61 protein-coding genes and 1 tRNA gene (1 of these 62 running past the window's edge) are annotated in these 57,671 nt (G+C 32.9%); 25 read left to right on the top strand and 37 right to left on the bottom strand.

Annotation, left to right across the window (positions count from 1 at the left end):
* On the top strand, positions 1-707 hold the 3' portion of the coding sequence (locus BUC29_RS20345) for a replication-associated recombination protein A (protein ID WP_073418324.1). Its footprint begins 571 nt before the window's first position; 707 of the gene's 1,278 nt are visible here — the last part of the coding sequence; the start codon falls outside the window, past its left edge; its stop codon occupies positions 705-707.
* 13 nt (positions 708-720) lie between these two features.
* Here BUC29_RS20345 and BUC29_RS20340 read toward each other — a convergent pair whose 3' ends face one another.
* From BUC29_RS20340 to BUC29_RS20320, 5 genes are all read right to left on the bottom strand, one after another.
* Positions 721-1,464 carry a hypothetical protein gene (locus BUC29_RS20340; RefSeq protein ID WP_073418322.1) on the bottom strand — a complete coding sequence of 248 codons (744 nt, stop codon included), beginning with the start codon at positions 1,462-1,464 and terminating at the stop codon, positions 721-723.
* Positions 1,465-1,466: 2 nt separating this feature from the next.
* On the bottom strand, positions 1,467-2,153 hold the full coding sequence (locus tag BUC29_RS20335) for a YjjG family noncanonical pyrimidine nucleotidase (RefSeq protein ID WP_073418320.1): 687 nt from the start codon (positions 2,151-2,153) through the stop codon (positions 1,467-1,469).
* A gap of 3 nt (positions 2,154-2,156) precedes the next feature.
* Positions 2,157-2,846: a RadC family protein gene (radC, locus tag BUC29_RS20330; RefSeq protein ID WP_073418318.1), complete on the bottom strand. Its 690-nt coding sequence runs from the start codon at positions 2,844-2,846 to the stop codon at positions 2,157-2,159.
* 171 nt (positions 2,847-3,017) lie between these two features.
* Positions 3,018-4,373 carry a UDP-N-acetylmuramate--L-alanine ligase gene (locus tag BUC29_RS20325; RefSeq protein ID WP_073418316.1) on the bottom strand — a complete coding sequence of 452 codons (1,356 nt, stop codon included), beginning with the start codon at positions 4,371-4,373 and terminating at the stop codon, positions 3,018-3,020.
* Between the two features lie 186 nt (positions 4,374-4,559).
* A complete protein-coding gene (locus BUC29_RS20320; protein WP_073418314.1) occupies positions 4,560-6,704 on the bottom strand; it encodes a S46 family peptidase in 2,145 nt (714 codons plus the stop codon).
* 313 nt (positions 6,705-7,017) lie between these two features.
* Here BUC29_RS20320 and BUC29_RS20315 point away from each other — a divergent pair, with 313 nt between their 5' ends.
* Positions 7,018-7,548: an outer membrane beta-barrel protein gene (locus BUC29_RS20315; protein WP_073418313.1), complete on the top strand. Its 531-nt coding sequence runs from the start codon at positions 7,018-7,020 to the stop codon at positions 7,546-7,548.
* A gap of 118 nt (positions 7,549-7,666) precedes the next feature.
* Here BUC29_RS20315 and obgE read toward each other — a convergent pair whose 3' ends face one another.
* The 4 genes from obgE to hpt all read right to left on the bottom strand — a co-directional run bounded on the left by obgE (position 7,667) and on the right by hpt (position 11,427).
* Positions 7,667-8,668, bottom strand: a complete 1,002-nt coding sequence (gene obgE, locus BUC29_RS20310; protein ID WP_073418311.1) for a GTPase ObgE — start codon at positions 8,666-8,668, stop codon at positions 7,667-7,669.
* A 103-nt stretch (positions 8,669-8,771) separates the two neighbouring features.
* The gene (locus BUC29_RS20305) at positions 8,772-10,046 is read right to left on the bottom strand and encodes a hemolysin family protein (protein WP_073418309.1); all 1,275 of its coding nucleotides are present in this window, start codon (positions 10,044-10,046) and stop codon (positions 8,772-8,774) included.
* A gap of 203 nt (positions 10,047-10,249) precedes the next feature.
* Positions 10,250-10,822 carry an adenylate kinase gene (locus tag BUC29_RS20300; RefSeq protein ID WP_073418307.1) on the bottom strand — a complete coding sequence of 191 codons (573 nt, stop codon included), beginning with the start codon at positions 10,820-10,822 and terminating at the stop codon, positions 10,250-10,252.
* A 74-nt stretch (positions 10,823-10,896) separates the two neighbouring features.
* Positions 10,897-11,427, bottom strand: coding sequence for a hypoxanthine phosphoribosyltransferase (gene hpt / locus BUC29_RS20295; RefSeq protein WP_073418305.1), 531 nt, complete (start codon positions 11,425-11,427; stop codon positions 10,897-10,899).
* Between the two features lie 187 nt (positions 11,428-11,614).
* On the opposite strand from hpt, the gene BUC29_RS20290 reads away from it, so the two are divergent.
* From BUC29_RS20290 to BUC29_RS20250, 9 genes are all read left to right on the top strand, one after another.
* Positions 11,615-12,889, top strand: a complete 1,275-nt coding sequence (locus tag BUC29_RS20290) for a PQQ-dependent sugar dehydrogenase (protein WP_073418303.1) — start codon at positions 11,615-11,617, stop codon at positions 12,887-12,889.
* Positions 12,890-13,036: 147 nt separating this feature from the next.
* Positions 13,037-15,127 (top strand): TonB-dependent receptor, encoded by a 2,091-nt coding sequence (locus BUC29_RS20285; RefSeq protein WP_073418301.1) that lies wholly within the window; start codon positions 13,037-13,039, stop codon positions 15,125-15,127.
* A gap of 30 nt (positions 15,128-15,157) precedes the next feature.
* Positions 15,158-15,709: a hypothetical protein gene (locus BUC29_RS20280; protein ID WP_073418375.1), complete on the top strand. Its 552-nt coding sequence runs from the start codon at positions 15,158-15,160 to the stop codon at positions 15,707-15,709.
* 131 nt (positions 15,710-15,840) lie between these two features.
* A complete protein-coding gene (locus BUC29_RS20275) occupies positions 15,841-16,995 on the top strand; it encodes a 5-(carboxyamino)imidazole ribonucleotide synthase (RefSeq protein ID WP_073418299.1) in 1,155 nt (384 codons plus the stop codon).
* A 114-nt stretch (positions 16,996-17,109) separates the two neighbouring features.
* Positions 17,110-17,595, top strand: a complete 486-nt coding sequence (purE, locus tag BUC29_RS20270; RefSeq protein WP_073418297.1) for a 5-(carboxyamino)imidazole ribonucleotide mutase — start codon at positions 17,110-17,112, stop codon at positions 17,593-17,595.
* A 159-nt stretch (positions 17,596-17,754) separates the two neighbouring features.
* Positions 17,755-17,982 carry a hypothetical protein gene (locus BUC29_RS20265; protein WP_073418295.1) on the top strand — a complete coding sequence of 76 codons (228 nt, stop codon included), beginning with the start codon at positions 17,755-17,757 and terminating at the stop codon, positions 17,980-17,982.
* Positions 17,982-18,269: a type II toxin-antitoxin system RelE/ParE family toxin gene (locus BUC29_RS20260; RefSeq protein WP_073418293.1), complete on the top strand. Its 288-nt coding sequence runs from the start codon at positions 17,982-17,984 to the stop codon at positions 18,267-18,269. Before BUC29_RS20265 ends, BUC29_RS20260 begins: the two co-directional genes overlap by 1 nt.
* 36 nt (positions 18,270-18,305) lie before the next feature.
* On the top strand, positions 18,306-20,333 hold the full coding sequence (locus BUC29_RS20255) for a M3 family metallopeptidase (RefSeq protein ID WP_073418290.1): 2,028 nt from the start codon (positions 18,306-18,308) through the stop codon (positions 20,331-20,333).
* A gap of 123 nt (positions 20,334-20,456) precedes the next feature.
* Complete coding sequence (locus BUC29_RS20250; RefSeq protein WP_073418288.1) at positions 20,457-21,116, top strand: SanA/YdcF family protein; 660 nt, start codon at positions 20,457-20,459, stop codon at positions 21,114-21,116.
* An 82-nt stretch (positions 21,117-21,198) separates the two neighbouring features.
* Here the strand turns inward: BUC29_RS20250 and BUC29_RS20245 are convergent, their stop codons facing one another.
* The 3 genes from BUC29_RS20245 to BUC29_RS20235 all read right to left on the bottom strand — a co-directional run bounded on the left by BUC29_RS20245 (position 21,199) and on the right by BUC29_RS20235 (position 23,900).
* The gene (locus BUC29_RS20245) at positions 21,199-22,683 is read right to left on the bottom strand and encodes a hypothetical protein (RefSeq protein WP_073418286.1); all 1,485 of its coding nucleotides are present in this window, start codon (positions 22,681-22,683) and stop codon (positions 21,199-21,201) included.
* 143 nt (positions 22,684-22,826) lie between these two features.
* Positions 22,827-23,240, bottom strand: coding sequence for a DUF1842 domain-containing protein (locus BUC29_RS20240; RefSeq protein ID WP_073418284.1), 414 nt, complete (start codon positions 23,238-23,240; stop codon positions 22,827-22,829).
* 327 nt (positions 23,241-23,567) lie between these two features.
* A complete protein-coding gene (locus BUC29_RS20235; RefSeq protein WP_073418282.1) occupies positions 23,568-23,900 on the bottom strand; it encodes a hypothetical protein in 333 nt (110 codons plus the stop codon).
* A 382-nt stretch (positions 23,901-24,282) separates the two neighbouring features.
* Between BUC29_RS20235 and BUC29_RS20230 the strand changes: the two genes are divergently transcribed.
* The 3 genes from BUC29_RS20230 to BUC29_RS20220 are packed head-to-tail and all read left to right on the top strand — an operon-like array spanning position 24,283 to position 26,625.
* The gene (locus tag BUC29_RS20230; RefSeq protein ID WP_073418280.1) at positions 24,283-24,786 is read left to right on the top strand and encodes a GbsR/MarR family transcriptional regulator; all 504 of its coding nucleotides are present in this window, start codon (positions 24,283-24,285) and stop codon (positions 24,784-24,786) included.
* Between the two features lie 55 nt (positions 24,787-24,841).
* Positions 24,842-25,663, top strand: coding sequence for a thiol-disulfide oxidoreductase DCC family protein (locus tag BUC29_RS20225; RefSeq protein WP_073418278.1), 822 nt, complete (start codon positions 24,842-24,844; stop codon positions 25,661-25,663).
* Between the two features lie 56 nt (positions 25,664-25,719).
* Positions 25,720-26,625 carry a TIGR01777 family oxidoreductase gene (locus BUC29_RS20220; RefSeq protein WP_073418276.1) on the top strand — a complete coding sequence of 302 codons (906 nt, stop codon included), beginning with the start codon at positions 25,720-25,722 and terminating at the stop codon, positions 26,623-26,625.
* Between the two features lie 277 nt (positions 26,626-26,902).
* On the opposite strand, the gene BUC29_RS20215 is transcribed toward BUC29_RS20220, so the two are convergent.
* On the bottom strand, positions 26,903-27,709 hold the full coding sequence (locus tag BUC29_RS20215; protein WP_073418274.1) for a UbiA prenyltransferase family protein: 807 nt from the start codon (positions 27,707-27,709) through the stop codon (positions 26,903-26,905).
* Positions 27,710-27,904: 195 nt separating this feature from the next.
* On the opposite strand from BUC29_RS20215, the gene gcvP reads away from it, so the two are divergent.
* From gcvP to BUC29_RS20185, 6 genes are all read left to right on the top strand, one after another.
* Positions 27,905-30,754 (top strand): aminomethyl-transferring glycine dehydrogenase, encoded by a 2,850-nt coding sequence (gcvP, locus tag BUC29_RS20210; protein ID WP_244160856.1) that lies wholly within the window; start codon positions 27,905-27,907, stop codon positions 30,752-30,754.
* Positions 30,755-31,071: 317 nt separating this feature from the next.
* Positions 31,072-32,130: a 3-oxoacyl-ACP synthase III family protein gene (locus BUC29_RS20205; RefSeq protein ID WP_073418270.1), complete on the top strand. Its 1,059-nt coding sequence runs from the start codon at positions 31,072-31,074 to the stop codon at positions 32,128-32,130.
* 146 nt (positions 32,131-32,276) lie between these two features.
* Complete coding sequence (locus tag BUC29_RS20200; protein ID WP_073418268.1) at positions 32,277-32,804, top strand: methyltransferase; 528 nt, start codon at positions 32,277-32,279, stop codon at positions 32,802-32,804.
* 88 nt (positions 32,805-32,892) lie between these two features.
* Complete coding sequence (locus tag BUC29_RS20195; protein ID WP_073418266.1) at positions 32,893-33,741, top strand: glycosyltransferase family 2 protein; 849 nt, start codon at positions 32,893-32,895, stop codon at positions 33,739-33,741.
* Positions 33,742-33,819: 78 nt separating this feature from the next.
* The gene (locus BUC29_RS20190) at positions 33,820-34,566 is read left to right on the top strand and encodes an MlaE family ABC transporter permease (RefSeq protein ID WP_073418264.1); all 747 of its coding nucleotides are present in this window, start codon (positions 33,820-33,822) and stop codon (positions 34,564-34,566) included.
* Positions 34,566-35,327, top strand: coding sequence for an ABC transporter ATP-binding protein (locus BUC29_RS20185; protein WP_073418262.1), 762 nt, complete (start codon positions 34,566-34,568; stop codon positions 35,325-35,327). The genes BUC29_RS20190 and BUC29_RS20185 overlap by 1 nt, the downstream gene beginning before the upstream one ends.
* Before the next feature lie 76 nt (positions 35,328-35,403).
* Here BUC29_RS20185 and BUC29_RS20180 read toward each other — a convergent pair whose 3' ends face one another.
* The 13 genes from BUC29_RS20180 to BUC29_RS20120 all read right to left on the bottom strand — a co-directional run bounded on the left by BUC29_RS20180 (position 35,404) and on the right by BUC29_RS20120 (position 44,631).
* Complete coding sequence (locus tag BUC29_RS20180; protein ID WP_073418259.1) at positions 35,404-36,009, bottom strand: SprT-like domain-containing protein; 606 nt, start codon at positions 36,007-36,009, stop codon at positions 35,404-35,406.
* A gap of 5 nt (positions 36,010-36,014) precedes the next feature.
* The gene (locus BUC29_RS20175) at positions 36,015-36,383 is read right to left on the bottom strand and encodes a four helix bundle protein (RefSeq protein WP_073418256.1); all 369 of its coding nucleotides are present in this window, start codon (positions 36,381-36,383) and stop codon (positions 36,015-36,017) included.
* A gap of 39 nt (positions 36,384-36,422) precedes the next feature.
* Entirely contained in the window at positions 36,423-37,100 is a 678-nt protein-coding gene (locus BUC29_RS20170) for an SDR family NAD(P)-dependent oxidoreductase (RefSeq protein WP_073418254.1), read from the bottom strand.
* A 35-nt stretch (positions 37,101-37,135) separates the two neighbouring features.
* A complete protein-coding gene (locus BUC29_RS20165) occupies positions 37,136-38,107 on the bottom strand; it encodes a M20/M25/M40 family metallo-hydrolase (protein ID WP_073418252.1) in 972 nt (323 codons plus the stop codon).
* A 35-nt stretch (positions 38,108-38,142) separates the two neighbouring features.
* The gene (locus tag BUC29_RS20160) at positions 38,143-38,790 is read right to left on the bottom strand and encodes a hypothetical protein (RefSeq protein WP_073418250.1); all 648 of its coding nucleotides are present in this window, start codon (positions 38,788-38,790) and stop codon (positions 38,143-38,145) included.
* Between the two features lie 2 nt (positions 38,791-38,792).
* Entirely contained in the window at positions 38,793-39,827 is a 1,035-nt protein-coding gene (locus BUC29_RS20155; protein WP_073418248.1) for an ATP-grasp domain-containing protein, read from the bottom strand.
* 12 nt (positions 39,828-39,839) lie between these two features.
* Complete coding sequence (locus tag BUC29_RS20150) at positions 39,840-40,550, bottom strand: NRDE family protein (protein WP_073418246.1); 711 nt, start codon at positions 40,548-40,550, stop codon at positions 39,840-39,842.
* Positions 40,538-41,026, bottom strand: coding sequence for a hypothetical protein (locus BUC29_RS20145; RefSeq protein ID WP_073418244.1), 489 nt, complete (start codon positions 41,024-41,026; stop codon positions 40,538-40,540). The genes BUC29_RS20150 and BUC29_RS20145 overlap by 13 nt, the downstream gene beginning before the upstream one ends.
* Positions 41,027-41,031: 5 nt before the next feature.
* Positions 41,032-41,412, bottom strand: a complete 381-nt coding sequence (locus tag BUC29_RS20140; RefSeq protein ID WP_073418242.1) for a DoxX family protein — start codon at positions 41,410-41,412, stop codon at positions 41,032-41,034.
* Positions 41,413-41,421: 9 nt separating this feature from the next.
* Complete coding sequence (locus tag BUC29_RS20135) at positions 41,422-41,880, bottom strand: YHS domain-containing (seleno)protein (RefSeq protein ID WP_073418239.1); 459 nt, start codon at positions 41,878-41,880, stop codon at positions 41,422-41,424.
* A gap of 5 nt (positions 41,881-41,885) precedes the next feature.
* Positions 41,886-42,482: a peroxiredoxin-like family protein gene (locus BUC29_RS20130; protein WP_073418237.1), complete on the bottom strand. Its 597-nt coding sequence runs from the start codon at positions 42,480-42,482 to the stop codon at positions 41,886-41,888.
* A 91-nt stretch (positions 42,483-42,573) separates the two neighbouring features.
* Positions 42,574-43,251 carry a Crp/Fnr family transcriptional regulator gene (locus BUC29_RS20125; RefSeq protein ID WP_073418235.1) on the bottom strand — a complete coding sequence of 226 codons (678 nt, stop codon included), beginning with the start codon at positions 43,249-43,251 and terminating at the stop codon, positions 42,574-42,576.
* 237 nt (positions 43,252-43,488) lie between these two features.
* On the bottom strand, positions 43,489-44,631 hold the full coding sequence (locus BUC29_RS20120) for an acyl-CoA dehydrogenase (RefSeq protein WP_073418233.1): 1,143 nt from the start codon (positions 44,629-44,631) through the stop codon (positions 43,489-43,491).
* Between the two features lie 479 nt (positions 44,632-45,110).
* On the opposite strand from BUC29_RS20120, the gene BUC29_RS20115 reads away from it, so the two are divergent.
* The 3 genes from BUC29_RS20115 to BUC29_RS20105 all read left to right on the top strand — a co-directional run bounded on the left by BUC29_RS20115 (position 45,111) and on the right by BUC29_RS20105 (position 48,268).
* On the top strand, positions 45,111-45,686 hold the full coding sequence (locus BUC29_RS20115; RefSeq protein ID WP_073418231.1) for a chalcone isomerase family protein: 576 nt from the start codon (positions 45,111-45,113) through the stop codon (positions 45,684-45,686).
* Positions 45,687-45,829: 143 nt separating this feature from the next.
* Complete coding sequence (locus BUC29_RS20110; protein WP_073418228.1) at positions 45,830-47,056, top strand: Glu/Leu/Phe/Val dehydrogenase dimerization domain-containing protein; 1,227 nt, start codon at positions 45,830-45,832, stop codon at positions 47,054-47,056.
* Positions 47,057-47,362: 306 nt separating this feature from the next.
* On the top strand, positions 47,363-48,268 hold the full coding sequence (locus BUC29_RS20105) for a hypothetical protein (RefSeq protein ID WP_073418226.1): 906 nt from the start codon (positions 47,363-47,365) through the stop codon (positions 48,266-48,268).
* A 167-nt stretch (positions 48,269-48,435) separates the two neighbouring features.
* Here BUC29_RS20105 and BUC29_RS20100 read toward each other — a convergent pair whose 3' ends face one another.
* The gene (locus BUC29_RS20100; RefSeq protein WP_073418224.1) at positions 48,436-48,831 is read right to left on the bottom strand and encodes an ExbD/TolR family protein; all 396 of its coding nucleotides are present in this window, start codon (positions 48,829-48,831) and stop codon (positions 48,436-48,438) included.
* Between the two features lie 3 nt (positions 48,832-48,834).
* Positions 48,835-49,530, bottom strand: a complete 696-nt coding sequence (locus tag BUC29_RS20095; RefSeq protein WP_073418222.1) for a MotA/TolQ/ExbB proton channel family protein — start codon at positions 49,528-49,530, stop codon at positions 48,835-48,837.
* A gap of 131 nt (positions 49,531-49,661) precedes the next feature.
* Here BUC29_RS20095 and BUC29_RS20090 point away from each other — a divergent pair, with 131 nt between their 5' ends.
* Positions 49,662-50,885 (top strand): bifunctional folylpolyglutamate synthase/dihydrofolate synthase, encoded by a 1,224-nt coding sequence (locus BUC29_RS20090; protein ID WP_073418220.1) that lies wholly within the window; start codon positions 49,662-49,664, stop codon positions 50,883-50,885.
* Positions 50,886-51,066: 181 nt separating this feature from the next.
* Positions 51,067-51,144 (top strand) — tRNA-Val (locus BUC29_RS20085).
* 166 nt (positions 51,145-51,310) lie between these two features.
* Here the strand turns inward: BUC29_RS20085 and BUC29_RS20080 are convergent.
* The 9 genes from BUC29_RS20080 to BUC29_RS20040 all read right to left on the bottom strand — a co-directional run bounded on the left by BUC29_RS20080 (position 51,311) and on the right by BUC29_RS20040 (position 57,202).
* Positions 51,311-51,799: a hypothetical protein gene (locus BUC29_RS20080; RefSeq protein ID WP_073418218.1), complete on the bottom strand. Its 489-nt coding sequence runs from the start codon at positions 51,797-51,799 to the stop codon at positions 51,311-51,313.
* Positions 51,800-51,902: 103 nt separating this feature from the next.
* Positions 51,903-52,640, bottom strand: a complete 738-nt coding sequence (locus BUC29_RS20075) for an SDR family oxidoreductase (protein ID WP_073418217.1) — start codon at positions 52,638-52,640, stop codon at positions 51,903-51,905.
* 77 nt (positions 52,641-52,717) lie between these two features.
* On the bottom strand, positions 52,718-53,287 hold the full coding sequence (locus BUC29_RS20070; protein WP_073418215.1) for a Crp/Fnr family transcriptional regulator: 570 nt from the start codon (positions 53,285-53,287) through the stop codon (positions 52,718-52,720).
* A 75-nt stretch (positions 53,288-53,362) separates the two neighbouring features.
* Positions 53,363-54,277: a helix-turn-helix domain-containing protein gene (locus BUC29_RS20065; protein WP_073418213.1), complete on the bottom strand. Its 915-nt coding sequence runs from the start codon at positions 54,275-54,277 to the stop codon at positions 53,363-53,365.
* Positions 54,278-54,279: 2 nt separating this feature from the next.
* The gene (locus BUC29_RS20060) at positions 54,280-54,585 is read right to left on the bottom strand and encodes a hypothetical protein (RefSeq protein ID WP_073418211.1); all 306 of its coding nucleotides are present in this window, start codon (positions 54,583-54,585) and stop codon (positions 54,280-54,282) included.
* A gap of 10 nt (positions 54,586-54,595) precedes the next feature.
* Positions 54,596-55,402: an SDR family oxidoreductase gene (locus BUC29_RS20055; RefSeq protein ID WP_073418209.1), complete on the bottom strand. Its 807-nt coding sequence runs from the start codon at positions 55,400-55,402 to the stop codon at positions 54,596-54,598.
* A 101-nt stretch (positions 55,403-55,503) separates the two neighbouring features.
* On the bottom strand, positions 55,504-56,004 hold the full coding sequence (locus BUC29_RS20050) for an endonuclease V (protein WP_073418207.1): 501 nt from the start codon (positions 56,002-56,004) through the stop codon (positions 55,504-55,506).
* Positions 56,005-56,019: 15 nt separating this feature from the next.
* The gene (locus tag BUC29_RS20045) at positions 56,020-56,583 is read right to left on the bottom strand and encodes a DUF4256 domain-containing protein (RefSeq protein ID WP_208610059.1); all 564 of its coding nucleotides are present in this window, start codon (positions 56,581-56,583) and stop codon (positions 56,020-56,022) included.
* 25 nt (positions 56,584-56,608) lie between these two features.
* Positions 56,609-57,202, bottom strand: coding sequence for a YdeI/OmpD-associated family protein (locus BUC29_RS20040; protein WP_073418203.1), 594 nt, complete (start codon positions 57,200-57,202; stop codon positions 56,609-56,611).
* Between the last annotated feature and the right edge of the window lie 469 nt (positions 57,203-57,671).

Raw genomic sequence — 57,671 nt, 5'->3', positions numbered from 1 at the left:
TTTCTGGCGGTGACGGAAGAAAATTACTTAATATTTTTGAACTTGTTGTAAATGCTTCCGCAAATGATGAAATCGTAATAACAAACGATCGAGTTCTTGAATTAGTACAGCAAAATACTGTTTTGTATGACAAAACAGGAGAACAGCATTATGACATAGTTTCTGCATTTATAAAATCTATCAGAGGAAGTGATCCAAACGGTGCCGTATATTGGCTGGCAAGAATGATTGAAGGCGGCGAAGATGTAAAATTTATTGCCCGAAGAATGTTGATTTTATCAAGTGAAGATATAGGAAATGCCAATCCAACTGCTTTTATTATGGCAAATAATACCTTTCAGGCCGTATCAACAATTGGATATCCGGAAAGCCGTATCATTTTGAGCCAATGTGCCATTTATCTGGCAACATCGCCAAAAAGCAATGCATCCTATATGGCAATAGGAAATGCACAGCAACTGGTAAAACAAACTGGAGATTTACCAGTTCCAATTCATTTACGAAATGCTCCAACAAAACTGATGAAAGAATTGGGTTATGGTGAAGATTATAAATATTCACATGACTATGCAAACAATTTTGCTGAACAAGAATTTTTACCCGATGCTATAAAAGAAACGGTTCTTTACAATCCGGGAAGCAATTCCAGAGAGAACAGCAACCGCGAATTTTTAAAGAACCGTTGGAAAGATAAATACGGATATTAAACCGAATTATATTTTAAAATTTTACTGAGATTTTTTCTGAAACCAATTTATCATTTTGGTAATACTCAAAATACCACTGATTATCTTTTGCGTTTAAAGAACCTTGAATTCCGTCTTTAATAGCTATAAAAGAATCAGGACGTGACGTTTTTAATAATTTCATTACCACTTTCGGTGTTTTGTCAATCAATTGATAACCATTTTCTGTTGGCTGTGCATATAATAAATTTGGATCTGATAGATTAGCCACAGGTTTTTCTTCAATTGGAGTATTGGCAACCGCAGTAACAGGTACAGCGGCTTGTGTAACATTTGAAGAAACTGTAGAAACAGATTTTCCACTGTATGCATAATGCAATGCGATTACAGATACAAACGCATTTTCAAGACTTTCTTTATAGGCAACTTCATAATCTTTTTCTCTGCTTTTTCCAGTTTCAGAAGTGTAAATCACTTTTCCGTAGCAATCTTTAAACTGAATAAAAAGCTTTGTTACTAAAAATGCATTGTCTTTTTTAACATCAATATACAAAAGTTCACATCTGTCAAATCCAGCCGGAATTTGCTCATTTGTATAAAAAGCCTGAAATCCTGCTTTTAGCAAATTTGATTTTGTTAAAGTAGCTAATCTATACTGATTTTCAGTTTTAATAAAATCATATTTTAAAGGAATTATCACAGCTTTGTAATCATTAACAGATTGTGAAAATCCAATGAAAGAGCAAAGAAGAAGAGCCAATAAAGCTTTTAGTTTCATAATTATAAATATTTTTTTAGTTCTAGTAAATGGTTAATTTGTTTAAAATTTTCTGGGACTTCAATATTTCTTATATTAAAGAAAATAGCGTCAAGCCCGGCATTTAAAGCACCGTTAACATCTGCATCAAGATCGTCTCCAATCATAATACTGTTCTCTTTTGATGCCTGAGCCAAATTGACAGCATAATCAAAGATAATACTATTTGGTTTTTTAACACCGGCTAATTCAGAATTTGTAATTGTACTAAAATAACCTCCAAGAGCAGCATTATTAATTTTCTTGGTTTGAACATTTGCAAAGCCGTTTGTGATAATATGAAGCTTATATTTTGGTTTTAAATATTCTAAAACTTCAATTGCACCGTCAAAAAGATAATTATTATCGGTCAGAAATTCAATATAATCATTGGCAATCTGATTTATATTTTCATCTGATATTGCATAATTTAAAGCATCAAAAGAAAACTTTAATCGGTTGTAACGCAATTCCTGATGTGTAATTTGATCATTTTGATACAAGCGCCAGCATTCCTGATTTATGGGAACATATTTTTCGATAAAATCCTGAATTTTAATTTCTCCAAAGTTATTCTTAAAAATGCGATCAAAAGCCATTTCTGAATTTTTATCAAAATCCCAAAGTGTATGATCTAAATCAAAAAAAATGTCTGTAATGTTGGTATTCATAGATTAAAATGTTCCTTCATCTACAAAACTATAATATTTTGTTTCAGTAATAATCAAATGATCTAAAACTTTAACATCTAAAACCTCACCTGCTGTTTTCATTTTCTTAGTGATTTGTCTGTCAGCATCACTTGGATTTAAATTGCCAGATGGGTGATTGTGACACAAAATCAATCCTGTAGCTCCATTTTCGAGTGCTAATTTAAAAACAAGCCGGGTATCAACAATAGTTCCCGAAATTCCACCTTTGCTCAATTGCGATTTAGAAATGACTTTATTCGAATTATTAAGAAAAAGCACCCAAAATTCTTCATGAGATAATTCGCCAATGATAGGCTGCATAATTTCAAAAGCAATTTTGCTTGATGTTATTTTTGACAACTCTATCTTATCTTCTGCCCTTCTTCTACGCCCTAATTCTAAAGCTGCAATAATTGTAATCGCTTTAGCTTCACCAATTCCTTTAAATTGCATCAATTGAGAAATAGACATTTTCCCTAAAGAATTTAGATTTCCCGCACTAGCTAAAATTCGCTGACTTAATGCAACAGCAGATTCATTTCGATTGCCAGAACCAATTAAAATAGCCATCAATTCAGCATCACTTAAAGCAACTTTTCCCTTAAGCATTAATTTTTCCCTTGGCTTATCATCGTCTGACCAATTAGTAATAGGGAAATTTGAAGTTTTCATTTAAAATAAAATTTAATTATTTGAAGAAAAACATTCCTCTTAATCTTCATGGCGAATATATTAAAAAATAAGAAAAATATTACTTTAAATAAATTTGGAAATTTCAATAAAAAAATGTGCCAGCTGCAAAAAGCAATTGACACATTCATTAATTTTCAAATTGACTAATCCTTATTCAATCAATTGTTTTACTTCGTCAAAATTTAAACCACCGTAATTTCCTGAACTCATTAATAAGAGTGCAGAATTATCAAGATTTAAGTTGAATAAATATTCTTTAAACTCAGCTGGATTAGTATAAATAATTAAATCTTTTCTATTGAATGAAGTTGCAATTTGCTTATAAGTAACTTCTTCCAATTGTTTAATTTTTACAGCATCGGGAGAATAAAATACAACGGCAACATCAGCATATTCTAATGCTCCTTCGTACTCTTTCAAAAACTCAGCATTTAAACTACTATATGTATGCAATTCTAAACAAGCGACCAAAGTTCTGTTTGGATATTGTTCTTTTACAGCTTTAGTTGTTGCGGCTACTTTACTTGGCGAATGCGCAAAATCTTTATAGGCAACTTTCCCTTTTCCTTCGGCAATTTTTTCTAAACGTTTAGATGCGCCTTTAAAACTTGCAATTGCTTCATAAAAATCAGCTTCGTCAACGCCCATATTTTGGCAGATCCATTTTGCTCCGGCAAGATTATTCAAATTGTGAGCACCAAAAACTTCGATTGGCATATCACCTTCCGGTGTTTTTAATAAAGTTATACCATCAGCAACCGAATATTCCGGAGTACTGTAAGGTAATTTTCGAATTGGGTTTGTCGCAGCCTCAGAAACTCGTTTTACTTCGGGGTCATTTTCATTATAAACTAAAATACCGCCGTTTGTAATTTTAGAAATAAAGATCTCAAATTGCTCCACATAATTTTCATAAGTTGGAAACACATTAATGTGATCCCAGGCAATTCCGGAAATCAAAGCAATATTTGGTTGATACAAATGAAACTTCGGACGACGATCTATTGGCGATGATAAATATTCATCTCCTTCCAAAACCATAAAATCATTTTCTTCTGTCAAGTGAACCATCGTATCAAAACCTGCTAATTGCGCACCAACCATATAATCAACTTCAATATTATGGTAATGCATAACGTGCAAAATCATCGAAGTAATGGTAGTTTTTCCGTGAGAACCTCCAATAACTACACGAGTTTTATTTTTCGATTGTTCGTATAAAAATTCCGGGTATGAATAAATTTTCAATCCTAATTCCTGCGCTTTCAACAATTCTGGATTATCAGCTTTAGCATGCATTCCAAGAATTATGGCGTCAATGTCGGCAGTAATTTTTTCAGGAAACCAGCCCATTTCTGCAGGCAGAATTCCTTTTTTTTCTAATCTTGATTTTGAAGGTTCAAAAATAGCATCATCACTTCCTGTAACCTGATATCCTTTATTATGTAATGCCAATGCAAGATTGTGCATAGCGCTTCCGCCTATAGCGATGAAATGTGTTTTCATTTAAAATGTTTAATCGTTAAACTGTTCAATCGGTTAATCGAAATAACTAATAAAACTCAATAATTATTTTTCAAAAATAAGGAAATATAAAATGTGTTATTTCCTTTTATAGATAAATTAGTAACAAAAAAACCCGACATGTTTTTAAAATCAGTCGGGTTTAATATTTATAATAGAATTGAAAAATTATTTCACAATCGTCAATTCATCAATAATATTTTTAGCACCAGCATATTTATCGATAATCCAAAGTACATAACGAATATCAACATTGATCGTTCTTTGTAATTTAGAGTCAAAAATAACATCTCCTGCCATAGCTTCGATATTTCCGTCGAAAGCAAGACCAATTAACTCTCCTTTTCCATTAAGAACCGGCGAACCAGAATTTCCTCCTGTAATATCATTATCTGTCAAAAAGTTTACCGGCATATAACCTGCTTTATCAGCATATTGTCCAAAATCTTTTGCTTTGTTTAATTCTAACAAACGTTTTGGTAAATCAAATTCCTGATCTCCTGCTTTATACTTTTTAACCATACTTTCCATAGTTGTATAGTTATTAATTGCTGCATCGTTGCGAGGATCAGCAGGTAAAGCGCGAACTTTTCCATAAGTTAATCTCAAAGTTGAGTTAGCATCCGGATACTGAATTGCATTTAATTTTGATTCTCTCAAACCTTCAACAAGTTCACGGTAAGCTGTTGCAAAACCATCATCAGCTTTTGCCTGATCATCTGTTTTAGCACGATATTTAGTCACTAAATCATTAGAAATAATATACAAAGGATCGTGTACAATTGCCAATGGTTTTGGATCAGCCATAAAAGCCAATATTTTTTCTTTAGTTGTAAAATAACTTACTTCGGTTGCTTTTTCTACATCAGCAGTAAAATCACCATTATTGGCAGTTTTCATTTTTGCAACCTCTGGAGCAAGTCCATATTCAGCAGCTTTAGAAGCATATAAATTCAATTGTGCTGTTAATACATCTTTTTCAAGCGGAGCATAAAAATTACCATAAATATTGTCAATCATTTTATTGATCTTTGGCAGCAGCTCAGCTTTCTTTGCATCATTTTCCTTAAAGTATGCAATTAATTCATTTCCTAAATTTGCCGGATTTGCAGCATAACTAGAAGTACGTAAAACTTGCGTTAGGTAATTATCGTGACGCGCTTTTAAATTAGTTTCTCTGTAATAATCGTTAATAGTTGGAATTACATTTTCATACTTTTCTTTATTTGCCGGTTTACTTGCCCACTCATAAAATTTATCTTCCTGCGCTGATTTTGTATCTACCGTTCCTGCTTTTGTTAAAGCATCGATCATACCCTGACGGTTTTTCCAGTAATTAGCTGTAGAAGCATATTTAGATGCATATTGCAAACGAACTGCAACATCTTTATCCATATACTTTTTCATTACATCCATTCCGGTTTTTGCACCTTCAACCCATGCAGGATATGCATATTTTATGTTTTGCTCAATTCCACCAGCCGGCATCCAACGGTTAGTTCTTCCAGGATAACCTAAAATCATAGCAAAATCATTTTCTTTTACACCTTTTAAACTTACTGGTAAATAATGTTTTGGTTTTAAAGGCACATTATCTTTTGAGTAAGCAGCCGGATTACCGTCTTTATCAGCATAAACTCTAAACATAGAGAAATCTCCTGTTTGGCGAGGCCATTCCCAGTTATCTGTATCTCCTCCAAATTTACCAACACTTTCCGGCGGCGTTCCCACTAAACGTACATCTGTATAATCTTGGTAAACAAAATAGTAATATTCATTTCCTTGAAAGAAAGGACGAACAGAAACTGTGTATTTCCCGTTTTCGCTATTTTCTTTTTCAATTATAGCGATTTCCTGCTGAATGATTTTATTTCTTTCTGTTTCTGTCATTGTATCATTTACTTTAGACAAAATTCTTTTAGAAACATCATCCATACGAACGAAGAAACGAACATATAGAGATTTTGGTTTCATCTCGGCACTTTTATCTTTTGCCCAGAAACCATCTTTCAAATAGTTTTGTTCTGCAGTTGAAAGTTCTGCAATCGCATTATACCCACAATGGTGATTTGTTAATACTAAACCGCTGTTAGAAACGATTTCAGCAGTACAACCGCCATTAAATTGTACAATCGCATCTTTTAAACTATGATGATTGATACTATAAATTTCTTCGGCTGTCAATTGCAAGCCCATTTTTTCCATATCTCTATGGTTCAATCTTTCGATAAACATCAAAAACCACATTCCTTCATCGGCTCTCACAGGAAAAGCCATTAGGCACATGGTCAAGAATAAAACTATTTTTTTCATGTTATTTTGTTTAAGTTATGCGAATATAACTCATTTCCGCAAAAAAAATAATCATTTCAGTCAAAAACAAAACATATTAAATAAATACGAATATGATTTTGCGAAATTCATAATTTATCAAAAAAGGAAAATTATTAGAATATTAAAAAATAAAAAACAATTAAAGTTATAAAACTTCAGATTAAATAAAATTTTAATTCTAAAATTTAAAAGTAATTGTAAAAATTAACTTTCAATAATAAAAAAATAAATTAATCTATTTCTTACAAAATAATAATTCCTTTAATTTGCCATTCTAATTAAAAAAATAAAAATGAAAAAATTATTAGTTGCAGTTGTTCTATTAGTGACAACTATGGTGAGTGCTCAAAAGAACTCAATTTTATTAGGTGGAAATGTTGGATTTGGTTCAGAAAAAATCGGTGAAAGCAAAACAGAAGGATTTGAATTTTCTCCAAAAGTAGGATATCAGTTTTCTGAAAAATGGACTTTAGGAGTTGAAGGTTCTATTTTAAACTATAAAGAATCTAATTCTAAGAGAGAAGAAGCGTATAAAGTTGGTGTTTTTACACGTTACTCAGTGCCTCTTTCTGACTTATTCTCTTTTTACGCTGATTTAGGAGCCGGATATCAGGAAAGAAGTATTGACAAAACTAAAGGAGTTTATGCTGGTTTAACTCCGGCTTTATTCATCAATATGAAAAGAGGATTTGGTTTAAATTTCTCTATTGGAGGAATCAGTTACGATAATCTTAGCGGAAAAGAAGTAGCAAGAGAGCAGCGTTTCGGTTTTAATTTCGGAAAAACTGTAAACATTGGAATTTCTAAAAACTTCGGATTATAATTACATAGGATTTAAGTTAAAAAGTAGAATCCTAAATACTTTTTGTTTTTTCGCACAAGAAGTAAAAAACCCGACAATATAAATTGTCGGGTTTTATATTTAATAATGAAAAAACGTTTTATTCGTTTAGCATTTTCCAAAGTTTATCTTTCAAATCTGTTAAACCTTGCTGAGCAACAGACGAAATAAGCATGTATGGAACATCTTTAAAAGTAACATCTAATTCAGCTTTTAATTCTGCTTTAAGTTCATCGTCAAGCATATCGCATTTTGAAATAACCAAAAGACGTTCTTTATCAAGCATTTCAGGATTGTATTTTGTCAATTCATTAACCAAAATATCATATTCTGCTCTAATATCCGGCGTATCAACCGGAACTAAAAATAGTAAGGTTGAGTTTCGTTCAATATGACGCAGGAAATAATGTCCCAAACCTTTTCCTTCTGCAGCGCCTTCAATGATTCCAGGAATATCGGCAATTACAAAAGACTGAAAATCCCTGTAAGCTACAATTCCTAAATTTGGTTTTAAGGTCGTAAAAGGATAATCGGCAATTTTAGGTTTTGCAGAAGTTAAAACAGATAATAAAGTAGATTTTCCAGCATTTGGAAAACCAACCAGACCAACATCTGCCAAAACTTTAAGTTCCAGAATAACATCCATTTCAATTCCAAGTAAACCCGGCTGTGCATAACGAGGTGTTTGGTTTGTTGAACTTCTAAAATGCCAGTTTCCTAAACCTCCCTTTCCTCCTTTTGCCAGAATCTTTTTTTCTCCGTCTTCGGTAATTTCAAAAAGTACTTCTCCCGTTTCTTTGTCTTTTACAACAGTTCCCAGCGGTACTTCAATAATTTTATCTTCACCATCAGCACCAGTACTTCTGTCTGAACCTCCATCTCCACCGTGTCCGGCTTTAATATGACGCGCAAATTTTAAGTGAAATAATGTCCAGAGTCCTTTATTCCCAACTAAATACACATGTCCTCCGCGACCACCATCACCACCGTCGGGACCACCTTTTTCAATAAATTTCTCTCTATGTAAATGCGTTGATCCTTTTCCTCCTTTTCCGGAAGAAACATATATCTTAACGTAATCTACAAAATTTCCTTCTGTCATTGTTTTTGTTTATGTAAAGTTTCAGGTTTCAGGTTTCAAGTTCCAAGTTTGCGCAATGCAATAACATGAAACTTGAAACTTTAAACATGAAACAAAATTCTCTCTACTCTTTAAGCGCTTTCACCAAAACTTTATCAATCTTAACGCCATCCATGTCGACAACTTCTAAAATGAATTTTTGCCAAACTAACTTTTCTCCTTCTTTTGGGATATGCGAAAGCTCGGTCATAATCATTCCGCTTACGGTGTTTACTTCGTAATCGTTTGTTAATTCATCTAACTCAAAATAAGTTAAGAAATCATGCAATGAATAATGTCCGTCTACCAGCCATGAACCGTCTTCTCTTTCTACAAGCTGAAATTCGTCTTTGTAAAACTCAGAAGCATCTCCCACTAAAGCTTCTAAAATATCATTCAAAGTAATTAAACCTTGAAAAACTCCATATTCATCTGAAACTAAAGCATAATGAATTCCGGTTTTTTTGAAATTTTCCAAAGCTTTATAAGCTGTTGTCTGTTCCATTAAATACGGAGCTTCAGATATTATGGATGAAAAATCGAAATTGTCATTTTCAATATTTGCAAATATATTTTTCAAAGTTACAACTCCAACAATATCATCATAATTATCATTGTAAACCGGATAAACGGTATGTAAATCCTGAACTACTAATTCTTTTATCTTAGCTCTGTCTGCATTTAAAGGAAGCATATCAACCGATTTGCGGTGTGTCATCAGCGAACTTACTTTTCTGTCTCCAATATGAAAAACACGCTCCACGATATCCTGCTCAATTTCCTGTACTTCACCAACCTCGGTTCCTTCTTTAATGATGGCTTTAATTTCTTCCTCAGTAACCTTTCCGTCTGCAGTTGGTTTTATCTGTAAAATATTTAATAAAAATTCTGTAGAAGATGTGAGTAACCAAATAAATGGTGCCGTAATAATTGAAATTACTTTCATTGGCATAGCAACCATTTTTGCAATCGCTTCAGGATAATTAAGCCCTATACGTTTTGGAAGCAATTCTCCTAAAACTAAAGAGAAAAACGTTAAAACCACAACCACAATTCCTACTGCAATTGAATGCGCATAAGGTTTTAATGCTGCAAAACCTGCAACAAAAACCTCAACATCGGCAGTAATTTTATCGCCTGAATATATACCTGTCAAAATTCCTATTAAGGTAATTCCGATTTGTACCGTTGATAAAAATTTATTTGGAGAATTAGCCAGATCAAGCGCAGTTTTGGCACTTTTGTTTCCTTTTTTTGCTGCGGTTTCCAGTCTATTTTTTCGAGCCGAAATCAATGCAATTTCAGACATCGAGAAAACTCCATTTAATAGTATTAGAAAAAATATTATTAGTATTTCCAATGTTTAGTAGATTCGTTATTTGTTTGGTTCGTTATAAGTATTAAATGTTCTTATTCTTTTTTAAGCCTGATTCCTAATACTTAAAGGAAATGAAAGCTTAGAAAAAACTAATTTTTCTACCCAGAAAAACATTTACTTATAAAAAGCACATTTTTATGAATAGAAAAATAGTTTTTTATTGTCCCGAAATCATCGGGAAGCTTTTACAAATTATCAATAACTGACGTTAATCTTTCTGTAATTTGTTCAATAGTTCCAATACCGTCTACGGCATAAAACTTGTTTTGATCTTTATAATATCCAATTAATGGAGCTGTTTTTTCGTTGTATTCCTGATATCTCACACGGATTTTTTCTTCGTCCTGATCGTCAGCTCTTCCACTTGTTTTCCCTCTTTCAAGTAAACGTTTTACCAAAATTTCGTCGTCAGCTTCTAAAGCAATTGTTGCTGTTACGCTTGAACCAATTGTTGGCAAAAATTTATCTAAAGCCTCAGCCTGATCTAAAGTTCTTGGATATCCGTCGAATAAAAATCCTGCACTATCCGGGTGTTTTTTTACTTCGTCAATTAACATTGCAGTTGTTACTTCGCAAGGAACTAATTCTCCGTTGTCCATAAAAACTCTTGCTTTTTTACCTAGTTCAGTATCGTTTTTTAAATTAAAACGAAAAATATCTCCAGTAGAAAGGTGTGTTAAATTATATTTTTCTTTTAAAAATTCTGCCTGAGTTCCTTTTCCTGCTCCAGGCTTTCCAAATAAAACAATGTTAATCATAATACGTTTGAGTTGTGACTTCTTATTTTTTTGAAGAAGTTTAAAATGAATATATAGTTGTGTTTTGTTTAATATTATTCTGCTAATTTGTACACTTCAGTCAGGTTTCGTCCAAGACCATCATAATCTAATCCGTAACCTACAATAAATTTATTCGGGATTCTAATTCCGATATAATCTATTTTTATGTCTTTCTTATAAGCTTCAGGTTTAAAGAACAAAGTTGCGACTTTAAAATGTTTTACATTTTGTGCTTTAAACAAATGTTTTAATTCTTCGATTGTATTTCCTGTGTCGATGATATCTTCAAGAATTACAACGCTTCTGCCTGATAAATCCTGATTAATCCCGATTAATTCTTTAACCGAATTTGTACTTTCTGTTCCTTCATACGATGCCATTTTTATAAATGAAACCTCGCAAGGCTTTTTATATTTTTTCAGGAAATCGGCTACTACCATGAATGCGCCATTCAAAACTCCAATAAAAATTGGAGTATCATCTCCAAAATCATCTTCGACTTGTGCCACTAATTTGGTTAAAGCAAAATCAATTTCTTTAGCCGAAATAAACGGAACAAATTGTTTATCGTGAAGTTGTATCATTATTTTTAAATTTAAAATAATGGACAAAGATACAGAATTACAAACAATTTGCCCACATGAAAATCAATTGACAATATGACTTTTTTACCAATGTTAAATATCAGTTAATATTTACAAACGCTTTCTTAATGCTATTTCTAAATTTATTAAATTGTTGTTGAATAATCATTTAATTCCCAAAATACCAATGAAGAAATCCATACAAATATTTTCAATATCATTATTAGTATTAATGACAGCCTGCAACGGTCAGGTTAAAAAAGAAGAAAAAGAAGCGCTGGCTAAACAACCCGGAAATGTTGTAAAAACAGCAATTGGCGATATTACACTTCCACCACCATATGCAACAGAATCTAAAACTAACAACAGCAAAGTTATTGGATGGCCAAACGGTGTTACACCAAAAGCCCCGGAAGGTTTTACAGTTACAAAATTTGCTGATGGATTTGAAAATCCGCGCTGGACATATATCGCACCAAATGGTGATATTTTTGTTGTAGAAAGCGGAACACGTGCCAGCAAAAATCAAATTACGGTTTTACGTGATAAAGACAAAGACGGAAAATTTGAAACCCGTGAGGTTTTTATTAAAAACTTAAACAAACCTTTTGGAATGCTGGTTTTAAAAGATTTTTTCTACGTAGCGAATACTGATGGTTTATATCGTTATCCATACAAAAACAATCCTTTAAAATTAGAAACCAAAGGAGAAAAAATCCTTGAACTTCCAGCCGGAGGTTACAACAATCACTGGACAAGAAACCTGTTGGCAAGTCTTGACGGATCAAAAATTTATGTTTCTGTAGGCTCAGGAAGTAATAATGCTGAACATGGAATAGATAAAGAAGTGCGCCGTGCCGGAATTCTTGAAATTAATCCTGACGGAACAGGTGAAAAAATCTATGCCTCCGGGTTAAGAAACCCTGTTGGAATGGATTGGAATCCGGTTAATAAAGAACTGTGGACAGCTGTTAACGAACGTGATGATCTGGGTGACGATTTAGTTCCGGATTATATTACGAGTGTAAAAAAAGATGGTTTTTACGGCTGGCCTTATTCTTATTTTGGCAGTATTCCTGACCCGAGAATGAAAGGTGAAAGAAAAGATTTAGTTGAAAAAGCCATTGTTCCGGATGTTCCGGTTGGTGCTCACACTGCTTCTCTTGGATTAGCGTTTTATACTAAAGATGCTTTTCCGGCGAAATATAAAAATGGTGCTTTTGTTGGGCAGCATGGTTCTTGGAATCGTACAAACATCTCTGGTTACAAAGTAGTTTTTGTTCCTTTTAAAGATGGAAAACCGTCTGGAAAACCGGAACATTTTTTAACCGGATTTATTTCTGATGAAAACAAAGCTGAAGTTTACGGACGTCCTGTTGCTGTAACGGTGATGAACGACGGATCGCTTTTGGTAAATGATGACAGCGGAAATACGATTTGGAAAGTTACTGCAAACAAATAAATTCTAAATCTATCAGATATTTAAACACATAGAGACATAGATTTTTGCTTAAAAAGAAGTTGTTAAATAAATGAAACGCCTTTTTTGCCTCAATGAATGCTATGTTTCTATGTGTTAAAAAAACTCCGTCTTTAATCCGAATCATTTATGATATCAAAAAAACATTGTTTTTTTCTTTTTGTGTTTTTTATTTTTAAGAATATCTCTGCACAAGAAAAAGAAAGCAAAACTATTGATTCTCTTAAAACAGAAAAACTGAACGAAATTGTCATCAGTTCACTTCATATTAATAACAATTTATTAAACACTCCGGCTTCAATTGGCATTCTTTCCAAAAAAGATTTACTGCAAAATAACACAACTGATATTTCAACCGTAATCAATACAATTCCGGGTGTTTTTATGCAGTCTTCTAATTTTACTACAACCCGAATTTCTATTCGCGGAATTGGCGCACGAACTACTTACGGAACAAATAAAATCAGGGCCTTTTACGGCAGTATTCCGCTGACTTCCGGAAATAGCGAAACGGTTATTGACGATATTGATCTCGAAAACCTCAACCAAATCGAAATTATAAAAGGTCCGCTTTCGAGTGTTTACGGCGCAGGTTTGGGCGGCGCAATTTTGATTTCACCTCAGCTTTCTAAAAACGGAAACCAAAGCGCAGGAATAAGTTCGGTTTTTGGTTCTTTTGGATTATTAAAAAATAGTCTGAATTTTGGTTTAGATGAAAAATCAGGAAGTTTGAATATCAGCTATCACAATTTAAAAACCGATGGCTGGCGTGAAAATAGTGCTTACAATCGTGAGGGAATTACACTTGCGGGAGAATTGTTCAGAAAGAAAAACAGCAAACTAACTTATTTTTCGAATTATACTTATTTAAAAGCTTTTATTCCGAGTTCGATTAATAAAACAACTTTTGAAAATAATCCACAATCTGGCGCGCCAACCTGGGTTGCTTCAAAAGGATATAAAGAATACAAATCAACTTTGGGCGGATTGGCTTATGATTTTTCAATAAATCAAAATTTAAAAAACTCAACTTCAGTTTTCATTAATTATAAAGACAGCAACGAACCAAGGCCTTTTGATATTCTGCGTCAATATACTTTTGCAACTGGCGCCAGAACACAATTTTCGGGAGATTTTAAAATCGGAAAAATCAAAAATAACTTTATTGCCGGAATTGAATATTTTACGGATACTTATAAAGGAAATACTTTTGAAAATCTGTATCAGCAAAATAATGGTTTAGGGAGTTTACAAGGCGATCAACTTACCGAAACAGGTCAGAAAAGACATTTTTATAATATCTTTTCTCAATTAAGAACATTACTTTCGGAACAATTTGAAATTCAGGCTGGTTTAAATTATAACAAAACAAAATTTAATCTTGACAATTATTCTGAAAACACCAATCAGGATTATAGTTATGACGGAATATTTTCGCCGCAATTGTCTTTTCTTTTTAAACCAAATTCTTTAAAAACGATTTATTTTTCTGTAAGCCGGGGGTTTTCTCTTCCGGCTACAGAAGAAACTTTGACAAGCGACGGCACAATCAATACTGATATAAAACCTGAAAATGGTTATAATTTTGAAATTGGCGGAAAGTTCTATTTCTTCAATAAAAATCTTTATACAGAAATCGCGGTTTACCGAATGGAAATCAAAGATTTATTGGTTGCCAAAAGAGTTGGTGACGATCAATATGTGGGTTTAAATGCCGGTAAGACTTTTCATGAAGGAATCGAAATTACCTTAAATCACAATTGGTCAATAAACCGTTTCTTTTCTCTCAATTCTTATTTGTCCGGATCTTTAGGAAATTATGAATTTAAAGAATTTGTAGACAGCGGAAATGATTATTCGGGAAATAAATTAACTGGAGTTGCTGCCAATAAAATTAATGCCGGATTTACTTTAAACACAAATTTGGGACTTTATTTTACAGCCGATTATCAGTTTGTTGACAAAATCCCAATGAATGATGCCAACACCTCTTTTTCTAATTCTTATAACATTATAAATTTAAAAAGCGGTTATCGATTTGAAATTCTGCCAAAATTAATGACACATTTTGCCACTGGAATAAACAATGTAACGAATACAAAATATGCATCACTAATTTTACCAAATGGAGTTGCAGTTGGAAATGCAGCACCGCGTTACTATTATCCCGGACTTCCTATAAATTACTACGGAACTATCTCATTAAATTATTTATTTTAGATGCTTGAAATCACCCCCAAACCTAAAAAAATGCTTTCTCTGCTACAGGAAAAATTAGATTATGTTAGCGCTTATCGGGAAAACCGTTTAAAGTGCGCGCAGGATATTCTTGAAAATCCATCTTTATTTGAAGAATTAATTTCGATTTCTTTTTCGCCCGAAAACAAAAACAATCATAAAGCCTGTTGGATTCTGGAATTTGTATCTTATGAGGAATTACTTTGGCTTCAGCCGCATCTTGATTTTTTTTGTTCAAACTTAAAAATTCTAAAAGATGAAAGTTCAATTCGTCCCATTGCAAAAGTAGTACAGCTTCTCGTAAAATCTCATTATAAAAAAAACGAAAATAGTATTGCATTGTCAGAACAAAATCTTCAGGACTGTATTGAAGCTTCTTTCGACTGGCTTATTACCGATACCAAAGTAGCAACAAAAGCATATTCTATTCGTACTCTATTCATTCTAGGAAATTATTACGACTGGATTCATCCTGAACTTAAAGTAATTATCGACAAAGATTACGCAGATCATTCTGCCGCTTATAAAGCAGTAGCAAAAGAAGTTTTAAAAAAAATAAAATAGGTTTAATAGCCACGAATTCACGAATTATTTTTCACTAAAGATTTAATAAAATTCGTGAATTCGTGGCTGTAAAAAACTAAATTTTGGCTAAAAAAAGATTAAAAAGTATCTTTGCAAAAACACAACTCAAAATGAATTATTTTTCTTCTGATTTTAAATTAGGAATACTGGGCGGCGGACAATTAGGTAAAATGCTTTTATTCGATACCCGCAAATTTGATATACAAACTTACGTTCTGGATCCAAGCGATGAAGCGCCGAGTAAAATTGCCTGCAACAAGTTTTTTCAAGGCGATTTAATGGATTATGAAACGGTTTATAACTTCGGAAAACAAGTCGATGTTTTAACTTTTGAAATCGAATTGGTAAATCTTGAAGCTTTAACGCAATTAGAAAATGAAGGCGTAAAAGTTTACCCTTCTCCAAAAACCTTAAAAGGAATTCAGAATAAAGGAACTCAAAAAGATTTTTATACTCAAAGTAATATCCCTACCGCATCATATTTACGTTTTGAAAGTCCGGCACATTTGCAAAATTCAGTTGGAAATAATGAAATCACCATTCCGTTTGTTTGGAAATGCACTGAATTTGGTTACGACGGAAATGGTGTAAAAGTAATTCGCCAAATTTCAGACATGGACGATTTGCCAAATGTAGAATGCATCGCAGAAACAATGGTTCCGTTCAAAAATGAATTGGCGGTGATTGTGGTAAGAAATCCATCTGGAGAAATAAAAACGTATCCGGTTGTAGAAATGGAGTTTCACCCGGAAGCCAATCAGGTTGAATACGTAATCTGCCCGGCAAGAATCGACGAAAAAGTCGCTGAAAAAGCCAGAGCAATCGCTTTGAATGTTTCAGAAAAATTCAATCATGTTGGTCTTTTGGCTGTTGAAATGTTCCAGACTCAGGATGACGAAATTTTGGTAAATGAAGTTGCTCCTCGCCCTCACAATTCTGGACATTATTCAATCGAAGCAAGTTATACTTCACAATTCGAAAATCATTTACGTGCTATCTTAGATCTTCCGTTAGGAAACACAGACAGTAAAGTTGCCGGAATTATGGTAAATTTAGTCGGAGCCGAAGGTTATTCTGGAAATGTTGTTTATGAAAACATTGAAACCATTTTAGGATGGAATGGCGTTACGCCTCATATTTACGGAAAAAAACAAACTCGTCCTTTCAGAAAAATGGGTCACGTTACAATCGTAAATGAAAATATGCAGGAAGCAAGACGAATTGCTGAGGAAGTTAAGAATACTATTAAAGTGATTTCTCAGTAATCAGTTTTCAGTCGCAGTCACAGTTGACAGTTTACAGTTTAAAACTATAATATTTTTTTAAGTCTCAGAAATAACATGAACCCTGAAACTTAAAACTTGAAACAAAATAAAAACATGAGCAAAGTAGCTATTATAATGGGAAGCATCTCAGACATGCCAGTTATGCAAGATGCAATCGACATATTAAAACAATTTAATGTAGAAGTTGAAGTAGATATCGTTTCGGCACACAGAACGCCAGAGAAATTATTCGATTTCAGTAAAAATGCACACAATCGCGGAATTTCGGTAATTATTGCCGGTGCGGGCGGTGCGGCGCATTTACCTGGAATGGTAGCTTCTATGTCTCCGCTTCCTGTAATTGGAGTTCCTGTAAAATCAAGTAATTCTATTGATGGCTGGGATTCGGTTTTATCGATTCTGCAAATGCCGGGCGGAGTTCCTGTGGCAACTGTAGCTCTAAACGGAGCAAAAAATGCTGGAATTTTAGCCGCACAAATCATCGGAAGTCACGATAAAAAAGTTTTAGATACCATTATTTCTTATAAAGAAGAATTGAAAGCTGCGGTTAATAAAGCGGCTGAAGGTTTAAAAAAGTAATTTCACAGAGATACACAAAGAAGACACAGAGACACGCAAAATTTTGTGAATCTCTGTGTTTTTTTCTTTGCGAATCTTTGCGAAATCATCTACTTCAAGAATTAACTAATCATTATAAAAATTTCTAAAAGAAAAACCTAACTTTGAGAAAAAAGCAAAATGAACATTCAAACTTCTAAAATAGAGCTGGCTAAAATTGTTTTAGACATTGATAATCCTGATTTAATTCAGGAAATTGTTGACTTCATTCAATCTAAAGAAAGTCTTTCTGAAGAACAAAAAAACAATATAAATGAGGCTATTTATTCTTTAGACAATAATGAAGGAATTTCACATGATGTTGTTATGGAAGAAACCAAAAATCGTTATTCAAAATATTTTAAGTAATGAATGTAATTTGGGCTCCACAAGCTAAACAAGACTTTTGGAACAACATTGATTATTTAGAAGCTGAATGGTCAGAAAGAGTTGCTCAAAATTTCATTGACAAAGTAAATACCACAATAGAACTTTTAAAAAATGACAATGTTTTATTTATAAAAACCAACTACAAAAGCGTTTATAAAATTGTCATTACTAAACATATTTCACTTTATTATCGTATCGAAAATACTAATTTAGAATTGCTTCGTTTTTGGAATACTTTTCAGGACACGAAGAAATTCAAATTATGATTTTCTATTTTTATATTTCTAAATAGTACAAACAATATGAGCGTCTTAACCCAATATTTCAACACCAAACATAATACAGCGCCTTTTTCGCAGATTAAAATCGAAGATTACGTTCCTGCTTTTCAGGAAGGAATTGCTTTGGCCAAAGCCGAAATCGATGCAATTGTAAATAATCCGGCAGCACCAACTTTTGAAAACACAATTGTGGCAATGGATTATTCGGGAGATATTTTAGATCGTCTTTCTAGTATTTTCTTCAATTTGAATTCGGCTGAAACGAATGACGAAATGCAGAAAATTGCTCAGGAAGTTTCGCCTTGGCTTTCAGAATTCGGAAATGATATTCGCTTAAATGCTGATTTATTTTCGAGAGTAAAAGCAGTTTACGATCAAAAAGAAAGTTTGAATCTGAATCCGGAACAAACAACTTTATTAGATAAAAAATACAAAAGCTTCTCGAGAAACGGTGCCAATTTGCCAGAAGACAAGAAAAACCAATTAAGAGAAATCGACAAAGAATTATCGAAATTGAGTTTACAATTTGGCGAAAATGTTTTGGCTGAAACTAATAATTTCGAATTGCATTTGACAGACGAAAAAGACTTATCTGGTTTGCCTGAAGGAACTATCGAAGCGGCAAGATTGTTGGCCAAAAATCAGGAAAAAGAAGGCTGGATTTTTACTTTGGATCATCCAAGTTATGTTCCGTTTTTGACTTATGCTGACAATCGTAAATTGCGAAAAAAAATGGCAATTGCTTTTGGTGCAAAAGGTTTCCAAAAGAACGAATTCAACAATGAAGAAAACGTTTTAAAGATTGCTAAACTTCGTCACGAAAGAGCCAATTTATTAGGTTATAAAACACACGCGCATTTTGTTCTGGAAGAAAGAATGGCCGAAAGTCCGGAAAAAGTTTTCTCTTTCCTGAATGATTTATTGGCAAAAGCGAAACCGGCGGCTCAAAAAGAGTTTGCAGAATTAACTGCTTTCGCGAAAGAATTAGACGGAATCGAACAATTAGAAAAATGGGACGGCGCATATTATTCTGAAAAATTAAAACAACAGCTTTTTAATCTAGATGATGAAAAACTGAAACCTTATTTTCAGTTAGAAAAAGTTTTAGAAGGTGCTTTTACGGTTGCCAAAAAATTATACGGTTTAACTTTCACCGAAGTTTTTGATATCGATAAATATCATGAAGAAGTTACGACTTACGAAGTAAAAGATGCCAACGGAAATTTAGTTTCTATTTTCTATGCCGATTTCTTCCCAAGAAAAGGAAAAAGAAACGGTGCCTGGATGACTTCATTCAAATCGCAATATGTAAAAGACGGTGTAAACGAAAGACCACATATTTCGAACGTTTGCAATTTTACAAAACCAACTGAAACAAAACCTTCATTATTGACTTTTAATGAAGTAACGACTTTATTCCACGAATTTGGACACGGATTACATGGAATGTTAGCAAATACTGTTTATCCAAGTTTATCCGGAACTTCTGTTTACTGGGATTTCGTAGAATTACCAAGTCAGATTATGGAAAACTGGTGTTATGAGCCAGAAGCTTTGGCTTTGTTTGCGAATCATTACGAAACGGGAGAAATCATTCCAATTGAATATGTTCAAAAAATTAAAGAAAGTGCAAGTTTCCAGGAAGGTTTAGCAACGTTGCGTCAGTTAAGTTTCGGATTATTAGATATGGCTTGGCATGGACAAGATCCAACTTCTATTACAGATTTGAAAGCTTTCGAAACAGAACAATTTGCAAGTACACAATTGTATCCGGATGTAAAAGAAAATGCTATGAGTACAGCATTCTCTCATATTTTCCAAGGTGGATATTCTTCTGGATATTACAGCTACAAATGGGCGGAAGTTCTGGATGCGGATGCTTTTGAATATTTCCATGAAAATGGAATCTTTAACGAAGAGATTGCGAAAAAATTCAAAGACAATGTACTTTCAAAAGGAGGAACAGAACATCCAATGACTTTATACAAACGTTTCAGAGGTCAGGAACCAAAACCTGAAGCATTATTAAAAAGAGCAGGATTGGTTTAGACTTTCTTAGACTTCTTAGAATATTAGACATTTTAGAAACCGAAGCAAAACGCTTCGGTTTTTTATTTGGTTTTACTTTAACTATCTTCGTGTTTTTAAATCTTAATCTTACAAATACAAGCCGTGAAAAAATATTTTAAAATAGTACTTTATCTAGCAATCATCGGATTGATTGCCGTTATTTCTGTGAATTACTACGTAAAGTCTACTACTAAAAAGAACATTTATTATTCGGCAAAAAAGTTTCCTAAGAATGATGTGGGAATTATTTTTGGCGCTGGAATTAATGGAGATCAGCCGAGTAAATATTTAAAAGATCGTCTTGATGCTGGAATTTTGCTGTATAAAATGAAACGAATCAATAAAATTCTGCTTTCGGGAGATAATGGCCGTGATGAATATGATGAACTTACTGTAATGAAAAATTATTGTTACGATCACGGTGTTGACACCACAAAAATATTTATTGATTATGCAGGTTTCGATACATATTCGACAATGTATCGTGCAAAACATATTTTCAAAATCAAAAAAGCGACTTTAATATCACAGAAATACCACTTAAATCGTGCGATTTATATTGGCAATAAACTTGGTATAAAATCAGTTGGATTTTCTGCCAACAATGGTGAATATCTCGGATACAATTATGTATGTTTTAGAGAATATGGATCTGTTTTTAAATCCTTTCTTGATGTTTTGAGAAATCGCGAACCTCATTTTTTAGGGAATGAAATTAATATTAACGGTCCTTCTAATTTTTCAAAAGAAGATAAACGATAAAACAGAAAAGCCGAAGTAATACTTCGGCTTTTCATTTGGAGCAAAATTAAAATAAGACACATTTTGCTAGGCAAAAAATGAATTATTTATTTCGGCGAACAAAAACTTCATCAAACTGTTTAAGTTTAAGAACTTTTGTTTCTTCAATGCGTTTAGCTTTTAAGTTAGCATTTTTAGCTGTAGCCGGCTTTGGTTTTGTAGTATACAAATAAGACTCGAATACATGACTTAAATACAAAGGAGATTTTCCAATTCCTCTCGTAGTATCAAAATTTTGAGATTGGTGGCAGCTAAAACAATTTGCGAGATTACCAACATTAATTTTATGTATACTGTCTTTAAAGGTCTGCGTATAAGTTTCCATTGTAATATTTGCCAAATTAGCAGATCCTCTTGCCAATGAATCTGGAAGAACGCTTGATATTTGGCTTTTTACAATTGTCTGCGCCTGCTGATCGGGAGTTAATCCGTCTGTATTTAACCAAATCGATCCGTTGTAGAAATAATTCTTGAAAACGTCTGTTAATTTAGACGCTACACATTTATTAATTGTATCAATATTATCAAAATTTGCAGGTTCGGCCTGGCTTGTAGTCATATAAGCATTTGTATTTATAACTTTTGGAACTCCATATTCGTATAAAACAAAAGCTTTATAAGGTTCTAATGGTTTCTTATTCACCCTATCCCATTTTATTCCTTTTAAGCCAGAAGTTGTTCCGCTTTCGTAAAGCAGCATTTCTTTTGAGGATGTAACAGAATTATTTTTCCAATCATAAATAGGAGCCATTTCTTTGTGCTCAAAAGTTGCCCAGATAAATTCAGGATGATTTTTTACAACGCCAACAACATGCATTCCTAATAATGCAACAGATTTTGCGACATATTGTCCCTGCTTATTTTTGAATGCGGCTTTAGTAACAAAATATTCTGCAATTTTTTCTTTTGGAATTGCATCGGTGCTTATCCATGAAACTTTTAATTCAAATGAACCAACCGGAAATGTTTCTAAATTTGAATAAGGAACTTTTCCGCTGTTAATTTCAGAAGCTGCAATTATAGCTTTATCATGTAATATCTTATTTACGTGTATAGAATAATATACAGTATCTCCGGCTGTTTTTCCCGGAACCACTTTTGGGTTAGAAACCAGAATACCTTCGGGTCCAGCCTGATTAATTGAACTTAAAACTAATTTTAATCCCAATTGAGGAGCCACCGGTTCCATCTCTGGAGAAACAACATCTAATGAATCTAAAAACAAAGGATTTCCGGAAGGCATAGGTTTTGTAACCCAAAGGAATTTCTGCCATGACCATTGATGGAAAATACAATTTGTTGTACTTGAAGTATCAAACGGGCTTCCGTCTCCTTCTGCCGGCGACGGTGTCTGCTCATGCGGAAACCAGTTTGTTTCGCACTCGCAAGGCTCTGCTGCTGCTTCCGTTTTCGCATATCCTTTAACTCCGGCCTTTCCTAATATTTTTTCTTTATTCAAAAAAAATACAGTAACGACAGCGGCAATAAAGACAACTAGTACGATTATAATAATAGGTTTTCTTTTCATGTTTTTTGTGATTTATTTCTTTTTGGAATTAAAAAAGGCCGTCTAAAAAGACGACCCTTTCAGTCAAAACTGTAACCAAATCAGGCGTAATTAAATTCCTAATTGTATCGTGATTCGAGTTGTTTAAATTTGGGGTCTTTTTATTAAGCCAACTCTGCTTGTAAACTTGGTATAGCTTTAACTGGTACGTTTTCAACATTGTTTTGATAGTATGAAAAACCTCCAGTTCCGTTCCATGAACCATCGATTGCTAAATGAGCATCAAAATTTGCTAAAAAGGCACCAATTGCCGGTGGAGGGAAAGCGTGAACGTATTGTCCTTGTAAACTTACAACCTGTGTAAATTGTCCAAATCCTGTTGCATAAATTTTTCCTGTTACAGGAACAACAATATTTCCATCAGGGCCACTAATAGCCTGAGTAATTACAACTGTACCAGAAACAGAATTTTGAGATGGTACTACCACTAAACTAAATGTTGCAATTGGAGCACCCGGTGTTCCAACATTTCCAATTGTGCCTTTTGCTAAATAAGCACCTGCTAATAAATCTGACATAACTTTTTGTGTTTTTGGGTTTCCTACTCATAAGGCTTTTCGGATCCGCCTCGTTTTTTCCAGTGGGTTCTGCTCCACTTGTTTTAATTTATATTATTATTTAAACATCTTAACTAATGACTAAATAGTAATATTTGGTTTATTTCTACATCAAAACTATATTAGATAAGTAGACTTAATTAAAAAAATGATGTAAAATGGAGTTTCTTTGCCATGAAACAGGTTAAGAATGGCACGAGATAATTTTACCCGTAAAAACACCTGTTTAAAACAAAAAACCACTAATATTTCATTGCAATATCAGTGGTTTTTAAACTCTTTAAATGATTATGAACTTACGCCATCTAAAGCTAAATGATTTGAAAGCGTTGTTCCTGAACAAGTATAATCAGCGATAGATGAATTTCCTGCCTGATACGTAAACGCCTGCTGCGCCTGATTGTCGTGTCCGGCCATAACCCAGATTTTCATCCAAAGTGTTGATCCGTCAGGAACGCCCAGACTTCCCGGATCTGTTGTATACGACTGACCTAAAAGTTCATTACCCGTTTGAGAAGAGCTTTGTAATTGACCATTTTGATCTAAATACACAAACTCAGTTCTGCAAACATATCCTCCTTGTTGATTCAATTTAAATTTTCCTACGGTTTGAATTGCCATGATAATTAATTTTTAAAATTTTATGACCTACTCTATTTCTGCTTTTCGGTTTTCGCAGCCGCTTTTCTGTGCGATACAGTTCACTCAGTGATTAATTCAATTTTGTTTGATTTGTTTTTCGGGAAAAAGTCATAAAATTTATTTTTTTAGCCCGAAACACACTTTTGAAAAAGATGCTAGCTATTTCTTTTCGATTTCAAAATTATAGCAGACCGTTTGGTCAAATAAAAAAATTGCCGCAGAATACATAATATTGGTTATCAAACAATTGAAATCAATACATGAAATACGTTTTTATTTAATCTAAAAAAGAATAAAAAAGACACCAAACAAACTTTCAATTATTTTTGAAAGTTTAAAAACTTTTAATTAATTTTGATATATGGAATTCAAAGAAGCAAAAAATAAGTTTGTACAAACCTGGGGAGCATTAGGCTCTCAATGGGGAATTAATAAAACAATGGCACAAATCCACGCTTTATTAATGGTTTCAAACGAACCTGTTTCAATGGAAGACATTATGGAAGAATTGCAAATTTCTCGTGGTAATGCCAGTATGAACCTAAGAGGTTTAATGGATTGGGGAATTGTGTATAAAGAATTTAAAGCTGGTGAAAGAAAAGAATTTTTCACTGCTGAAAAAGATTTAGACGAGTTAGCTGTTAAAATTTCAAGAGAAAGAAGCAAAAGAGAAATAAAACCTACGCTGAAAATCTTAAAAGAAGTTTCGACAATTGAAGCAAAAGATTCGGCTGAAGAAAAACACTTTGTTGACCAAACAACCAAATTGTACGATTTCGTTTTAAAAGCTGATAATATGTTGGACAAAATAACGGAGTTTAATGATAACTGGCTTGGAAAATTGTTCATAAAAATGATGAAATAAAAAATTTTAACCTAAACTTTCAATTTTTTCTGAAAGTTTAAAAATATTAATAACCATGAAAACATTACAAAACCAAACATTACTTTATGATGAAGATTGTCCGCTTTGCAGTTTGTATACAACTGGATTTGTAAAAAGTGGCATGCTTGATGAAAACGGAAGAAAATCTTATTGTCAGTTATCTGAAAAAGAGCAAAGTTTCATAGATTTAAAGCGCGCTCCAAACGAAATTGCTTTGGTCGACAATAAAACACAAACTGTAATTTATGGAATTGATAGTTTGATAAAAGTGGTTGGATTTTCTTTTCCCTTAATTGAAACGTTTGCAAGAATAAAACCTGTTCATTTCATTCTGAAAAAAATGTATTCTTTCGTTTCTTATAACAGAAAAGTAATTATTCCGGGAAATGTAAAAGAAGAAAATAAATTGCAATGTACGCCTGATTTCAATTATAAATACCGATTTCTGTTTATTGGTTTTGCTTTAACTATAACTACTTTTATTCTTTTTGGCTATTCTAATTTGATTCCGAGTTTACCAAAATCTAATATTACAAGAGAAATTGTTTTGGCTTTGGGACAAATTGTTTTTCAAAGTTTATTTCTTTTTTTGAAATTTGATAAACAAACGATTATCAATTATGCCGGAAATATAATGACCGTATCTCTGATGGGAAGTTTAATTTTAACGCCGATTTTAATTTTGAGTCAGTTTATCCAGCTTCCGCAAACAATTATTTTAGGCTGGTTTGGAGTTACCGTTTTTATTATGTTTCTGGAACATTTTAGAAGAGTAAAAATCTTAAAACTTCCTTTTTACTTATCTTACACTTGGATTCTTTATAGAATTCTTGCTTTAGTTTTTATTCTTAATTAATCTCTCGTAAACCTAACAGGTTTTAAAACCTGTTAGGTTTAATACTCAACAACAAAATGAAAAAACTCATAATTGCAGCCGGAACAGGTTTTCTTGGAAAAGTTTTAGTCAATCATTTCAAAAATAAATTTGAAGAAATTGTAATTCTGACTCGAGGAAAATCGCAAACAATTGACGGAATCAAATACGTAAACTGGAATGCCAGAACTTTTTCAGGTTGGGAAAAGGAATTAGAAAATGCAACCGTTTTAATTAATCTCGCAGGAAAATCTGTCGATTGCCGTTATACGAAAAAGAATAAAAAAGAGATACTTTGGTCTAGGATTGAAAGTACCAAAATTCTAAATAAAGCGGTTTTGAATTGTAAAAATCCGCCGAAACATTGGCTGAATTCATCAACATCTACAATTTATCGTTTTTCTTTAGACAAACAAATGGATGAAGCTGACGGCGAAATTGGAAATGATTTTTCTATAAATGTGGCACTTTCTTGGGAAAAAGCATTTTTTAAAACCGAAACTCCAAATACGTTAAAAACTGCTTTGAGGACTTCTATTGTTTTAGGAAAAGAGGGAGGTGCTTTAATTCCGTTAAAGAATTTGGCAAAAATTGGTTTTGGAGGAAAACAAGGAAAAGGAAATCAGTTTATAAGCTGGATTCATGAAGATGATTTTGCAAATGCAATTGATTTTATTATTGAAAAAGAAATAACCGACATTATCAATATTGTTTCTCCTGAGCCAATTAGAAATGTTGATTTTATGAAGAAACTTCGAAAAACAATTGGTTTTCCTTTTGGAATTCCGGTGAATAAATTCTTCCTCCAAATTGGATCTTTTTTCATTCGCACAGAAACAGAATTGGTTTTGAAAAGTCGAAATGTAATTCCGAGAAAACTTTTAGAAAATGGTTTTCAGTTTAAGTTTGGCAATTTAGAAAAAGCGCTGAAAGATTTAATTTAAGCATTTTGTGTCATTTCGACGAAGGAGAAATCACACTAGAAACTCCGTAATCAAAATCGCTAATTTTGTCGAATTCCGTATGCGATTTCTCCTTCGTCGAAATGACAAGATTGTAGCAACAAATCTTCTTTTGAAAATGAATTTTCTCGCTTTTACGGTTTGCGTGAGGGATAGAAGCGGATAGCCCACAGCCTGACGAAGGAAGTGCGAGGACTTGAAGCGGATAGCCCGACCCGTAGGGGCACGCCCAAATTATTTAAAAGATTTAGATTCTTTCTTAAAAAAACACAAGCATCAGCCACCAAAAAATCGGTACGCTTTCGACCCAAAAAGAAGTATAATATTTTGAGCGGTTTGTATTGGCAAAGAAAATAAAAAACATCAAAGTGACTACCATTATGAGATTGATCATGAGATCGTGAAGTGCAAAAGATAAAATTCCTAAAACCCAAAACGGAACTAATAGTGAAAATCCTAAAATCTTAGTTCGCTTTACGCCAATGGTCTGCGGAACAGTTTGTAAATGCGGATCGTCGTTTGCTAAATCCAGAATTTCAAAAACCAAAATCAGCACAAAAACCAAAACAAAACGCTGTATACATTTTATAAAAAAATCGGCCGTAAACGGAATTTCGGCATTTATATACGGTAAAACCAAAGTCGCACCAACCCAGCAAAGTGCTACAATATAGATTTTTACGCCTGCCCAGTTTCGGGCATTTTTTCTGTTTGGAAAAAATGGTAATGTATAAAGTGCTGTTACAGCAAAAATTACTACCGAAACAATTTGGGTAATGCGTTTTAAATGGAAAAAATAATATCCAGCTAAAATTATAGAAATGAAACTTAGAGCAGCAATCATTTTCAGTTGAATTCCAATTGGTTTTTTCTTCACCCGAACAAGCGCATCATATTTTACGAAATTATATCCTACAATTGTTCCGAAAAAAACAAATAAAGCCATTGATGTATCATACTGAATATGAAAGAAGTGAAATGTAATTCGAACCAAAGCATAACATGACAAAGCCACGTGAATACTGCTGTTTAAATAAAAATCGAAAAATTGTTTTAAAAGTTTCATACCTCAAATCTAATCAATTGGTAACAAATCAACTCATTAGTTAGAAATTTGATAAAAATTGAAGTTAAAAATACCCATTAAATTATTAATAATACTTAATTTTGCGCCACAAAAAAACAACACATTTACTTTTAAATGTTATTCGCGCCCTATAACCGAGCAGAATCACATTCATTTAAAACATTAGATAGCTACATGAAAACAGATGCTTTTGCTTTAAGACACATTGGTCCAAGAGAAACTGATCTTCAGCACATGCTGAAAACTATTGGAGTTGATTCGATTGAACAACTTGTTTATGAAACCCTTCCGGACGATATTCGTTTAAAAGCACCTTTGAATTTAGATCCTGCAATGACAGAATTCGAATTTGCAAATCATATTCGCGAATTAGGAAAGAAAAACAAAACATTTAAATCATACATTGGTTTGGGTTATCACCCAACTATCGTTCCGGCTCCAATTCAGAGAAATATCTTCGAAAACCCGGGATGGTATACCGCTTATACGCCTTATCAGGCAGAAATTGCTCAAGGTCGTCTTGAAGCGATTTTAAATTTCCAGACTACTGTTATCGAATTGACAGGAATGGAAATTGCCAATGCATCTTTACTTGATGAAGGAACTGCTGCTGCAGAAGCTATGGCTTTATTATTTGATGTTCGTACAAGAGATCAAAAGAAAAACAATACACATAAATTCTTCGTTTCTGAAGAAATTTTACCTCAAACTTTATCTGTACTTCAAACTCGTTCAACTCCAATTGGAATTGAATTAGTTGTTGGAAACCATGAAAGCTTTGATTTTTCAACTGAATTTTTCGGAGCGATTTTACAATACCCGGGAAAATATGGTCAGGTAAATGATTACAGTGCTTTTGTTGCTAAAGCAAAAGAAAACGAAATCAAAGTTGCCTTTGCTGCTGATATTTTATCATTAGCAACTTTAACTTCTCCGGGAGAAATGGGAGCTGCTGTTGTTGTTGGAACTACACAACGTTTTGGTGTACCAATGGGTTACGGTGGTCCTCACGCTGCATATTTTGCAACTAAAGATGAGTACAAACGTTCTATGCCGGGCCGTATCATTGGAGTTTCTGTTGATGCAAACGGAAACCGCGCTTTACGTATGGCGTTAGGAACTCGTGAACAGCACATTAAACGTGAAAAAGCAACTTCAAACATTTGTACTGCTCAGGTTTTATTGGCAGTTATGGCTGGAATGTACGCCGTTTACCACGGACCAGAAGGACTAAAATACATTGCAAACAAAGTTCACGCATCTGCGGTTACTACTGCTGAAGCTTTAAATAAATTAGGAATTTACCAAACAAACACTGCTTACTTTGATACCATTTTAGTAAAAGCAGATGCTCAAAAAGTAAAAGCTGTTGCTGAGAAAAACAAAGTAAACTTCTTCTATCCTGATGCTGAATCAGTTTCTATTTCATTAAACGAAACAACTTCTGTTGCTGACATCAACCAAATCATTGCAATTTTTGCTGAAGCTTTAGGGAAAGAAACTGTTACGGTTTCTGAGTTATCTACTGGAAGTCAATTACCGGCTTCATTAGAAAGAACATCTTCTTTCTTGACGCATGATGTATTCAACAATCATCATTCAGAAAGTCAGTTAATGCGTTACATCAAAAAATTAGAGCGTAAAGATTTATCATTGAATCACTCCATGATTTCATTAGGTTCTTGTACAATGAAATTAAACGCTGCATCGGAAATGCTGCCTCTTTCAATGCCAAACTGGAACAGCATTCACCCATTTGCACCAATTGAACAAGCTGAAGGTTACATCACAATGCTTAAAAAATTAGAGCAGCAATTAAATGTAATCACTGGTTTTGCCGGAACAACTTTACAGCCAAATTCAGGAGCTCAAGGAGAATATGCTGGATTAATGGCGATTCGTGCTTACCATATGTCAAGAAACGAAGGGCATCGTAATGTATGTTTGATTCCATCATCAGCTCACGGAACAAATCCTGCTTCTGCAGCGATGGCCGGAATGAAAATCATTGTTACGAAAACTACTCCAGAAGGAAACATTGACGTAGAAGATTTAAGAGAAAAAGCGATTGAACATAAAGATGATTTATCTTGTTTAATGGTAACGTATCCTTCTACTCACGGAGTTTTCGAATCTTCAATTATTGAAATCACAAAATTAATCCACGAAAACGGCGGATTAGTATATATGGATGGTGCAAACATGAACGCACAAGTTGGATTAACAAATCCTGCTACAATTGGTGCTGACGTTTGTCACTTAAACTTACACAAAACATTCGCTATTCCTCACGGCGGTGGTGGCCCTGGAGTTGGACCAATCTGTGTGAACGAAAAATTAGTTCCGTTCTTGCCAACAAACCCAATCTTAAATGTTGGTGGTGAACAAGCAATTACAGCTATTTCATCTGCACCTTACGGATCTGCTTTAGTTTGTTTAATCTCTTACGGTTACATCACAATGATGGGTGCTGAAGGATTAAAAAGCGCTACAGAGCATGCAATCTTAAACGCAAACTACATGAAAGCGCGTTTCGAAGGCCACTATCCAATTCTTTATACAGGAGAATGCGGAAGAGCTGCTCACGAAATGATCTTAGATTGTCGTGCATTTAAAGAAAAAGGAATCGAAGTTGGAGATATCGCTAAACGTTTAATGGATTACGGTTTCCACGCACCAACGGTTTCTTTCCCAGTTGCTGGAACTTTAATGATCGAACCAACTGAATCTGAAGATTTAGCTGAATTAGATCGTTTCTGTGATGCGCTTATCTCAATCAGAAAAGAAATCGAAGCTGCAACTGCTGAAGATACAAACAATGTATTGAAAAATGCACCTCACACATTAGCCATGTTAACTTCTGATTCTTGGGATTTCCCTTATTCTAGAGAAACAGCGGCTTATCCATTAGATTACATTGCTGATAATAAATTCTGGCCATCAGTTCGTCGTGTAGACGATGCTTACGGTGACAGAAATTTAGTTTGCAGCTGTGCTCCTATTGAAGCTTATATGGAAAACTAAAAATTTGTTTTCTTTTTTTAAATATTGAACCCGACAGATTTTTTTAAACCTGTCGGGTTTGTTTTTTGTTTAAAGTTTCCATTTCAAATTTCCACAAAAGCCTAAAACTTGAAAGCTGAACTAAAAAAATTTTACTCTACACCTTTATTTCAATCGTTTGAAATCTCGGAAAAATTAAAAAATCATTAAAAAATAACCAATATAAAGGACAAAAAATCGTTATTTCACAATTATATGCATGCATAGTATTTTTTATGATTGTTATCATGTTTTTATTTATACTTTAGCATGAAATTTATCGGATAATTAAGGGAAAAATGAAAATAAAAATAATTGGTATTGGGAGCTACATTCCTAATTTAGAAGTAAAAAACACAGATTTTGATAAACATGTTTTTTTAAATGAGGATGGAACTCCTTTTGGTTATCCGAACGAAGTTGTTATTAAAAAATTTAAAGGCATTACCGGAATCGAAAACCGTCGTTATGCCGAACCTCAATATAATGCTTCTGATTTGGCATTTTTTGCTGCCGAAAAAGCAATTGCAAATGCAGGAATTGATGCCGAGACTTTAGACTACATTATTTTCGCCCATAATTTTGGTGATGTAAAAAACGGAACACATCAAACTGATATTCTGCCAAGTTTAGCAACACGAGTTAAAAACAAATTAGGGATTAAAAATCCTAAATGTGTGGCTTATGACATTCTTTTTGGATGCCCGGGCTGGATTGAAGGTGTTTTGCAAGCGAATGCATTTATCAAATCGGGAATGGCAAAAAGAGTTATGGTAATTGGTGCCGAAACTTTATCAAGGGTTGTCGACGACCACGATCGTGATTCTATGATTTATTCAGACGGTGCCGGAGTTTCGATTTTAGAGGCTTCTACTGATGAAGCTGGATTGTTATCTTACGAAAGTGCCACTTTTGCCAATGATGAAGCCAATTATCTTTTCTTTGGAAAATCGTACAATCCAGATTTAGACCCAGATATTAAATACATTAAAATGTACGGACGTAAAATTTACGAATTTGCTTTAAGCAACGTTCCGTGCGCTATGAAAAGCTGTTTAGATAAAAGCGGAATTGATATTAGCGAAGTTAAAAAAATCCTGATTCATCAGGCAAACGAAAAAATGGACGAAGCAATTATCGAACGTTTCTACAAACTTTACGATAAAACAGCACCAAAAGACATCATGCCAATGAGTATTCATGATTTAGGAAACAGCAGTGTTGCAACTGTACCTACTTTATACGATTTAATTTTACAAGGAAAAATTGAAAACCACGAAATCAACAAAGGTGATGTACTTATTTTTGCTTCTGTTGGAGCGGGAATGAACATTAATGCTTTTGTTTACCGATACTAGGCGCAGTTTATAGTCTCATTATTCAGTTTTAGCTAACTGTAAACTGAAAACTAAAAAAAAGTCCGCATCTTATAGTGCGGACTTTTTTAGTATATTTGCGACCTAATTAAAATCAAGAACGAGAGATTAATTCGTTCGCAATGACTATGTACGAAAAAACGTTTCCGAATAAAAGATTCAAACTCACTTTAGAATTTTTAAAAAAACACGTTGATACATCTGAGACCATTTTTGATTTTGGTGTTCCAAATCCATTTTCAAAAATAATGGAAGAAAACGGTTACACGGTAAAAAACACTAAAGGCGAAGATTTAGACAACGATCATACTGCTCTACAAACAGAAGAATATACTGTTTTTACAGCTTTTGAAATTTTCGAACATTTACTAAATCCATACACTATTTTACAAAACGTAAAGTGCGATAAATTATTAATTTCTATTCCGCTGCGTTTATGGTTCTCTCCGGCATATCGTTCTAAAACTGACATGTGGGACAGGCATTATCATGAATTTGAAGACTGGCAGCTAGACTGGCTTTTAGAAAAAACAGGATGGAAAATAACAGACCGTCTTCAATTTACGCATCCGGTAAAAAAATTTGGAATCAGACCATTATTACGATATTTTACGCCGAGATATTATATTGTTGCAGCTGAAAAAGTTAAGAACTAAGATTGCAGATTAACGGTTTTTGATTTTTGATTTTTAGATGACTTTCACAGAATCTAAAGTCTAAAATCTAAAATCTAAAATTCTTAAAATGAAATATTACATCGTCATTCCCGCACACAACGAGCAAGATTTAATTGGCCTTACTTTGCAATCTTTGGTTTCTCAGACTGTGCTGCCATCAAAAATTGTTGTTGTTAATGATAATTCAACTGATAAAACAGAAGAAGTGGTATTAAGTTTTGCAAAAGAAAACCCATACATTTCTGTAGTAAACAAAACTTCAGATGCGATTCATTTGCCGGGAAGTAAAGTAATCCAGGCTTTTCAAAAAGGTTTTGAAACTTTGGATTCTGATTATGATATTATTGTAAAAATAGACGGTGATTTAATTTTTCCTTCAAATTATTTCGAAACTATAATCAGGCATTTCGAATCTGATCCTAAAATAGGAATGGCCGGTGGTTTTTGTTATATCGACAAAAATGGGGAATGGGTTTTAGAAAACCTAACCGATAAAGATCACATTCGCGGTGCATTAAAAGCGTATAGAAAAGAAACTTATCAGCAAATTGGAGGATTAAAACCTGCAATGGGCTGGGATACCGTTGATGAATTATTGTGCAAATATTATGATTGGAAAATTGTTACCGATGAATCTTTACATGTAAAACACCTTAAACCAACAGGCGCTAATTACAACAAAACGGCTCGTTATAAACAAGGGGAAGCTTTTTATACTTTAGGTTATGGTTTTTGGATCACAGCAATTGCTTCGGCAAAATTGGCTATGATGAAGAAAAAACCTTTTCTTTTTTTAGATTACATTAAAGGATTTTTGAAGGCTAAAAAAGCAAAAACACCTTTATTAGTAACACCTGAACAAGCTAAATTTATTAGAAATTATCGTTTACAGAAAATGAAACAGAAGCTTTTTTAATCTTAAAAAAATTAAAAAACTCTAAACTGAAACTGTAAACTGTAAACTAATCCTTAATTTAGCAAATATTTAAAACTTATGATGCTAATTCGTTATTTATCCCAAATAGGAAGATATTTTTTAATGCTGAAAGAAATTTTCAATAAACAGACCAAATGGCCTGTTATGAAAAATTTAATCCTTAAAGAAATAGACGACCTTATTATTGACTCTCTTGGAATTGTCTGCTTTATTTCCTTCTTTATTGGAGGAGTTGTAGCTATTCAAACTGCTTTAAACTTAACAAATCCTTTAATCCCAAAATATTTAATTGGTTTTGCGACCCGTCAGTCTGTAATTTTGGAGTTTGCCCCTACTTTTATTTCTGTGATTATGGCCGGAAAAATGGGTTCTTATATTACTTCAAGTATCGGAACAATGCGTGTTACGGAGCAAATTGACGCTTTGGAAGTTATGGGGGTTAATTCATTAAACTATCTTGTTTTCCCAAAAATAATTGCTTTGCTAATGTATCCTTTCGTAATTGGGATCAGTATGTTTTTAGGGATTTTTGGAGGATGGCTGGCTTCTGCTTATGGCGGATTTTCGACTAGTCAGGATTTTATTCAGGGAGCTCAAATGGAATTTATTCCTTTTCACATTACTTATGCTTTTATTAAAACTTTAATTTTCGCAATGTTATTGGCAACAATTCCATCTTTTCATGGCTATTATATGAAAGGCGGAGCGCTTGAAGTTGGTAAAGCAAGTACAATTTCGTTTGTATGGACATCGGTTTGTATCATTCTTTTTAATTATATATTAACTCAATTATTATTAGGATAATGATAGAAGTAAAAAACATAGAAAAATCATTTGCTGATAGTAAAGTTTTAAAAGGTGTTTCGACCGTTTTTGAAACGGGTAAAACCAACTTGATTATTGGACAAAGTGGATCTGGAAAAACGGTTTTATTAAAAACTTTACTGGGAATTCATACTCCGGATTCAGGAACAATTGAATTTGACGGCAGAGTTTATTCTGAATTAGATCCGGATGAAAAAAGAGAATTAAGAACCGAAATTGGAATGGTTTTTCAGGGAAGTGCTTTATTCGACTCAATGACAGTTGAAGAAAATGTGGCTTTCCCTTTAAAAATGTTTACCAATAATAATAAAGCACAAATTAAGGAACGTGTTGATTTTGTGTTAGAAAGAGTAAATCTGGTTGAAGCTCACAAAAAATTACCATCTGAAATTTCAGGAGGTATGCAAAAACGTGTTGCGATTGCCCGTGCGATTGTAAACAATCCGAAATATTTGTTTTGTGATGAACCAAACTCTGGTCTTGACCCAAATACCTCAACTCTTATTGACAATTTGATTCAGGAAATTACAAAAGAATATAACATTACAACCGTAATTAATACACACGATATGAACTCGGTTATGGAAATTGGCGAGAATATTGTTTTCCTTAAAAAAGGATTAAAAGCATGGCAGGGAACTAAAGAAGAAATTTTTGTTACTGACAATAAAGATATTGTGAAGTTCGTTTACTCTTCAAACTTATTTAAAAAAGTACGAGAAGCTTATTTGAAAGGCTAAAAGTTTTTTAAATCTCATAATAAAATTCCAAATCCCAATTTGTTACAATGCAATTGAGATTTGGAATTTGTTTTTTTTAATGATTTCCGGGCAAAAGTTCGACCTCAGCATTTGGATTAAAAAGATATGTTTTTCCTGAACTAATTTCCAAACATTCAAAACGTTTGGTTCTAACGGCTATTTTTTTAAATATTTTGCCGTTTTTAATTCGGAATACGCTTCCGTAGGGAATTTCAAAAATATAGTTTTTATCATTGGCTAAATCGTATTGTTTTAAGGCCAAAGACAAAGTAGTATCTGTATCGCTGCTTGCTGAAGGATTTTTAAAGTGTCTCGCAAGCAAAGGTAAAATCTGGCTCGGAAATATCTCAGGCCTGATAAAGGGAACCATCAAACGCTGAAAAGTATATTTCCATTCGTTTCCATGCGGTTTTATATTTCGACCAAATTTTTCGAAAGCCACTAAATGCGCAATTTCATGAATTAACGTAATCAAAAACCTGTACTTATTTAAACTTGCATTAACCGTAATTTCATGTTTTCCGCTCAGTGCTCTTCTATAATCGCCATGACGCGTCTGACGCTCATTTACGATTTTAAGATGAACCTGATTGGCCACTATCAAATCAAAAACAGGCTTTACAGCATGCTCCGGAATATATTTTGCTAATGTATCGCTCAAAGCAATTATAATTTATGAGTTATAAGTTTTTTTTTGGATATAATTATAATACTTCTAATAATTTTTAAAACCTCATTACATTGTTGATGAATCGAATCAAATCCTATTAAAGAAATATAATCCGTTTCTTTTAAAATCTCAAGCCAACACATCGATTCATCACATTCTTTCTGAGCAATTGATAATTTATGTATAAAATCTGGTTTACTCTGGGCATTCACAGCTTCTCGAACATTTGCACCAACCGAAGTTACAGAGCGTAAAAATTGTTTACTCATTATAAATTCTTTCTTTTCTGAAATCAGCCATTTATAAAAATTAACTCCTCTTATGGCTAACTCAAAACTTTTAACCTTCACAATACTTTCACTCATAATCAAAACTCATAATCAAAACTCAAAACTCATAATTAACTATGGATTTGTCGAAGAAACTTCTAAAACCTTCCCATTAAAGTATTTATTTCCGTTTAATGTAAAATCATAAATATAAGTTGCCATTCCTTCGGCAGAAATTGGAGCCTGATAACCCGGAAAAGCTTCGTTCAGCATTTCTGTCTGAACAGAACCTAAAGCCAGAACGTTAAATGAGATTCCTTCTTGTTTATATTCTTCTGCCAATAATTCAGTTAACGTAATTACGGCTCCTTTACTTGAACTGTAAGCTGCTAAACCTGCAAATTTCAAACTTCCGCGTACACCGCCAATCGAGCTTATGGTTACAACGTGGCTTCCTTTTTGTAAATAAGGAAGACAAATTCTGGTAAGATTTGCCACGGCAAAAACATTTACTTTATAAATACTTTCAAAATCTGCCTGTGTAGTTTCTGCAAAAGGTTTCCATATTAAAGCACCCGCATTATGAACCAATGCATCAACTTTTTTCCAAGTTGAAGAAAGAAAATTTTCTACTTCGTGCAAAGCAGTTTCATCTGCCAAATCAATTGATAAGCAAGTAACATTTTTATGTTCTAAAAGTGTTTTTGGAGTTTTTCTTGAAATCGCTAAAACCTGATTTCCGGCATTTGCAAATTGCAATGCTAATTCGTATCCAATTCCTCTACTCGTTCCGGTAACAATAATATTTTTCATGCAGCAAAAATAAGCAAAACCAAAATAACGAACTGTTATTTATTCATTACAATTTCTTCTGTTGGCGTTGTTGCAATTTTAGTTACAGCTGGTAAAAACTCCTGAATAAAAGCTGTCATGTGTGGAATATCCATTACTTTAAATTCATCTGAAACGTGATGATAGAAATCAAAATTTTCAAAATCAAAAGTACTTATCGATTGGCAGGGTTTTCCGAAAGCTTCAAAAAACGAATAATTATCAGATCTGTAAAACAATTTGTATTCGGCTTCTTTTGGTAAAAAACCGATTGTTTTTTTTCCTGTATATTCATTTATTTTTTCGGCCATATTCGATTTATCAAAACCGGTAATATAAGCCAGATAATCGCGTTTCATTGGTACGCCGACCATTTCTATATTTAATTGAGTATATAAATTGAAGTTTTTTGCTTTCAGTTTCGGAGCCATACTTTTTGATCCTAAAAGACCTTTTTCTTCTCCGGCAAAAAACACAAAAAGAATACTTCTTTTATTTGATTTTGTTTTACTGAAATATTTTGCCATTTGCGCAACAGCCGTTACACCCGAAGCATCGTCATTTGCTCCATTATAAATTTGATCTGGCTGTTGTTTCTTTTCAACTCCGATATGGTCGTAATGTGCGCTCAAAACAACATATTCGTTTTTAAGAACCGGATCTGTTCCTTCTAAAATACCAACAATATTAAAAGCCGGAGTTTTAAAATTCGTCAAAGTGTCGCGATAAGATGCAAAATAAGGTTTTATGTTATTCTTCTTAAAAAAATCTTCTAAAAAAACAGCTGCTTTTTCAATGCCTTTTGTTCCCGTTTCACGACCTTCTAATTCATCTGAAGAAAGATATTTTAAAAAATCTGAAACCTCAGATTCTTCAACTTTATAAGTGATCTCAACAGATTCAGGTTTTGTTTCTTTTTGACTGACTGTCGATGTACCTGATTTACAAGCAATAAAAACAAATGGAAGCAGAAAGTATATTTTTTTCATAAACGAAGATTTATGCAGGTTTTAAAACTATCTTCTTAAACCGGCAGTTTAAAATATTTTTTATAAACTTTAAATGCCTGAATACTTCCTAAAACAATAAAAAATAACGGAATACATACAGGCAATATTAGCTTTGAAAATTGATTTGTTTTATGAAAAATAGTCTGCAATAGTGCTATCAAACTAAACATTCCTAAAAAAATCCCAATCAAAGTTCCTGCAATATAATAATATTTTAACTTCCTTTCTATAACTATATAGTTTCCGTTGAGCAAATACAAATTCCAGCTTGTCCAAAATGGGAGCTGCAAGAAATTGAAACAATTTAAAATTATGCCAATTACAAAAGGCGAATATGTCAAATATTCCTGTAGATAATTTTTTGAATTTGTGGTTTTATTAAAATTCAAATAAAAAACAAAAGCCAGAATAAACATGAATACAACCGAAAAGAGATCGATAAATTTCATTAATTTTTTATTCTCTATAAGTTGTTTTGCAAAAAGCAATGTAAAATAAATCACAAAGGTTTCGACAAAAATGACTCCAAACAAAAACATTATCAAGTTGTGAAATCCTGATTTTGTATATATTTCTAACCCCGCTAAGTTTAAATATCCTAACGGAATTGATCCTAGAAAACTCACCAAAAATCCTATTGAGATATTTTTTATTGGTTTCATTTTTAAAAATTCATAATTTTATTATTCTGTGCCAGATGCAGTTTGTATTGATGCATGCCGGCTTTGTGATCTAAATACGGAACTCCCATTTTATGGTTTACAACGCTTATTTCGTACATATATGTAATGTGTCGTGCGAGCTCTTTCCAGGCAAACCAAACTGAATGTTTTGGATCATAAATATGTGTGGGTTCGCTTGCCGCGCCATTTAACTCCACAATCTGAAAATTCTCTCCTTTCTCTAATTCTTCAAAAGTATTGTACATGATATCAAATCGACCGAAATAGAATTCCGGAATCTGCAAAGCGATATCATTAATCATATTGGTCAATTTTGAAGTAATTAAATGACTTCCGTCAAGAAATTTTGCGCCTCTTGCGTGATTCCCAAACGGAACCAGATTTAGCGATTCTCCTTCTTCTAAAATTTGGTTTAACTGATCTCCGTATTCTCCTTTCAAAGCATCAAACTGCAATTGAAATCTTGGAGTTTGATTTATTAAATCTTCAATTGTCGATTTTCCGTCTCCTGTTACGGCCAAAAATTCTTTGGAAACGATTCCGGTAATTTTTCCGTTTTTTTGATGTGGGTGGCGAACATAAAAAATGCCAACTTCATTTTTAAACGGAATTAAACTCTGCACTAAAAAATCAAAATTTGCTTTTTCTGCATATTCTTTTAATTCATGGATCGTTTTTATTTTTTTTACGCCCGAACCACGCAGACCAATATCCGGTTTTGCAATTAATGGAAAATAAATCTGCTTTTCTGTAATTGCATCGGCTATACTTTTTAGATCTGTTTTCTCTTTAAATAAAATTGTTTTGGGATAATATTTCTGCGGAAGCAAATCATAAATCTGTTTTTTGCTTTCCATCATAAATCCGCCATTTTTAATTTTTGGATTTGAAGCATTAAAGAAAAAAATAGATCTGGCTTTTAGAGCGTAGTATGCCCAAAGAAAATAAATTGGAAAATACAAAACCTGAAACGGCCAGTATTCCCAATTTGTCACTTTATGAAAAAATAGTTTCATCTTGTCTGCAATTTAAATTCGGATAAACGAAGTGGCAAAATCTTCTGTTTTTACTAAATCATAATATTTCATAACGGCTCTGTTTTGCTCAATTACCGTTTGTGTTACACTTAACGTTTTCATTATATTTTCTCTATTGATGATTAATCCGTTTTGAGAATCTTCATTATGTGTGTTTCGATGAAAATCAAACATATCTAATGCTGATATTTTAATTTTATTTTTCAAAAAATCAAAAAACCAGCCTGATCGTTTCTTTCTAATTTCTTCTGAATATAAAGTGACAGACGACCAAATATGATTTTGAAATTCATTTAATCTTGTTGTTCTTTTTGCAGAACCGTCCCAGATTAACTCATATAATTCTTCATTTTGATACAAGACCAAAGTAAAAGGCTCGATATTTTGCAAGTTAATCTGTTTCCAAAAATCTTTTGGCGAAACATCAGAAATAATATCGAGAAGAATTAATCCGCGGCTTTTTCTGTAAGGAAGAACCGGAGTATGTTTAATGATTCCGCCATTGAGCAAAACCAGAACAATTCCGTTTTCATCAATTGCAAACCATGTTCCTCCTGCTTTTGAATCTTTTGGGTACATAACATTTTTCCCGTTATGGAAAAAGTTTCTTGGCGCTTCGGCACCGGGACGAATTACTTTTTCATCCCGGTTTGAAGTAATAATTACAATGCCGTTGTTATTGACAAAACTTACTGTACACATTGTTTTCTATATTCTATGGTTGAACGCGCTACGCCAAAATTGTCATCTATTAAAACATTTTCAAATTCTCGCACAGCAACTTTTATTAAAGCCTGATGATGAATACAATGTTCCAGATTATAAAGCAATTCACGATAATAATTACTTTGAATTCTTAAAGCAAGACTGTCTACAACTTGTTCTATAAAGATTACTTTATTTTCTGTTTTTAATCCTATTTTAATTGCAGAAATAGTTTCTTTGGCAAATTTTGTTTCTGTCTGAATGCGGTTATTTCGTTCGCGATTATCATAATTTAAAACTGACGAATCGTAACTTTTTTTGAGACACTGAAACATTTCAAGAATGTGCCTTGTATGTTCGCCAATACTTGCATTACTCAAAGCTTCGCAAGATTTTGAATAATCCTTATCAGACAATTGATCTAATAAATTGATTAATTCATCTAAACTGTAACGTATTGATTTTAGTAACATAACTTTTAATTTAGAAGATTATACAATTTGTTTTTATTTAAATAAAGTAATCCTAAACAGCATAAAAGTGTAATAATGGCCAATGCAAAAAGTAATCCGCCATCATTTTTAACCGCTATTCCTAATACAAATAAATGCGACAAAACGGCTCCGGTCATAATGCCAAATCCTAGCAAAGCTCCAATCCAGGTTGTTCTGGGTATAAGAATTAAAATAACGGCAACCAGCTCTGCAATTCCGGAACCAATTCTTCCATAAGGTTCTATTCCTAAAGTCGAGAAAATATAAATACTTTCTTCTGCTCCGCTAAATTTAAAAAACAGGGTTTGCAGTAATATTATCGACGCCGCAAGTCTAAGAATCCATGTTATAATTTCTTTTTTCATGATTTCTCGTTATTTGTATATTTTTCGCCAATTGTTATCAGCCTTTGTTTTCAAATTATCCTCGTCTTTGTTCCAGCTTTTCAAAGTATTATTAAAATAGGCATTGTAAAACAAGTACAATTTGTTATCAACAATTTTAAAAGTTTCCGGATTAATTTCTACTTTTTCGCCGGAACTTCCCATCGCATAGGCGCACCAGCCTCCATATTGTGGTTCATATTTTGACGGATTTTTCAAAAAAGCGGTTTTGTTTTCGTTTGATGAAAAATTATATCCCACACCCTGATAAGAAACCGAAAATTCTTTTTTCCCTTTAACTGCTTTTCCCTGATTAAAATACGCCACCGGATCATAACCCTGAATGGCAGTTTTGTTTTCTAAATTATATTGAGAAATTCGTTTGGCATCATTTTGAGCAAATGAATGAACTGAAACCAAAATCAATAAAAGTAATACTAGCTTTTTCATCTTTTTTATTTAAAGTTTTTTAATACTGAAACAAGTAATTCTGTACTTATGCGATGTTTAAAATCCGGAGCGATGTATTCAAAAAGAATATCGCTTTCGTTATTTAATACAAAAACAGAAGGAACTGGTAACAAACTCGTATTGATTCCATTAGAATGTACGTTAATTACCGATTTGTAGTTTTCGGGTGCCTGATAAGCAATTCCCACAGCTTTGATTAATTCGCCTTTTGAATCAGAAAGCAGCGTATATTTTAGTTTATCAGTCTCTTCCGTTTTTTTCAAATTTTCAGGAGAATCGGGACTTACAGCAATAATTTGATATCCTAATTCTAAAATTTGTTTTTCGGCTTCGGCCAAAGCCTGCAGATGCATATTACAAAACGGACACCAGCCGCCGCGATAAAAAATAAGAACTGTTTTTTTCTTTTTAAGTAAATCTGAAATATTTACATCTGTATTTTCAGATGATTTTAAAGTAATGTTTGGGATTTTCTCTCCTATTAACAAAGGAGCAATATCGACCGCAGATTGAGGAATTGTGTTCTGCGCATTAACAGCAAAAGTAAAAGCTGCTAAAAAAATTAAAAGTATTTTTTTCATAGTTTATTGTTTTTACATCTTTTTGATGATGTAAAATTATTGTACTACGAAAAAGCAAAATGTCGGCTAATTTACACTTAGCCCAAAATAATTATAATTTGGTAATATCCGGAATGATAATCTCTTTTCTGTTATAGTTTAAAAGTTGATTTATTTCCATTTCATTAATTAATTGTACGGCAGTTTGTCTTGAGGTACAAATAATTTGGGCAATATCATTTTGAGTTAAATAATTTTCTATTGTAACTGTATTTCCAGTTTGTACTCCTTCTTGCTCAGCCCAGTCTTTTAAAAATTGGTACAATCTGGTTTTGGCATCTTTAGAAATTAAATTGGCATAACTGTTTTTAACACGCTTCATTTTTAAGCCTACAAACTTGGTGTAAGAAAGAGCTAATGTTGGATTTCGAAGCAGCAAATCTTCAAAATCAGACATCAGGAAACTGCAAATTACAACATCGTCAGAAAGTACTTTTGCGTATTCTTCTACTTTATTATCTGTTTCCAAAGTCAGTTCGCCAAATAAATCTCCCTTTTGAATAATGTCTTTTATAGTTTCATTTCCATCATCATCGATAGAAACAATTTTGATATTTCCTTTTTTAAGCAAAAAAATTCTAGGCACATCTGAAGATGAGAAATAAATAATTTCACCTTTTGATGCTTTTTTAAAACCGGTAATAATACACAATTGTTTGATTTGAGAATAACTCAATGTTCTAAACAATTTGTGATCCCGCAAGTACCAATATTTTAAATCTTCGTACATAAAAATTAAATCTGTTGGTGTAAATGTAATTAATTTAACAATAAATCTAATTATAAGTTTTAGGAACGCGGATTGATAGAGATTTTTATTTTCCTAATATAAAAAAATCCATTTTATTAGTGTTTTCGCGATAACGAATCCGTGTCATCCGTGTGCCAATCTACAGCCCAGAAAAAAACAAACCCTTTTAAAGCCTAAACTTCAAAAGGGTTTTTATTAATTTTATTTTATAGAAGATTATCCTGCGATAACAGCTCTTGAAATTACAATTTTTTGAATTTCTGAAGTACCTTCATAAATCTGAGTAATTTTTGCATCACGCATTAAACGTTCAACATGGTATTCTTTTACATAACCATTCCCACCGTGAATCTGTACAGCTTCAACCGTTGTATCCATAGCTACTTGCGAAGCATATAATTTTGCCATTGCACCGCTCACGTCATAATTTTTATGCTGATCTTTATCCCAAGCCGCTTTCATACATAAATGTCGCGCCGCTTCGATATTCACAGCCATATCTGCCAATTTAAAAGCAATTGCCTGATGATTGCAGATTTCTGTTCCAAAAGCTTTACGTTCTTTAGAATATTTTAAAGCCAGTTCATAAGCTCCGGAAGCAATTCCTAGTGCTTGAGAAGCAATACCAATTCTACCTCCTGCTAAAGTTTTCATTGCAAATTTAAATCCAAAACCATCTTCGCCAATTCTGTTTTCTTTCGGAACTTTTACATCCGTAAACATTAAAGAGTGTGTATCAGAACCACGGATTCCCATTTTTTGCTCTTTTGGACCAACAGAAAATCCCGGCATATCTTTAGTCATAATCAAGGCATTGATTCCTTTATGTTTCAGTTCAGGATGCGTTTGTGCAATCACTAAGTATACCGAAGCTGTGTTTCCGTTTGTAATCCAGTTTTTAGTTCCGTTTACCAAATAGTGATCCCCCATATCAATCGCAGTTGTTTTTTGCGAAGTTGCATCACTTCCTGCTTCTGGTTCGCTTAAGCAAAATGCTCCGTGAATTTGACCGGAAGCCAGCCCAGGTAAATATTTTTGTTTTTGTTCTTCAGTTCCAAATTCCTGTAATCCCCAGCAAACCAAAGAATTGTTTACTGACATTACTACAGAAGCCGAAGCATCAACTTTAGAAATTTCTTCCATTGCAATAACATACGAAATCGCATCAAGTCCACTACCGCCATATTTAGGATCAACCATCATTCCCATGAATCCAAGTTCACCCATTTTTTTAACCTGCTCAGCCGGAAAAATTTGTTTTTCATCGCGCTCAATAACGCCTGGTAATAATTCATTTTGAGCAAAATCTCTCGCAGCTTGCTGAATCATTAAATGTTCTTCGGTAAGATTAAAATCCATAGTTTTTTATTTTATTGTTTTTCTAAACCGAATTTTACATTCAGTTTTTGTGGTTTTATTTATTTTTTTGAAAAGCCAATTTTTGATGAAAAGGCTTCCAAAGATAAATTTTAAAAGCGTAATTTACAATGCATGCATATAAATTTAATAGATCAACAAGAATAACGATAACGTTTTCGTAATAATTTAGCTTTTACCAAATATTGAATATAATCTTGCAGCAATTTCTCTAAAATTCAAGATTAAAAATACAGAGCAAAATTGTTTAAAAAATAAAATTTTTAAGACAATTCTTATTAGTAAAAGATTAAACAAATCATAAATTGGGTAAATCTACGTAAAGCAAGTACTATTAATTTGATTATTAAAGCAATAGAATAAAAAAAATCAAAAATTGCAGAAAAAAAACTTTGTATCAAAGACAATAATATTGACAAATTAACATTATTTTTGCTCAAAAATTATATAATTGACAGAACATGAAAAAGATTTTACTAGTACTTACACTGTTATTAACTTTACAAATTACGACCGTTTCTGCCCAAACTCAACTAGAAGTAAACGGCGTTACTGTTCCTAGAAAAATAGAATTTCAAAACAAAACTTTGCAGCTTAATGGCGCTGGCGGAAGATCAAAAATGTGGTTAGAAGTTTATGTACAGGCTTTGTACTTATCTCAATTGAGCCAGGATCCGCAATTTATTATCGAAAGTGATACCGAAATGGCGATTCGAATTGAAATTACGTCTTCTATGGTTTCTGCAAATAAATTAACGAAAGCAATGAATGTTGGTTTTGAAAAATCTGCAGGAAGCAATCTGGAACAATTACGACCAAGAATTGAGCAATTTAAAACGTATTTAAGCGATGCCATTACAGAAAAAGATGTATTTATTTTGGCATACAACCCACTTGATCAAACAATAAATGTTTATAAAAATGAAGTTTTAAAAGGAAAAATTCAGGGATTTGATTTCAAAAAAGCTTTATTTGGAATCTGGCTGTCAGACAAACCAGTTGACGAAACTTTGAAAAAACACTTATTAGGAATATAATACTTAATTTTTTTTAATATTTAGAAAGCCGAAAACCTAATCGTTTTCGGCTTTTCTTTTTTGTTTAATAAATTTGATACAAAATACATTATTCGCATTATTCTATTTTATACATTTACACAAAATAAACATATCACAACAAAATGAAAGATTTATTACAACAATTTGAAAATAAAGCACCTGAAATTGTTTTTAACTGGAAAGATTCTGAAACAGAAGCCGAAGGATGGACTGTAATTAACTCTCTTCGCGGAGGAGCTGCGGGCGGGGGAACAAGAATGAGAAAAGGCTTAGACATGAATGAAGTTTTGTCGCTAGCCAAAACAATGGAAGTTAAATTTTCTGTTTCCGGGCCAGCAATTGGCGGCGCTAAATCTGGAATAAATTTTGACCCGAACGATCCGCGCAAAAAAGGAGTTTTGCAACGCTGGTACAAGGCCGTTTCTCCATTATTGAAAAGTTATTATGGAACGGGAGGAGATTTGAATGTTGATGAAATTCACGAAGTAATTCCAATGACAGAAGAATGTGGTGTATGGCATCCGCAGGAAGGAGTTTTCAACGGACACTTCAAACCTACAGAAGCTGATAAAATTAATAGAATTGGACAATTGCGTCAGGGTGTGATTAAGGTTATCGAAAACCCAAAATTTTCACCAGACGTTACAAGAAAATATACAGTTGCCGATATGATTACCGGGTACGGCGTTGCCGAAGCAGTTCGTCATTTTTACGCAACTTATGGCGGAGACATAAAAGGTAAAAAAGCAATCGTACAAGGTTTTGGAAACGTTGGTTCTGCTGCCGCTTTTTATTTAGCCGAAATGGGTGCGAAAGTTATCGGAATTATTGATCGCGACGGAGGATTAATAAAAGAAGATGGTTTTTCGTTTGAAGAAATCAGAACTTTATTCTTAAACAAAGACGGAAATAAATTAGTGGCTGATAATATGATTCCGTTTGAGGAAATCAATTCTAAAATCTGGACAATTGGTGCCGAGATTTTTACGCCGTGTGCTGCTTCGAGACTGGTTACTCAAAACCAAATCGACAGCTTAATTGCAAACGGATTAGAAGTCATTTCTTGCGGAGCGAATGTTCCTTTTGCAGACAAGGAAATTTTCTTTGGTTCAATTATGGAAGAAGTTGACCGTAAAGTTAGTTTGATTCCGGATTTTATTTCAAACTGCGGAATGGCAAGAGTTTTTGCTTATTTCATGGAGAAAAAAGTTCAAATGACCGATGAAGCTATTTTTAACGATACTTCTGAAATTATAAAAAATGCAATTGTAAAAGCTCATGCTTTAAGTTCATCAAAAACAAATATCAGTGCAACAGCGTTTGAAATTGCATTGAAACAGTTAGTATAATCTATTTTATACTTAATTTCTAAAACGGGCTAAATTATTTAGCTCGTTTTTTTTTAACCGCAAGGCACGCAAAGGTTTACGCAAGATTCGGAAAGCTGTTTGTTTTTAAATCTCGCAAAGGCGCAAAGGCGCAAAGAAACTTAAAAAAAGAAAAACTTTGTGGCTTCGCGACTTTGCGAGAAATAAATTAGCGCTCCCTGCGTAAACCTTTGCGTGCCTTGCGGATAAATTCTCTCTTTCATTCTAAACAATTTTTAGTACTTTTAAACGTTTTTATTTAATACAATTTCAAAATTCAGAATCACAATGAGTTTCACTATTTCTTCAGATAAAAAGAAATCATTACTACTCACAACTGCTATATATGCGGTAATCATTCTATTGCTGTTTTTTATTCGTTTTTGGCCTCCATACAACCCAGAAAATAACGTTGCCCTTGCAGATGGCGGCGGTGGCGGTGGCGGCGTAACGGTAAATTTTGGTGACAGCGATTTAGGTTCGGGAGCGAATTATAAAAGTGAAGTTCTGGATGTAAAAAACAATGTAAAGCAAGCTCCGGCAAAAGCAGTTGAAGAAGAAGCTATTATTTCTCAGGAAAACTCAAAAGCTGATGAAACTGATGTTGTGATACCAACAAAAGAAAAACCTAAAAAACCTGTTCCGGTTGAAAAACCAATACAAAAACCTGTTCCTGAAAAACCAAAAGTTTCGAACTCTACAAACGATGCTTTATCGAGTATTTTAAAAGGTTCAAACAAAGGCGGAGACGGTGATGATAAAGTTTCTGGAAATAAAGGAAATCGTGGAGGCGACTTAAACTCTAAAGGTTATTATGGTACTGGCGGCTCTGGCGGAGGAACCGGAGGCGGTAACGGTACCGGAAATGGTATAGGAAACGGAAGCGGTTATGGAGCCGGAAGCGGCGGAGGTTCTGGAGGTGGATCAGGATATTCTTTAAATGGCCGAAAAGCACTTTCTAAACCAGCTCCTAAATATACTTGTAACGAAGAAGGAACTGTTGTAGTTGAAGTTACGGTTGATCAAAATGGAAAAACTATAAGTGCAACGGCCGGAATAAAAGGGACAACAAACAAAGCAAGTTGTTTATTAGAGCAAGCAAAAATAGCGGCATTAAACACAAAATGGTCTGCTGATGATAATGCTGCACCAAAACAAATTGGAAAGATTATTTATAATTTCAATTTGAATTAAAACACGAATTTCACGGATTTTCACGAATCTGTTCTTATAAAAAAAGGGTTTCTGAAAATTTTTAGAAACCCTTTTTTATATTTATTCATCTTGTAAGTCTTTTGCGAGAAACGAAGTAATCGTGAGGTTGCTTCGTTCATCGCAATGACCATGATTGTGTTTATTTTTTACTTAGGACTCGTAGCAATTACAAACTTCAAATTGTTCTTCACTCCTATCTGCAAAACATCAACTAGATCCTGAACTTGCAAATTAAACGGAATTCGGACTACGACTGTCTGAGTTTTATCTGCTCCAATTTTATTCATTAAAGTAGTTTCCAGTTCTTCAAAAGGAACTTGCTGTTTATCGATATAGAATTGCTTGTCTTCTGTAACGGATAAACTGATTAATTGTTTATTCGTTTTTTCATTTGATTTCGCTTTTGGCAGCGTCATCTTTATAACATTCGGATTTGCCAGTGTTGAAATAATTAGGAAAAACAACAACAGGAAAAACATAATGTCACTTAAAGACGAAGTCGCAACCTCGGCGTGAAATCTTCTTTTTCTCTTAATTGACATACCTTATGATCTTTGAATTATGTTTACAAATTCTAATATCTGTTTCTGAATTTTTAAAGCAAAATCATCAATTTTTCCGTTCAGTAAATGGTAAGCACTATAGGCAATAATTCCCACGATAAGTCCAGATCCTGAACTGATCATTTTCTCGTATAAACCACCGGAGATATTTCCGATACTGATATTTTCTGTAACCGAAATACTGTAGAAAATTTTAATTACCCCAGAAATAGTTCCGATGAAACCAAGCGTTGGTGCAATACCGGCAATAAGTCCTAAATGTCCTAAACGTCTTTCCATTTCACCAATTTCAATATCGGCAGCGCGATCCATATTAGATTCTATTTCGGCAATTGGTCTTCCAATTACTAAAACTCCTTCTTTTAGAATATTTCCAACAGCTGTATCGTTTCTTTCTACAATTGTTCTTGCCAATTCAATATTTCCGGCATGCAATTTTTCGCCAACATCCTGAATTAATCGAGAATCTATTCTTGATGCTTTTTGAATATATAAATAGCGTTCAAAAATTACGTAAATTGTATAGAATAATAAAAGTGCGATTGGTATTAAGAAGAAACCTCCTTTTAAGATAAAACCTAAAACAGAAATTTCAGTTTCTGGATGAGCAACCTTTTCGATCACTACGTTTGAGGCGTTTGCAAGAGTATCAGCTTGTAATTGAATGTAGCTAAACATATTTTAATTCTGGTTTTTAATAATTAATTCTAAAAAATATTTCAATTTTGCAATAAAGATAATTTTCATTGTAATATTAAACTAAAAAAAACGGAAATTATTTCAATCAACAACTATTTTATCCAAACAAAATGAACTATCAGGAAACAACAAACTGGATGTTTAATCAATTACCAATGTATCAGCTTCAGGGTGCTTCGGCATATAAAGAAGATCTGACAAACATCAAGTTACTGGCAGAACATCTTGGTAATCCCGAAAAGAATTTAAAAACGATTCATGTCGCGGGAACAAACGGAAAAGGATCTACATCACACATGCTCTCTTCAATTTTGCAGGAAGCAGGTTATAAAGTGGGTTTATATACGTCGCCGCATTTAAAAGATTTTAGGGAAAGAATTAAAATAAACGGTCGGGAAATTTCAGAAGATTTTGTTTGTGAATTTATTGCAAAACACAAAGATTTTTTTGAAGTCAATGACATGAGTTTCTTCGAAATGTCAGTTGGTTTGGCTTTTGATTATTTTGCTTCAGAAAAAACAGATATTGCGATTATTGAGGTTGGTTTGGGCGGAAGGCTGGACGCAACCAATATTATTACGCCTTTGGTTTCGGTAATTACAAATATTGGTTTAGACCATACGCAATTTTTAGGAAATACGCTTGAAGCTATTGCTGGCGAAAAAGCCGGGATTATCAAACCAAATGTTCCGGTTGTTATTGGCGAATATACTCCGGAAACGCAGCCTGTTTTTTTGGCTAAAGCCGAAGCAAACAATGCGCCGATTTCTTTCGCTTCAGATTTAATTGATCAAATTTATTTATCTGATTTAATTGGAGATTATCAGTTTCATAATAAAAAAACGGTTCAGCAGACGATTTCAATTTTGAACAATCAAACCGATTTTAAAGTTTCGACAGAACAATTAAAAGAAGGTTTATTGAATGTTGTAAAAAATACGGGGTTACAAGGAAGATGGCAGCAATTGGGCGAAAACCCGAAAATCATTTGTGACACGGCGCACAATAAACACGGATTAGCTGTTGTAATGAATCAGCTTCAAAATGAAAAATATGAAAAACTGCATATTGTTTTGGGTGTTGTAAATGATAAAGATTTGGATTCTATTTTGCCGCTTTTCCCAAAAGAAGCTCAGTATTATTTCTGCAGTCCGAATTCGGCACGAGGTTTACCTGCCGAAACTTTGCAAAATGCTGCTGAAAAATTCAGCTTAATTGGAGAAAAGTACGAATCTGTTGAAAGCGCTTTCGCGAAAGCCAGAGAAAATGCTTCAAAAAATGATTTTATTTACGTTGGCGGAAGCACTTTTGTCGTTGCCGAACTGCCTTTGTAACTGTCAAAACCAAATTCGCAGAAAAAAATTCAAAAAAACCGATTTAATAACAAATTCATAAACAGCGAGATATATTTTATTTTTAAAAAAGTTTTATTTTTTATTCAAAATTCTTTGCAGAACTCAAAAACTAGCGTATATTTGCACTCGCAATCACAAACGATAGCAACCTAGTAAAATAGGGCGATTAGCTCAGCTGGTTCAGAGCACCTCGTTTACACCGAGGGGGTCGGGGGTTCGAACCCCTCATCGCCCACCAAGAAACTCCTTAAGAAATTAAGGAGTTTTTTTATGCCTTTCTCTTTCAAAATTTAAATATGTGGCATAAGATCTTCTCTTTTCCTATTATCTTAGCAAAAGCTTTTAATGAAAATGTTTTAATTTCTGTGTATTATAAAAAATACTTCAAGAGAACGTTTTAATAACTAATTCTGCTTATATCTACTCTTTACATATTTTTCTAATACTTTATTAAATCTTGGATCTTCTCCAAATTTATTCATCTCTGGCAATCCAAACTTAATCTTAAAATCTATGTTAGGATATGTGTAAACTCGATCGCATCCAAAAGAAGAAAAATTATTCCAGAACCAAAATCCATAAACTATTTTATCATTTAAAACCATTACAGCTGGCAGGCCTGAAAGTTTAATCTCATTTTTTTTCAATTTCATTTTTCCTGATTCATTAAGAAAAATTTGTTGATCTTTCCAATTAAAGCTTTCTATGTCATTTTCATCAAAAATTGGTTTCTCAGATAAACTTACAAGTTTCTCATCAAAACAATACCTACAATCTTTAAAAGAATTTGTAAAACCTTCTTTTATAGTATATATTTTAATTCCTGAATTACGGGGTTGAATTGAAAATCCAAAAGAGATAAATATTAAAAATGTTGTTAATAAAAATTTCATTCACAAACTTAATCTTACTTTTTTATTTACTTATTTCATTTTATAAAACTAAAAAAACTCCAATATAAATTGGAGTTTTAGTATAATTATTCTAAATAGATTTTTACCAGGGACTAACACCCGTTTCATCTTCAATATCATTACTAAAGAATTGTCCTGTTGGTCCGTTTTCATCCGTTAAAGTATGTTTTATGATAAAAGATGCTGCACTTTCAACACTTCCCGGTCCGTTATGATGATTAAAATCTGTTGCAGTGTAACCCGGATCAATTGCATTAACTTTAAAAGGTAAATCTTTTAGTTCAAAAGCCAAAACAACAGTATATGCATTTAAAGCCGTTTTTGAAGTTCCATAAGCCGCCGATTTGAAATTATAATATTTCCAACTCGGATCGCTATGCAAAGTTAAAGAACCAAGTCCAGAAGTTATATTGCTGATTCTTGGGTTTTCTGATTTTTTAAGCAATTCTAAAAAAGCCTGTGTAACGCTTATCACACCAAAAAAATTGGTATCAAACACTTTTCGAATTTCTTCAATATTTGTGTTTGAAGCATTTTGAGGTAATTCACCACTGATTCCGGCATTGTTAATCAGAATATCTAATTTCCCCTGCTCGCTTTCTACAACATTTTTTGCTGCCAAAATAGAATCTGGACTGGTAACATCAATTTGAATTGCTTTGATATTCTCAAATCCTTCTTCGCTTAATTGTTTTACAACTTCATTTCCTTTCTCAAGATCTCGTGTTCCTAAATAAACAAACAATCCTTTTTTTGAAAATTGTTTTGTTAACTCTAATCCTATGCTTCTATTTGCTCCTGTTATTAATACTGATTTCATTTTTAATTGTTTTAAAATTATAATACAAAGTTGGTTAGTTTAGAAATGAAATCATTTGTCATTTGGCAAAAAGCGATTTATTGAATGTTTTTTCTAATTCTGCTTAACGATGATTGCGTGATTCCTAAATAAGAAGCCACAAAAGAAAGCGGCACTCGATTAACAATATTTGGATATATTTCTAAAAACTTCAAATAACGGGTTTTGGCATCTTCAGAAATCAGCGGACTTCTTCTTTCTACCTTTTGCATTAACGCTCTTGAAACAATTTTGTGCACTATTGCATCCCAGCCAACAATTATATTAGAAAGTTCTTTCCAGTTTTTTCTAGGGAAAACCATAATCTTAGTATCGGCAGCGGCTTGTACATATACTGTCGAAGGAATTTCATTCTCAAAACTTTCAAAATCAACAACAAGATTATTTTCATCAATAAAGTATTTTGTGATTTCTTCTCCTTTGTTGTTATAATAACAAACCCTCAATACACCGTTTAAAACAAAACCAACTTGCTGCGAAACTTTTCCGGCTTCAGAAAAATATTCATCTTTCTTTAATTCTATTTCAATAGCATTGTTTAAAACCAAGTCGATTTGTTGTTGGTTTAAATTCCCAAATTGCAATATATATTCTATAAATTCTTCCATAAAGGCAAGTTAATCAAAGTTATTAATAGAGAATTTGTCATTTGGCAAAAAACCAAAAATTTATTTTCCCACAATTTAATTTTTATTGAATTGTTCCTGAAATGCGACCGGACTTAAATTTGTTTTTTTCTTGAATAATTTATTGAAAGACTGCGGATGTTCGAATCCTAATTTATAAGCAATTTCAGATATTGAAAAAGTTCCTTTGGCAATATATTCTTTTGCTTTTTCTATCAATTTATCATGAATAAACTGCTGTGTATTTTGTCCCGAAAGATTTCGAAGCAAATCACTCAGATATCTGGCAGACAAACCCAACTCATCGGCAGCAAACTGAACCGTTGGTAAACCATTTTCCAGAGATTTTTCATTATTAAAATAATCTTCGAGTAAGATTTCCAATTTAGAAAGCACATCATTATTAACCGCTTTTCTCGTAATAAACTGTCGGTTGTAAAATCGATTACTGTAATTTAGTAAAAGTTCAATCTGCGAAATAAGTACATCCTGACTGAAATTATCTATACGCTCATTCAGTTCATTTTGAATATTAGCAAAAATGCTTAAAATGGTTTCTTTTTCGTTTTCTGATAAATATAAAGCTTCAGAAGCTGTATAAGAAAAGAATCCATATTTTTTAATATTGGCATTTAAAGAATAAGGCCTTATAAAATCAGGATGAATATTTAACGACATCCCACTGTAATCGGCTTCTTCTTCCTGCATTTTTAAAATTTGTCCCGGGGAAACAAATGACATTCCACCTTCTTCAAAATCATAAAAGCCATGTCCGTATCGCAGTTTTCCCGAAAAATGAGTTTTAAATGAAATTTTATAAAAATCTAAAACAATTCCGTTTTCAAAATCTTTCGGGTCAAATATTGCTTCGCCGTAATTTAAAATACTAATAAGCGGATGCAAAGGTTTTGGCTGCCCCATAGCTTTATGAAGTTCTGAAATATTATTGAATATCCTTGGTTGATTTTTCATTTTTATAATTTTATAAAATGTTCAACTGGAGCAATATTCCAGCTCACCGTACTTTGATCAATCATATCGTGTACAACAGAATCACTAAGTTCTGTCATTAATTTATGCATCGCATCGGTTCCTTCTGCTGTGCTGTCCCAAACTAACATATCGTAAACGATTCCTTTTTTTAATTCGAAAATTGTTCTGGAACGAAATCCTTTTTGGCGTTTTAAAAATTCGTCGATTTCTATATTAGCATCAATAAATTGCTGTGTTGTAAAACCATTTAATTTAAAAGTAGTTAATTCTATTGCTTGATTTTCCATCTTATTTAAATTAAAAAGTAAACATTGCCTTAATATTTTGTACTTGAATTTCAGGACCGTTTTTCAATCGCTCGTTGTATAAAGCATTGGCATCATTTCCGGCAATATATCGCAATTGATTTTTGTTATCTGTTGCCGCATCGTATATAATTTGAGCAACATCTTCTGCATTTGTATAATTTTCTAATTGTTCTGCGCTGTAACCTTTACTAACTTCTGCAGTAAGTTTTTGATATGCATAGTGCTGTCCGACTTCCATAGAACGAATTGCAAAATCAGTTTTCATTCCGCCAGGGGCAACAACTTTAACCTGAATTCCGAATTGTGTTAGTTCTGATGCAAGACTTTCAGAAAAACCATCTACTCCAAATTTTGTGGCGCTGTAAATAGAACAAGTCGGAAATCCCATTAATCCAAAAGTAGAAGTAACATTTATAAAAGTACCACTTTTTCTCTCACGAAAATGAGATGTAAAAGCTTTTGAAACACGAATAACACCAAATAAATTTGTAACAATCTGGCGTTCGATTTGAACTTCAGATAAAGATTCTAAAGCGCCGATTAAACCATATCCCGCATTATTCAACACAACATCTACAGTATGTTTTTCTGTAATGTTTTTAATAGTAGATTCAATTTGTTCCAAATCTGTAACGTCGAGCGGTAAAACAATTACGTTTTGTAATAAATTTAATTCGGTTTCTTTTTCTGGATTCCGCATTGTGGCGATTACCTGCCAGCCTTTGCTTTGAAATAATTTTGCAGTTGATTTTCCTAAACCAGTAGAAGCTCCTGTAATAAAAATTGTCTTTTGCATTTTTAAGTTGTTTTAAATTATAATGCAAAGATGGAGTGAAGTTAAAGGTTATATTTAGTCATTTTGGACAATTGATTAGCCAAAATGACGGATAAGATAATTTATTCTTTTGTAAGTCGGTCTAATTCTTTTAATAAAGTTGGTATCCTGAATTCACCCGCCATGCTTTCAACTTTTTGAAAAGCTTCTTCCAAATCAATTCCAATAGAAGTTATATACAAAGGCTTTATACTATTACCTCGCAGCAATGGTTTTTTATATTTTTCGATACTTGCAAAATTGGTTTTGGCAACTCCTATAATAGGGATTTCTTTGTTTAGTTTTTCGTATAAATGCCCACCCAAACCATATTTTTTATAATTATCTAAATAAACAAAACCATCAACAATAATAGCTTCAATATTTTTCAAATCAATTTGATTTAACAAACTGATAATACACGGTAATTCTCTTTTGTAAAATTCTCCCGGAATATATTCTGAAACACTATCAATTATTTCTGTGTGAACTTTAAAGCTTTTATCTTCATTCCAATCCTCAAATTCAAGACAGACCGTTTTTGCTTTATTCTCAAAATAATAAGTATCGAAGGCTAAAATCATATTCAACTTTAATCTTTAAACTCTTAATGAACCTCGAAAACCTCGCGCTGCATAATATGAATCGGCACCATTATGATATACAAAAACTGTATCATAACGAAAATCTGAAAAAATCGCACCACCCAATTTCCGAATATTGGCAGGAGTTAAAATCCAGCTAGAAGTTTTAGTATCAAATTTTCCAAGTTTTTGAAGATTCCGATATTCTACTTCATTCAAAATTTGAATTCCCATTTCCAAAGCCATATTTACAGCGCTGTCTTTAGGCTTATTCTCTTTTCTTTTTTCTAATGCTTCATGATCATAACAAATGCTTCTCCTTCCTTTTGGACTTTCAGCAGAACAGTCATAAAAAATGTATTCATTTGTTTTTTCATCAAAGCCTACAACGTCCGGTTCCCCTTCTGTTCTTTCCATTTCATCAAGTGACCAAAGCTTCTCCCGACTAACTTCGAGTTTTGCCAGAACTTTAGCCCATTCTATATTTTCATGACGGTGCATATTGTTCTCAAAACGCATTTCTAAAATCTTAAGTAACGATTCTTGCTGCTCGATAGACAATTTATCTTTTTGACTCATTTTCTTTATATGTTATATGAATATCTTAATCATTAAGACCTTTCCCTTTTAAAATATTCAGAATGTTTTTTTCAACTCTTACTTCTCTAGTTTTTGATTGTTTAGGCTGAGAAAAATGTAGCAGATAAGCCCTTTGTCTCCCTGGAGTCAAAGAATAAAATGCTTTTTGAAGATTTGGCATTTCATCTAATTTTTTTTGAAATTCTTCAGAAACTTTAAATTCAGAAGTTTTCTTTAATTCCACTTTCAAACCAGCTTTTTCGATTTCGACTGCCTGATAAATATATGTTTTTAAAACAGCTCTTAACTCTGCTATTTCCTGAACGTTCTTAAATCTAATTTGCCTAGCCGCTTGAACATTTTCAGATTGTTGTATTAAAATGCCATCTGTATCTTTGAGTAAAGCACCTTTAAAAAATAAAAAAGCACAGTATTCTTTAAAAGAATGAATCAAAACAACATTATTATTATGATAAGTATAGCAAGGAACTCCCCATTTTAATTCTTCTGTTAGTTGACATTCAAGGACAATTTTGCGCATTAAAACTAATTCTTCCTGCCATTTATTATCCTTATCAAAAAAGAAATCAACTTTTGGATTTTCTATACTTTCTGACATTTTATCCTGATATAAATTAATAACTCAATTAAATTCTAAAATTTGATAGAATTTACATCTTAATTCAAATGTAGCAAATCTTAAAAAATGAAAATGAAATTTGAGAATCTTTTTTTGAGTCTTATCTGAAGTCAAAACGATTTTTAAAATTCACAAAGGAATTTAAACGAATCAAATTCTAAAAGTATAATAAATGTACTCAGGCAGTAAAAATGCTAAAATAACAAGGAAAAACAAAGCTAAAATCAAACATCAATACTTTCGTTTAAAATGAAATTACATAAAAAAAGGGATTTTAAATTTTATGAAGATTTTTGATCCTTTAAATCGAAGAATAAATTAACCAGAAATCGTAAAACAGTTTAAGACAAAAGAGATTAAAAACAAAAAACCCTATCCGATTAGGATAGGGTTTTTAAAAGAAAGGCGACGACATACTCTCCCACAATACTGCAGTACCATCTGCGCA

The sequence above is a fragment of the Flavobacterium defluvii genome (assembly GCF_900129555.1).
GTDB classification, from domain to species: domain Bacteria; phylum Bacteroidota; class Bacteroidia; order Flavobacteriales; family Flavobacteriaceae; genus Flavobacterium; species Flavobacterium defluvii.
This window is presented reverse-complemented; position numbering and strand designations above follow the sequence as displayed.

Excerpts from the sequence above, each read along its gene's own strand:
- BUC29_RS20135 (WP_073418239.1), bottom strand. The coding sequence starts at position 41,880 with ATGAAAAAGCTAGTATTACTTTTATTGATTTTGGTTTCAGTTCATTCA.
- BUC29_RS20275 (WP_073418299.1), top strand. The coding sequence starts at position 15,841 with ATGAATTATTTTTCTTCTGATTTTAAATTAGGAATACTGGGCGGCGGA.
- BUC29_RS20060 (WP_073418211.1), bottom strand. The coding sequence starts at position 54,585 with ATGGAAAATCAAGCAATAGAATTAACTACTTTTAAATTAAATGGTTTT.
- BUC29_RS20155 (WP_073418248.1), bottom strand. The coding sequence starts at position 39,827 with ATGAAACTATTTTTTCATAAAGTGACAAATTGGGAATACTGGCCGTTT.
- BUC29_RS20320 (WP_073418314.1), bottom strand. The coding sequence starts at position 6,704 with ATGAAAAAAATAGTTTTATTCTTGACCATGTGCCTAATGGCTTTTCCT.
- BUC29_RS20140 (WP_073418242.1), bottom strand. The coding sequence starts at position 41,412 with ATGAAAAAAGAAATTATAACATGGATTCTTAGACTTGCGGCGTCGATA.
- BUC29_RS20290 (WP_073418303.1), top strand. The coding sequence starts at position 11,615 with ATGAAGAAATCCATACAAATATTTTCAATATCATTATTAGTATTAATG.
- BUC29_RS20100 (WP_073418224.1), bottom strand. The coding sequence starts at position 48,831 with ATGTCAATTAAGAGAAAAAGAAGATTTCACGCCGAGGTTGCGACTTCG.
- BUC29_RS20055 (WP_073418209.1), bottom strand. The coding sequence starts at position 55,402 with ATGCAAAAGACAATTTTTATTACAGGAGCTTCTACTGGTTTAGGAAAA.
- BUC29_RS20070 (WP_073418215.1), bottom strand. The coding sequence starts at position 53,287 with ATGGAAGAATTTATAGAATATATATTGCAATTTGGGAATTTAAACCAA.
- BUC29_RS20095 (WP_073418222.1), bottom strand. The coding sequence starts at position 49,530 with ATGTTTAGCTACATTCAATTACAAGCTGATACTCTTGCAAACGCCTCA.
- purE (WP_073418297.1), top strand. The coding sequence starts at position 17,110 with ATGAGCAAAGTAGCTATTATAATGGGAAGCATCTCAGACATGCCAGTT.
- BUC29_RS20215 (WP_073418274.1), bottom strand. The coding sequence starts at position 27,709 with ATGAAACTTTTAAAACAATTTTTCGATTTTTATTTAAACAGCAGTATT.
- BUC29_RS20245 (WP_073418286.1), bottom strand. The coding sequence starts at position 22,683 with ATGAAAAGAAAACCTATTATTATAATCGTACTAGTTGTCTTTATTGCC.
- BUC29_RS20175 (WP_073418256.1), bottom strand. The coding sequence starts at position 36,383 with ATGAGTGAAAGTATTGTGAAGGTTAAAAGTTTTGAGTTAGCCATAAGA.
- hpt (WP_073418305.1), bottom strand. The coding sequence starts at position 11,427 with ATGATACAACTTCACGATAAACAATTTGTTCCGTTTATTTCGGCTAAA.
- BUC29_RS20300 (WP_073418307.1), bottom strand. The coding sequence starts at position 10,822 with ATGATTAACATTGTTTTATTTGGAAAGCCTGGAGCAGGAAAAGGAACT.
- BUC29_RS20280 (WP_073418375.1), top strand. The coding sequence starts at position 15,158 with ATGCTTTCTCTGCTACAGGAAAAATTAGATTATGTTAGCGCTTATCGG.
- BUC29_RS20065 (WP_073418213.1), bottom strand. The coding sequence starts at position 54,277 with ATGAAAAATCAACCAAGGATATTCAATAATATTTCAGAACTTCATAAA.
- BUC29_RS20325 (WP_073418316.1), bottom strand. The coding sequence starts at position 4,373 with ATGAAAACACATTTCATCGCTATAGGCGGAAGCGCTATGCACAATCTT.
- BUC29_RS20115 (WP_073418231.1), top strand. The coding sequence starts at position 45,111 with ATGAAAAAGATTTTACTAGTACTTACACTGTTATTAACTTTACAAATT.
- BUC29_RS20080 (WP_073418218.1), bottom strand. The coding sequence starts at position 51,799 with ATGAAATTTTTATTAACAACATTTTTAATATTTATCTCTTTTGGATTT.
- BUC29_RS20200 (WP_073418268.1), top strand. The coding sequence starts at position 32,277 with ATGTACGAAAAAACGTTTCCGAATAAAAGATTCAAACTCACTTTAGAA.
- BUC29_RS20170 (WP_073418254.1), bottom strand. The coding sequence starts at position 37,100 with ATGAAAAATATTATTGTTACCGGAACGAGTAGAGGAATTGGATACGAA.
- BUC29_RS20220 (WP_073418276.1), top strand. The coding sequence starts at position 25,720 with ATGAAAAAACTCATAATTGCAGCCGGAACAGGTTTTCTTGGAAAAGTT.
- BUC29_RS20230 (WP_073418280.1), top strand. The coding sequence starts at position 24,283 with ATGGAATTCAAAGAAGCAAAAAATAAGTTTGTACAAACCTGGGGAGCA.
- BUC29_RS20185 (WP_073418262.1), top strand. The coding sequence starts at position 34,566 with ATGATAGAAGTAAAAAACATAGAAAAATCATTTGCTGATAGTAAAGTT.
- BUC29_RS20045 (WP_208610059.1), bottom strand. The coding sequence starts at position 56,583 with ATGAGTCAAAAAGATAAATTGTCTATCGAGCAGCAAGAATCGTTACTT.
- BUC29_RS20075 (WP_073418217.1), bottom strand. The coding sequence starts at position 52,640 with ATGAAATCAGTATTAATAACAGGAGCAAATAGAAGCATAGGATTAGAG.
- radC (WP_073418318.1), bottom strand. The coding sequence starts at position 2,846 with ATGAAAACTTCAAATTTCCCTATTACTAATTGGTCAGACGATGATAAG.
- BUC29_RS20205 (WP_073418270.1), top strand. The coding sequence starts at position 31,072 with ATGAAAATAAAAATAATTGGTATTGGGAGCTACATTCCTAATTTAGAA.
- BUC29_RS20130 (WP_073418237.1), bottom strand. The coding sequence starts at position 42,482 with ATGAAAAAAATACTTTTAATTTTTTTAGCAGCTTTTACTTTTGCTGTT.
- BUC29_RS20120 (WP_073418233.1), bottom strand. The coding sequence starts at position 44,631 with ATGGATTTTAATCTTACCGAAGAACATTTAATGATTCAGCAAGCTGCG.
- BUC29_RS20315 (WP_073418313.1), top strand. The coding sequence starts at position 7,018 with ATGAAAAAATTATTAGTTGCAGTTGTTCTATTAGTGACAACTATGGTG.
- BUC29_RS20195 (WP_073418266.1), top strand. The coding sequence starts at position 32,893 with ATGAAATATTACATCGTCATTCCCGCACACAACGAGCAAGATTTAATT.
- BUC29_RS20265 (WP_073418295.1), top strand. The coding sequence starts at position 17,755 with ATGAACATTCAAACTTCTAAAATAGAGCTGGCTAAAATTGTTTTAGAC.
- BUC29_RS20240 (WP_073418284.1), bottom strand. The coding sequence starts at position 23,240 with ATGTCAGATTTATTAGCAGGTGCTTATTTAGCAAAAGGCACAATTGGA.
- BUC29_RS20165 (WP_073418252.1), bottom strand. The coding sequence starts at position 38,107 with ATGAAAAAAATATACTTTCTGCTTCCATTTGTTTTTATTGCTTGTAAA.
- gcvP (WP_244160856.1), top strand. The coding sequence starts at position 27,905 with ATGAAAACAGATGCTTTTGCTTTAAGACACATTGGTCCAAGAGAAACT.
- BUC29_RS20040 (WP_073418203.1), bottom strand. The coding sequence starts at position 57,202 with ATGTCAGAAAGTATAGAAAATCCAAAAGTTGATTTCTTTTTTGATAAG.
- BUC29_RS20335 (WP_073418320.1), bottom strand. The coding sequence starts at position 2,153 with ATGAATACCAACATTACAGACATTTTTTTTGATTTAGATCATACACTT.
- BUC29_RS20225 (WP_073418278.1), top strand. The coding sequence starts at position 24,842 with ATGAAAACATTACAAAACCAAACATTACTTTATGATGAAGATTGTCCG.
- BUC29_RS20340 (WP_073418322.1), bottom strand. The coding sequence starts at position 1,464 with ATGAAACTAAAAGCTTTATTGGCTCTTCTTCTTTGCTCTTTCATTGGA.
- BUC29_RS20125 (WP_073418235.1), bottom strand. The coding sequence starts at position 43,251 with ATGTACGAAGATTTAAAATATTGGTACTTGCGGGATCACAAATTGTTT.
- BUC29_RS20105 (WP_073418226.1), top strand. The coding sequence starts at position 47,363 with ATGAGTTTCACTATTTCTTCAGATAAAAAGAAATCATTACTACTCACA.
- obgE (WP_073418311.1), bottom strand. The coding sequence starts at position 8,668 with ATGACAGAAGGAAATTTTGTAGATTACGTTAAGATATATGTTTCTTCC.
- BUC29_RS20285 (WP_073418301.1), top strand. The coding sequence starts at position 13,037 with ATGATATCAAAAAAACATTGTTTTTTTCTTTTTGTGTTTTTTATTTTT.
- BUC29_RS20050 (WP_073418207.1), bottom strand. The coding sequence starts at position 56,004 with ATGATTTTAGCCTTCGATACTTATTATTTTGAGAATAAAGCAAAAACG.
- BUC29_RS20090 (WP_073418220.1), top strand. The coding sequence starts at position 49,662 with ATGAACTATCAGGAAACAACAAACTGGATGTTTAATCAATTACCAATG.
- BUC29_RS20110 (WP_073418228.1), top strand. The coding sequence starts at position 45,830 with ATGAAAGATTTATTACAACAATTTGAAAATAAAGCACCTGAAATTGTT.
- BUC29_RS20260 (WP_073418293.1), top strand. The coding sequence starts at position 17,982 with ATGAATGTAATTTGGGCTCCACAAGCTAAACAAGACTTTTGGAACAAC.
- BUC29_RS20255 (WP_073418290.1), top strand. The coding sequence starts at position 18,306 with ATGAGCGTCTTAACCCAATATTTCAACACCAAACATAATACAGCGCCT.
- BUC29_RS20160 (WP_073418250.1), bottom strand. The coding sequence starts at position 38,790 with ATGAAACCAATAAAAAATATCTCAATAGGATTTTTGGTGAGTTTTCTA.
- BUC29_RS20190 (WP_073418264.1), top strand. The coding sequence starts at position 33,820 with ATGATGCTAATTCGTTATTTATCCCAAATAGGAAGATATTTTTTAATG.
- BUC29_RS20235 (WP_073418282.1), bottom strand. The coding sequence starts at position 23,900 with ATGGCAATTCAAACCGTAGGAAAATTTAAATTGAATCAACAAGGAGGA.
- BUC29_RS20150 (WP_073418246.1), bottom strand. The coding sequence starts at position 40,550 with ATGTGTACAGTAAGTTTTGTCAATAACAACGGCATTGTAATTATTACT.
- BUC29_RS20145 (WP_073418244.1), bottom strand. The coding sequence starts at position 41,026 with ATGTTACTAAAATCAATACGTTACAGTTTAGATGAATTAATCAATTTA.